Annotated in this window: 57 protein-coding genes, 3 pseudogenes and 1 riboswitch (1 of these 61 running past the window's edge); of the genes and pseudogenes, 12 read left to right on the top strand and 48 right to left on the bottom strand. The window is 47.8% G+C overall.

Annotated elements, in window-relative coordinates; all coding sequences use genetic code 11:
* The 40 genes from Ga0451573_RS07795 to priA form a co-directional block, all read right to left on the bottom strand.
* A protein-coding gene (locus tag Ga0451573_RS07795) for a formate dehydrogenase accessory protein FdhE (protein ID WP_231683326.1) crosses the window boundary here: on the bottom strand, positions 1-341 show its start. 460 nt of this gene lie to the left of the window's left edge; only the first 341 of its 801 coding nucleotides appear in the window; it begins with the start codon at positions 339-341; its stop codon lies beyond the left edge, outside the window.
* 15 nt (positions 342-356) lie between these two features.
* Complete coding sequence (gene nrfD, locus Ga0451573_RS07790; protein ID WP_231683325.1) at positions 357-1268, bottom strand: NrfD/PsrC family molybdoenzyme membrane anchor subunit; 912 nt, start codon at positions 1266-1268, stop codon at positions 357-359.
* Positions 1261-2049, bottom strand: a complete 789-nt coding sequence (locus Ga0451573_RS07785; RefSeq protein ID WP_231683324.1) for a 4Fe-4S dicluster domain-containing protein — start codon at positions 2047-2049, stop codon at positions 1261-1263. The genes nrfD and Ga0451573_RS07785 overlap by 8 nt, the downstream gene beginning before the upstream one ends.
* A complete protein-coding gene (fdnG, locus tag Ga0451573_RS07780; RefSeq protein ID WP_269438161.1) occupies positions 2050-5091 on the bottom strand; it encodes a formate dehydrogenase-N subunit alpha in 3042 nt (1013 codons plus the stop codon).
* 525 nt (positions 5092-5616) lie between these two features.
* Positions 5617-7524 (bottom strand): selenocysteine-specific translation elongation factor, encoded by a 1908-nt coding sequence (gene selB / locus Ga0451573_RS07770; RefSeq protein WP_231683321.1) that lies wholly within the window; start codon positions 7522-7524, stop codon positions 5617-5619.
* Positions 7521-8435, bottom strand: coding sequence for a twin-arginine translocase subunit TatC (gene tatC, locus Ga0451573_RS07765; protein ID WP_231683320.1), 915 nt, complete (start codon positions 8433-8435; stop codon positions 7521-7523). The genes selB and tatC overlap by 4 nt, the downstream gene beginning before the upstream one ends.
* Positions 8436-8456: 21 nt before the next feature.
* On the bottom strand, positions 8457-8660 hold the full coding sequence (tatA, locus tag Ga0451573_RS07760; protein ID WP_435052285.1) for a twin-arginine translocase TatA/TatE family subunit: 204 nt from the start codon (positions 8658-8660) through the stop codon (positions 8457-8459).
* A gap of 28 nt (positions 8661-8688) precedes the next feature.
* On the bottom strand, positions 8689-9768 hold the full coding sequence (gene mqnC / locus Ga0451573_RS07755) for a cyclic dehypoxanthinyl futalosine synthase (protein ID WP_231683319.1): 1080 nt from the start codon (positions 9766-9768) through the stop codon (positions 8689-8691).
* Positions 9752-10603: a menaquinone biosynthetic enzyme MqnA/MqnD family protein gene (locus tag Ga0451573_RS07750; RefSeq protein ID WP_231683318.1), complete on the bottom strand. Its 852-nt coding sequence runs from the start codon at positions 10601-10603 to the stop codon at positions 9752-9754. The genes mqnC and Ga0451573_RS07750 overlap by 17 nt, the downstream gene beginning before the upstream one ends.
* Position 10604: 1 nt before the next feature.
* The gene (gene mqnE / locus Ga0451573_RS07745) at positions 10605-11705 is read right to left on the bottom strand and encodes an aminofutalosine synthase MqnE (protein WP_231683317.1); all 1101 of its coding nucleotides are present in this window, start codon (positions 11703-11705) and stop codon (positions 10605-10607) included.
* A 19-nt stretch (positions 11706-11724) separates the two neighbouring features.
* A complete protein-coding gene (locus Ga0451573_RS07740; RefSeq protein ID WP_231683316.1) occupies positions 11725-12333 on the bottom strand; it encodes a UbiX family flavin prenyltransferase in 609 nt (202 codons plus the stop codon).
* Between the two features lie 27 nt (positions 12334-12360).
* Entirely contained in the window at positions 12361-13251 is an 891-nt protein-coding gene (locus tag Ga0451573_RS07735; protein ID WP_231683420.1) for a UbiA-like polyprenyltransferase, read from the bottom strand.
* Between the two features lie 25 nt (positions 13252-13276).
* Positions 13277-14848, bottom strand: coding sequence for a demethylmenaquinone methyltransferase (locus tag Ga0451573_RS20025; RefSeq protein ID WP_331459395.1), 1572 nt, complete (start codon positions 14846-14848; stop codon positions 13277-13279).
* Between the two features lie 148 nt (positions 14849-14996).
* Positions 14997-16034, bottom strand: a complete 1038-nt coding sequence (locus tag Ga0451573_RS07725) for an HD-GYP domain-containing protein (RefSeq protein ID WP_231683315.1) — start codon at positions 16032-16034, stop codon at positions 14997-14999.
* A 240-nt stretch (positions 16035-16274) separates the two neighbouring features.
* Positions 16275-17141 carry a CoB--CoM heterodisulfide reductase iron-sulfur subunit B family protein gene (locus tag Ga0451573_RS20020; protein ID WP_231683314.1) on the bottom strand — a complete coding sequence of 289 codons (867 nt, stop codon included), beginning with the start codon at positions 17139-17141 and terminating at the stop codon, positions 16275-16277.
* A gap of 6 nt (positions 17142-17147) precedes the next feature.
* Entirely contained in the window at positions 17148-17714 is a 567-nt protein-coding gene (locus Ga0451573_RS07715) for a 4Fe-4S dicluster domain-containing protein (protein ID WP_231683313.1), read from the bottom strand.
* Between the two features lie 479 nt (positions 17715-18193).
* Positions 18194-18580 carry an adenosylmethionine decarboxylase gene (gene speD, locus Ga0451573_RS07710; protein WP_231683418.1) on the bottom strand — a complete coding sequence of 129 codons (387 nt, stop codon included), beginning with the start codon at positions 18578-18580 and terminating at the stop codon, positions 18194-18196.
* A 148-nt stretch (positions 18581-18728) separates the two neighbouring features.
* Positions 18729-19544 (bottom strand): fumarylacetoacetate hydrolase family protein, encoded by an 816-nt coding sequence (locus Ga0451573_RS07705; RefSeq protein WP_231683312.1) that lies wholly within the window; start codon positions 19542-19544, stop codon positions 18729-18731.
* Positions 19541-20020: a 6,7-dimethyl-8-ribityllumazine synthase gene (gene ribH / locus Ga0451573_RS07700; protein WP_231683311.1), complete on the bottom strand. Its 480-nt coding sequence runs from the start codon at positions 20018-20020 to the stop codon at positions 19541-19543. Before ribH ends, Ga0451573_RS07705 begins: the two co-directional genes overlap by 4 nt.
* Before the next feature lie 95 nt (positions 20021-20115).
* Entirely contained in the window at positions 20116-21327 is a 1212-nt protein-coding gene (locus Ga0451573_RS07695; RefSeq protein ID WP_231683310.1) for a bifunctional 3,4-dihydroxy-2-butanone-4-phosphate synthase/GTP cyclohydrolase II, read from the bottom strand.
* A 16-nt stretch (positions 21328-21343) separates the two neighbouring features.
* Positions 21344-22012 (bottom strand): riboflavin synthase, encoded by a 669-nt coding sequence (locus Ga0451573_RS07690; protein WP_231683309.1) that lies wholly within the window; start codon positions 22010-22012, stop codon positions 21344-21346.
* A 49-nt stretch (positions 22013-22061) separates the two neighbouring features.
* Positions 22062-23168, bottom strand: coding sequence for a bifunctional diaminohydroxyphosphoribosylaminopyrimidine deaminase/5-amino-6-(5-phosphoribosylamino)uracil reductase RibD (gene ribD, locus Ga0451573_RS07685; RefSeq protein ID WP_231683308.1), 1107 nt, complete (start codon positions 23166-23168; stop codon positions 22062-22064).
* Between the two features lie 118 nt (positions 23169-23286).
* Positions 23287-23416, bottom strand: a riboswitch (FMN riboswitch).
* A gap of 123 nt (positions 23417-23539) precedes the next feature.
* A complete protein-coding gene (locus Ga0451573_RS07680) occupies positions 23540-24052 on the bottom strand; it encodes a GumC domain-containing protein (protein WP_231683307.1) in 513 nt (170 codons plus the stop codon).
* Between the two features lie 177 nt (positions 24053-24229).
* Positions 24230-27784, bottom strand: coding sequence for a S8 family serine peptidase (locus Ga0451573_RS07675; protein WP_231683306.1), 3555 nt, complete (start codon positions 27782-27784; stop codon positions 24230-24232).
* On the bottom strand, positions 27784-27930 hold the full coding sequence (locus Ga0451573_RS07670; RefSeq protein WP_231683305.1) for a hypothetical protein: 147 nt from the start codon (positions 27928-27930) through the stop codon (positions 27784-27786). Before Ga0451573_RS07670 ends, Ga0451573_RS07675 begins: the two co-directional genes overlap by 1 nt.
* A gap of 16 nt (positions 27931-27946) precedes the next feature.
* Entirely contained in the window at positions 27947-28993 is a 1047-nt protein-coding gene (locus Ga0451573_RS07665) for a histone deacetylase family protein (protein WP_231683304.1), read from the bottom strand.
* Between the two features lie 7 nt (positions 28994-29000).
* Complete coding sequence (gene rpe, locus Ga0451573_RS07660; RefSeq protein WP_231683303.1) at positions 29001-29660, bottom strand: ribulose-phosphate 3-epimerase; 660 nt, start codon at positions 29658-29660, stop codon at positions 29001-29003.
* 89 nt (positions 29661-29749) lie between these two features.
* Positions 29750-30625: a ribosome small subunit-dependent GTPase A gene (gene rsgA, locus Ga0451573_RS07655; RefSeq protein ID WP_231683302.1), complete on the bottom strand. Its 876-nt coding sequence runs from the start codon at positions 30623-30625 to the stop codon at positions 29750-29752.
* A 12-nt stretch (positions 30626-30637) separates the two neighbouring features.
* Positions 30638-32521, bottom strand: a complete 1884-nt coding sequence (gene pknB / locus Ga0451573_RS07650) for a Stk1 family PASTA domain-containing Ser/Thr kinase (protein ID WP_231683301.1) — start codon at positions 32519-32521, stop codon at positions 30638-30640.
* A gap of 10 nt (positions 32522-32531) precedes the next feature.
* Complete coding sequence (locus tag Ga0451573_RS07645) at positions 32532-33926, bottom strand: peptidoglycan D,D-transpeptidase FtsI family protein (RefSeq protein WP_231683300.1); 1395 nt, start codon at positions 33924-33926, stop codon at positions 32532-32534.
* Between the two features lie 19 nt (positions 33927-33945).
* The gene (locus tag Ga0451573_RS07640; protein ID WP_231683299.1) at positions 33946-35217 is read right to left on the bottom strand and encodes an FtsW/RodA/SpoVE family cell cycle protein; all 1272 of its coding nucleotides are present in this window, start codon (positions 35215-35217) and stop codon (positions 33946-33948) included.
* 13 nt (positions 35218-35230) lie between these two features.
* Entirely contained in the window at positions 35231-35953 is a 723-nt protein-coding gene (locus Ga0451573_RS07635; protein WP_231683298.1) for a Stp1/IreP family PP2C-type Ser/Thr phosphatase, read from the bottom strand.
* A complete protein-coding gene (locus tag Ga0451573_RS07630) occupies positions 35940-36320 on the bottom strand; it encodes an FHA domain-containing protein (RefSeq protein ID WP_231683297.1) in 381 nt (126 codons plus the stop codon). The genes Ga0451573_RS07635 and Ga0451573_RS07630 overlap by 14 nt, the downstream gene beginning before the upstream one ends.
* An 84-nt stretch (positions 36321-36404) precedes the next feature.
* Positions 36405-37235 (bottom strand): FHA domain-containing protein, encoded by an 831-nt coding sequence (locus Ga0451573_RS07625; RefSeq protein WP_231683296.1) that lies wholly within the window; start codon positions 37233-37235, stop codon positions 36405-36407.
* The gene (gene rlmN, locus Ga0451573_RS07620; RefSeq protein ID WP_435052288.1) at positions 37222-38292 is read right to left on the bottom strand and encodes a dual-specificity RNA methyltransferase RlmN; all 1071 of its coding nucleotides are present in this window, start codon (positions 38290-38292) and stop codon (positions 37222-37224) included. Before rlmN ends, Ga0451573_RS07625 begins: the two co-directional genes overlap by 14 nt.
* A gap of 9 nt (positions 38293-38301) precedes the next feature.
* Positions 38302-39666 carry a 16S rRNA (cytosine(967)-C(5))-methyltransferase RsmB gene (rsmB, locus tag Ga0451573_RS07615; RefSeq protein WP_231683295.1) on the bottom strand — a complete coding sequence of 455 codons (1365 nt, stop codon included), beginning with the start codon at positions 39664-39666 and terminating at the stop codon, positions 38302-38304.
* 89 nt (positions 39667-39755) lie between these two features.
* The gene (locus Ga0451573_RS07610) at positions 39756-40457 is read right to left on the bottom strand and encodes a zinc metallopeptidase (RefSeq protein ID WP_231683294.1); all 702 of its coding nucleotides are present in this window, start codon (positions 40455-40457) and stop codon (positions 39756-39758) included.
* A gap of 416 nt (positions 40458-40873) precedes the next feature.
* Positions 40874-41833 (bottom strand): methionyl-tRNA formyltransferase, encoded by a 960-nt coding sequence (gene fmt, locus Ga0451573_RS07605; protein ID WP_231683293.1) that lies wholly within the window; start codon positions 41831-41833, stop codon positions 40874-40876.
* 58 nt (positions 41834-41891) lie between these two features.
* Positions 41892-42344 carry a peptide deformylase gene (def, locus tag Ga0451573_RS07600; RefSeq protein WP_231683292.1) on the bottom strand — a complete coding sequence of 151 codons (453 nt, stop codon included), beginning with the start codon at positions 42342-42344 and terminating at the stop codon, positions 41892-41894.
* 30 nt (positions 42345-42374) lie between these two features.
* Positions 42375-44840 carry a primosomal protein N' gene (gene priA, locus Ga0451573_RS07595; RefSeq protein ID WP_231683291.1) on the bottom strand — a complete coding sequence of 822 codons (2466 nt, stop codon included), beginning with the start codon at positions 44838-44840 and terminating at the stop codon, positions 42375-42377.
* A gap of 216 nt (positions 44841-45056) precedes the next feature.
* Between priA and Ga0451573_RS07590 the strand changes: the two genes are divergently transcribed.
* The 4 genes from Ga0451573_RS07590 (at position 45057) to Ga0451573_RS07575 (ending at position 48579) form a co-directional block, all read left to right on the top strand.
* Complete coding sequence (locus Ga0451573_RS07590; RefSeq protein WP_231683290.1) at positions 45057-45455, top strand: GntR family transcriptional regulator; 399 nt, start codon at positions 45057-45059, stop codon at positions 45453-45455.
* Positions 45456-45609: 154 nt separating this feature from the next.
* Positions 45610-46815 carry a quaternary amine ABC transporter ATP-binding protein gene (locus Ga0451573_RS07585; RefSeq protein WP_231683289.1) on the top strand — a complete coding sequence of 402 codons (1206 nt, stop codon included), beginning with the start codon at positions 45610-45612 and terminating at the stop codon, positions 46813-46815.
* On the top strand, positions 46808-47677 hold the full coding sequence (locus Ga0451573_RS07580) for an ABC transporter permease (protein WP_231683288.1): 870 nt from the start codon (positions 46808-46810) through the stop codon (positions 47675-47677). Before Ga0451573_RS07585 ends, Ga0451573_RS07580 begins: the two co-directional genes overlap by 8 nt.
* A gap of 11 nt (positions 47678-47688) precedes the next feature.
* Positions 47689-48579 (top strand): glycine betaine ABC transporter substrate-binding protein, encoded by an 891-nt coding sequence (locus tag Ga0451573_RS07575; protein WP_231683287.1) that lies wholly within the window; start codon positions 47689-47691, stop codon positions 48577-48579.
* A 69-nt stretch (positions 48580-48648) separates the two neighbouring features.
* On the opposite strand, the gene Ga0451573_RS07570 is transcribed toward Ga0451573_RS07575, so the two are convergent.
* From Ga0451573_RS07570 to Ga0451573_RS07540, 8 genes and pseudogenes are all read right to left on the bottom strand, one after another.
* Positions 48649-49140, bottom strand: a complete 492-nt coding sequence (locus tag Ga0451573_RS07570) for a superoxide dismutase family protein (RefSeq protein WP_231683286.1) — start codon at positions 49138-49140, stop codon at positions 48649-48651.
* 163 nt (positions 49141-49303) lie between these two features.
* Complete coding sequence (locus Ga0451573_RS20420) at positions 49304-49783, bottom strand: TOBE domain-containing protein (protein WP_435052287.1); 480 nt, start codon at positions 49781-49783, stop codon at positions 49304-49306.
* A gap of 150 nt (positions 49784-49933) precedes the next feature.
* A pseudogene (locus Ga0451573_RS20415) lies at positions 49934-50431 on the bottom strand (ATP-binding cassette domain-containing protein); the annotation flags it as partial.
* The gene (locus Ga0451573_RS07560; RefSeq protein WP_231683284.1) at positions 50428-51126 is read right to left on the bottom strand and encodes an ABC transporter permease; all 699 of its coding nucleotides are present in this window, start codon (positions 51124-51126) and stop codon (positions 50428-50430) included. The pseudogene Ga0451573_RS20415 and the gene Ga0451573_RS07560, both read right to left, overlap by 4 nt.
* Positions 51127-51182: 56 nt before the next feature.
* A complete protein-coding gene (locus Ga0451573_RS07555) occupies positions 51183-52064 on the bottom strand; it encodes an ABC transporter substrate-binding protein (RefSeq protein WP_231683283.1) in 882 nt (293 codons plus the stop codon).
* Between the two features lie 100 nt (positions 52065-52164).
* On the bottom strand, positions 52165-52497 hold the full coding sequence (locus Ga0451573_RS07550; protein ID WP_231683282.1) for a winged helix-turn-helix domain-containing protein: 333 nt from the start codon (positions 52495-52497) through the stop codon (positions 52165-52167).
* A gap of 84 nt (positions 52498-52581) precedes the next feature.
* Entirely contained in the window at positions 52582-53046 is a 465-nt protein-coding gene (locus Ga0451573_RS07545; protein ID WP_231683281.1) for a GNAT family N-acetyltransferase, read from the bottom strand.
* Between the two features lie 114 nt (positions 53047-53160).
* Positions 53161-53391, bottom strand: coding sequence for a DUF2164 domain-containing protein (locus tag Ga0451573_RS07540; protein WP_231683280.1), 231 nt, complete (start codon positions 53389-53391; stop codon positions 53161-53163).
* Positions 53392-53521: 130 nt separating this feature from the next.
* Here Ga0451573_RS07540 and Ga0451573_RS20270 point away from each other — a divergent pair, with 130 nt between their 5' ends.
* From Ga0451573_RS20270 to Ga0451573_RS07510, 8 genes and pseudogenes are all read left to right on the top strand, one after another.
* The gene (locus Ga0451573_RS20270; RefSeq protein WP_353740069.1) at positions 53522-53656 is read left to right on the top strand and encodes a zinc ribbon-containing protein; all 135 of its coding nucleotides are present in this window, start codon (positions 53522-53524) and stop codon (positions 53654-53656) included.
* A 174-nt stretch (positions 53657-53830) separates the two neighbouring features.
* Positions 53831-53920 (top strand): annotated as a pseudogene (locus Ga0451573_RS20265) (transposase); the annotation flags it as partial.
* Between the two features lie 178 nt (positions 53921-54098).
* Positions 54099-54292: pseudogene (locus Ga0451573_RS07535) on the top strand (type II toxin-antitoxin system HicA family toxin).
* Between the two features lie 23 nt (positions 54293-54315).
* Positions 54316-54786 carry a type II toxin-antitoxin system HicB family antitoxin gene (locus tag Ga0451573_RS07530; RefSeq protein ID WP_231683279.1) on the top strand — a complete coding sequence of 157 codons (471 nt, stop codon included), beginning with the start codon at positions 54316-54318 and terminating at the stop codon, positions 54784-54786.
* 62 nt (positions 54787-54848) lie between these two features.
* Positions 54849-55151: a type II toxin-antitoxin system HicB family antitoxin gene (locus Ga0451573_RS07525; RefSeq protein WP_231683278.1), complete on the top strand. Its 303-nt coding sequence runs from the start codon at positions 54849-54851 to the stop codon at positions 55149-55151.
* Between the two features lie 337 nt (positions 55152-55488).
* The gene (locus Ga0451573_RS07520; RefSeq protein WP_231683277.1) at positions 55489-56031 is read left to right on the top strand and encodes a hypothetical protein; all 543 of its coding nucleotides are present in this window, start codon (positions 55489-55491) and stop codon (positions 56029-56031) included.
* Between the two features lie 401 nt (positions 56032-56432).
* Entirely contained in the window at positions 56433-56618 is a 186-nt protein-coding gene (locus Ga0451573_RS07515) for an antitoxin VbhA family protein (RefSeq protein WP_231683276.1), read from the top strand.
* An 8-nt stretch (positions 56619-56626) separates the two neighbouring features.
* On the top strand, positions 56627-57220 hold the full coding sequence (locus tag Ga0451573_RS07510; RefSeq protein WP_231683275.1) for a Fic/DOC family protein: 594 nt from the start codon (positions 56627-56629) through the stop codon (positions 57218-57220).
* Positions 57221-57671: the final 451 nt, after the last annotated feature.

Below are 57671 nucleotides of genomic sequence, written 5' to 3'. Positions count from 1 at the left end.
ACTTCATTAACACTACTGTTACGAGCCTGAGCAAAAGACTGACTGAGAAAAGAATCAGGTATCTTGTCAATTGCTTCCAACCCCTCCAGACCGGGCCGGTTTCGGGCAATCATACCAGTAATATCACGAAACACTCTGATAAACAGTGCGGTATCAAAAGCAGGCTGAATTTGCTGAAGCAGTGGAGTTTGAAGAGCTGCTCCCCCAGAACTGCCCGCATTTCCTGATGCCTTCAGGCCAAGACTGCATTCTTCAAAATAGTTTTTCTGAATTCCTATCAATTCCCGGTAAAAATTCAGCAGCTCATGTGGAATTCCGCCCTTATCAATATCACCCGGCAACAAAGCCACCCCCTATCAGAAATTTGCCTGACCGGCATACAATATTACCACCCTGGTAAGAAAACTACCGATCAGGATAAGCACTGCCGACAACACAGGCACAACAGTATTGATTACATTTTTCTCACTTGAAGCCAATTCATATATTTCCATGACAAGGGGCACTACCAGCCCGAAAGCCACTATGCCCAGCCAGAAAAGTGTGCTGAATTCGCCGTTAAGCAGCAGGGCGGCAGCTTCGGGGGCAGATGAACTCAACCTTATCATAAGTATAATAAAAACTACCAGCTCAAGAATATCAACAATGGCATCTGCCTTGGAAAAGGTATAAATAAGATGTCTGTCTGATTTGGTGGCTGCCAGTATCAGAATTATGCTGGAAAGACCGGCAGAAGTTGCTGACAACAGAAAAAGGAGGCCCAAATATGGGGTGCTGTTCCACATCGGCGCTGCAGTACTTGCCAGCAGGACCCCGGTGTAACATGCAATCAATACGGCAAAGGGCAGGGCTAAATATCCCAGTATTTTCCGCAGCCCCGGTCGGGAAGAAAAATATTTCAGAACAGGCCATCCCCTGGCAAACTTTTCTTCTGCCAGCCAGGTAAGGGCATACCCGCCGCCAAATATGGTGAATGCCGTCAGCAGCCAGGTTCCGAGAGACATAGTGGAACTTACCCGAAACAGAGGCAGAAAATTTTCTCCCAATACAAAGTGCCAGAAACTGAGGGGTCGTCCCAGGTCAATTATCAGCATCAGAAGACCTAGAATTATCAGGGGCACCCCGATATATGACCCTATCTTGGCTATGCGCTCATATTTCCCCTTACTAAAGGTGTTTGCCAGAATACCCGTATAAAACGCCGCTACTCCATCACCTGCCACAAACAGGTATATGGCTATAATTACCGGCCAAGCTATTTCATGCATTATCATCCACCTCCGCTCCAACTGACTTATCCGGCACTGTCCCGCGCTCCCGGAAGATTAACCAGAACGGTGCAAAGGCTACCACCCCTACTCCAGCCAGAGCATGCAGCCAATTGTTAAACAGGCCGGCAGTGGCCACCCGGGGATGTGCCGGGAGCCCGTAAACTTCCGGTTCATCATCCAGGACGTAAATCACATGCAGCCCGCCCAGTTCATGTTCCCCATAGACCCGGGCATTAACTCCTGTTCCATGCAGAACAGATACCCTCTGCTTTGCCTGAGTAAGCATCTTATCCCGGTCGCCAAAACTGATGGCGCCGGTAGGGCACGCTTTGACACAAGCCGGCTCCATACCGTTGTCAATCCTCTCATAACAGAACCGGCACTTCCTGCTGCTGCCCGTTTCTTCGGATAAGCCTATCGCATGGAATGGGCAGGCGACTACACAGTTTTTACAGCCGACACAGCGATCATCATTAAAAACCACCATCCCCCTGTCGGTCTTTTGAATTGCACCGGCGGCACATACGGCTTGACAGCTGGCCTCAGTACAGTGCATACACTGTTCTTTTCTGAACAGGAACCTCATTTTGCCACTGTCTTCCTTTTCAATAAACCGCACTCTTGTCCAGGTATCGCCGCCAATCCGGGGCGGGTTCTCATAGCTCCCGGAGAAGCCTGTTTTAACAGCAGGCAGCCCGTTCCACTGCTTGCAGGCCACCTGGCAGCCACGGCAGCCGGTACATTTGGAAACATCTACAGACATCGCAAGTTCTGCCATTTATACCGCCCTCCTTACATCAACCAGAAACGCCTTATATTCGGGAATCATGGTGTTGCCGTCACCAATATGCGGAGTCAGTTTATTGGCGATTTCTCCGGTTGCAATTCCCTGGTAGCCAAAGTGCCACGGCAGTCCTACCTCCTCAACCTGTTTCCCGTCAACAAGGAGAGTTTTAAAGCGCTTGGTGACCAGGGCATATGCCGTAATTTCCCCCCTGGCGCAAGATATAATAACTTTATCGCCGTTTTTGATTCCCCTTGCTTTAGCCAGGGATTCGCTCATTTCTACAAACATGTCAGGGAACAGTTCTGCCAGCCAGGGAAGGTTCCTGGTCATCTGTCCGGCCTGCCAATGCTCCGAAACGCGATAAGTTGTGCCGATAATCGGGAACTTATCAGGTGTCCCCTGTTCGTTCATGGGTGTATTCGGCACCTTAACCACCGGGTTAAGCTGGATACCGGACATCTGGTTATTCACTGGGCTCTCCCATGGTTCATAGTGCTCTGGAAAAGGGCCTTCCTTCATTTTGGTGGTAAACAGCCCACCCACTGTCTCCGGGAGCATTATAAAGGGATTTGTCCCTCCGGGGTCTGAAGGAGCCAGGACGGTATTGAAGTCAGGGACATCCAGTCCTACCCACTTTCCCTTTTCACCTTTGAGGATATCACCCTTCAAGGGATCCCACCAAATTAACTTGGAGTCATCAGTCCAGGGCCTTCCTTCGTAGTCTGCTGAACAGCGGTTGTATAGAATTCTGCGATTGGCCGGCCAGCTATAAGACCAGTTCAGGCAGTTCCCCAAACCACCTTCATCGGTGTTGTCACGTCTCTGAGAAAGGTTCTTCCCGGCCTCGGGGTACATCCCGCAGAAAACCCAGTTTCCGCTGCAGGTAGAGCCGTCATCCGACAGTTTGGCAAAACCGGGCACCTGTTTCCCGGTAAGGACATTGTATCCGTTGATTTCCCGGGCAACCTTGTCGACATCAGGTTCATCATGGTCGCCATAATCCCATAAAAGGTGTTTGATTGGATTAGCCGCAGGACTGCTCTCATTTTCATAAAGTTTTTTAACTCTCTTGAAAAGATTGTTTATTACCCAGCCGTCAGACTTGGCCTCATTAACCGGTTCAATTGCCTTCCAACGCCACTGAATCCACCTTCCGCTGTTGGAAACCGTCCCCTCTTTTTCAACTGAAGATGCGGCAGGGAGCAAAAATACTTCTGTTTTGATATCAGCAGGGCGGGCGCCAGCTTTCTCGGTCCAGAAAGTCGCAGTCTCGGTCTCCCAAAGGTCAACACAGACCAACCAGTCCAGATTTCCCAAAGCCTTTGCTTCCTTGTTGGCATTGGGACCGCCAACCACAGGATTCTGCCCGAAACAGAACATTCCCTTAATTTTCTCTTCATAAAGGGCCTCAAAAACTGAAATATGGGAATAATTTACCTTGGGATCAATCTTGGGTAGATATTGATAAGCATACTCATTATCCTTGGTTGCGTTGGGACCCCAAAAAGCCTTCAGCAGGCTGACCATAAATTTTGGTTTATTGGACCAGTAGCCTGTTTTCGGGGTCTCTGTCTCAAGATATGAGGCAAGAGTAGCATACTGAGGCGCAGCTGTCGGAAGATTGAGGTATCCCGGGATAAGGTGAAACAGGAGCGCCATATCTGTGGAGCCCTGGACATTTGCCTCTCCCCTGAGTGCATTAATGCCTCCACCGGGAACACCCATATTGCCCAGCAGCAGCTGCAGCATGGCATAAGACCTTATATTTTGCGAACCCACGGTATGCTGAGTAGCTCCCATGGCATACAAAATAGTGCCTGCTTTGCCGCGGGCCCCGGTGCCAGCATAGGTATCGGCGATTTCCATATAAACGCCTTTGGGAGTTCCCGTTATCCTGCACACAGTATCAATATCATAGCGCGAATAGTGCTTTTTCAGCAGCTGGAAAACAGTCCTGGGGTGCTGCAGGGTCTCATCTTTGAGGGGTTGTCCCGCAGAATCAGTCTTGTATTTCCATGTGTCTGTGCTGTATTTGCGGTTTTTGCTGTCATAACCGCTGAAAATTCCATCTTTAAAGCCATAACCATCGTCAATGATAAAGGCGGCATTGGTATATTTCCTTACATAAGCTTCGTTATATATCCTGTTTCTTAGAATATAGTTAATCATTCCGCCGATGAAAGCAATATCAGTACCTGACCTGATGGGGGCATAAATATCGGCTTTAGAGGAAGTACGGGTAAACCTGGGATCGACACTGATAATCCTGGCGCCGCGCTCTTCCCTGGCCCTGGTCAGCCACTTAAAGGACATGGGATGATTCTCAGCGGCATTGCTCCCAATAATCAGAGCACAGTCAGTATTTTTCAGGTCAATATAGTGATTAGTCATCGCTCCTCTGCCAAATGAAGGTGCCAGACCGGCAACCGTAGAGGAGTGTCAGATACGAGCCTGGTGTTCTAAATAAACCAGGCCCATGGAACGCATAGCTTTTGTCAGCAGATAGCACTCTTCATTGTCAAGGGCGGCGCCTCCCAAACAGGCAATACCCTCTGTCCGATTAACGGTAACCTCAAGGTCTCCTCCTGTTTTGGAATCTTTGACCTTTTGGCTGCTAATAAAGGTATTGTCTCTGGTCTGTTTAACTTTTTCAGCTATCCGGTCCATGACCCAGTCCCATTCCCGGGGCTCCCACTTACTGCTTCCGGGCGCCCTGTATAGAGGCTTGCCCAGCCTTCGTTCGTTATTGGCTATCTGGTATAATGATGACCCTTTGCTGCAAAGAGAGCCCTGGTTAATGGGGTGGTCCGGATCACCTTCAGTATTAATTATTTTACCATTCTCCACATAACATAAGATGCCACACCCACAACTACAGTAAGGGCAAATAGTAGGTACTATCCGGGCAGATTTTATCTTGAAATCCATAACCTTCGCAGCTACAGGTTCCAGATTAAAACCCAACTCCCCAAAAAACAGGCCAAGACCTGTCGCTCCGGACAGTTTCAGAAAACCTCTTCGTGAACACTTCATAGTAACTCCTCCCTTCGATAACATCGCCTTGGAGTGATCAAGGCCAATATTGCTGCTTCACCTCCTTTGCAGTATCAATTATTAATAGTTTGTGTTCAGCATATTTTCACCTATACTAATCCCCGGGCCAACAATACACCAAACAATAATAGACAGGAATACCCACTCCTGTCCACAATATAAGACTCTATTGGCACTTTTATGTATATATTTCGACACATATTGTCATTTTCCTTCATAAATATTACATCAAATTACAATAAATCTGTAATATTTGTCTTAAAATCCCCATTAAGAAGGCGCGCATCTTTCAGTTCCCGATGCGCGCGCCTTTTTATACTTCATTCCTTAGCCTTTTCCACTGCGAAGCCGTTACCGCTTTAGCGGTTACGGATTCGGAGTACCCCCTGCGGGTACAAATGTGGAAAAGATATACTTTCCTGAAGTACAAAAAAAAGGGGTGCTGTTACAGCAAGCCCCATAAGCCCTTCTTTTACAGTGTTCCTGATTAATAGAGGACCCTGATTAATAGAGGACTCTTTTGTCATCAATGCGCCTGGTGATTCTCTCCTTATCAAAATAAGCCATCACCGGGAGCGCAAATTTCCGGGACGTATTCAACAGGTCCCGGGCTTCTCCAAGGGTTATTTCTCCTTTCTCCTCAAGAAAACCTACCAGCAGATTTCTGGCCTTGTCAAGGTTCGCCCTATGTATTAATACATTGTCTTCAAGCTTAACCAGAACCTTTTTATTTATGAAGTAATTCAATATTTCTTCGCTTTCTGCCGGGACCAGCCTATGGGCCGATTTAATATCTTCCCACCCGGGTGTCTGGAAACCTGCTGCAAGATACTCTCCCTCAATTTTAGGGAACAGCCGGATCTGTTCACCCTGGGGTTCAGGCTGAAAACCCTTTTTAGCTATGTTTTCACCCATTATGCTGATTACCTCATCTACCCGGTAAATGTCCATCAGGGCGCTGAAAAGTTTGTTGCTCATTCCAGGAAAGAACCTGCTCCTGATTTCCTCCTTGGAAATACCGGACCTGAGGGGGTAAACAGTGTGATATTTTTCCAGCGCTGCTGCAATCTCGTCAGCTTTTTGCGTATAAAAAGAATCCAGCATAAAATAAATCTTGTTTTCTGAGGTAAATTGTCTCAAGAGACCTTGGGCTGTCAACTTATTTATGGCCTCTTCCGTTGTGGCCTCATCAAATCCTCCGCCGCGGGCCAGATCATCCCGTAAATGTGCAGCCTGCCCGGAGGACAGCATAAACTGGTGCAGAAGTTCTTCCGGAGTCCCTTTTGCCTTGGTCCGCAGAATCTCAATGGTTTCAGCATGAAACCGCTTCCGCTTGGGGGGAGCCGAATCGATAACCTTGCCCCCTCCAATTGTCGTCATTGGGGAATATGACCTAATTACCAGCAAATCATCCCTGGCAGCCACAATGGCCTCCTCACATTCCAGTTGGATAAATCCTGATTCGCCGGGCTCCAGTTCATCCTTTTCCAGGAGGATAACCCTAGCCAGGATTTCTGAAGTTCCTATATGTACCCTGACTCTCGCCCTGTTGGCCAGAGATTTTTTGATACCTGAAATGAGTTTAAGCTGCACATCTAGGCGGTGTGAGGGGTTAAGCATCCCCGGAGCAGCGATTACACTCCCCCGGGTTATGGTTTCACGTTCTGTGCCGGCCAGGTTTACAGCAACCCGCTGTCCCGCCAGCGCTTCTTCGACCTTAGTCCCATGAACCTGAAGTGTCCTCACCCGGGCCTCTTCCATATCAGGCAGAATTTCCACCACATCGCCAAGACGTAATCTTCCCGAAAGTAAGGTCCCGGTAACCACTGTCCCAAAACCGGTCTTGGAAAATACCCTGTCAACAGGCATTCTGAAATATCCGGCAGCTGGACGTTCCCGGAGATTTTCTGCTGTCCGGTCGATTAGCTCAATTAGTTCCCCGATACCCGCTCCGGTAACCGAAGATACCGGTACAACAGGAGCATCTTCGAGTACGGTCTCCTTCACCAGTTCAATTATTTCCTCTTGGACAAGATCCAGCCATTCCTCATCAACCAGGTCTGTCTTAGTAATCACGATGATACCTTTTTGAACTTGAAGCAGATCAATAATATCAAGGTGTTCCCTGGTCTGGGGCATAATCCCTTCATCGGCAGCTACTACCAGGATTACCAGATCCATTCCGCCGACCCCGGCCAACATATTTTTAATAAACCTTTCATGTCCGGGTACGTCAACCACACCGGCTAAGGTCCCACTGGGGAGTTGAAAGGGTGCGAAACCCAACTCAATGGAAATTCCGCGTTCTTTTTCCTCCTTCAGCCGGTCTGTTTCCTGACCCGTGAGGGCCTTTATAAGCCTGGTCTTCCCATGGTCAACATGTCCGGCAGTACCAATTATAAAGTGCTTCATTTACGGTCCTCCGAATCCTTGCCATCACCGCGGTCCACAATATCACGGTAGATTTTTGCCACATTTCCGCTATCGTTTTTTTCATCATTTCCCTTGTCGTTTCCGTTGCCGTCTCCATTGTCATTTCCGTCATCATTTCCGTCATCATTTCCGTCATCAACATTTGGGGCGGCTGCCTCAGGCAGGGCTGCTTTATTTTTTTTGCCGGGCCGCACCAGGTAAGCGAGCCATATGCTTATCTCATATAACAGATACATCGCCCCACCCATTATGCCCTGTGTGATCATATCAGTCGTGGGGGTAACCACAGCCGCTATGGCAAACACAGCCAGCACGGCAAACTTCCGTTTTGACGCCAGAAAACCGGGAGTAACTGCTCCCATTCTGGCCATAGCAACGATAACCAGAGGCATTTCAAATATGACTCCGAAGGGCAGTAAAAACCAGATGGTAAACGAAAGGTATTTGCTTAAAGAAAGCATGGGAGCCAAACCCTCTCCGCCAAAGCTGAGGAGGAATTTTACAGCATAGGAAAAAACAGAATAATAGGCAAATGCAATCCCGCCCACAAACAGCAGCACTGAAACCGGTATAAATATCAGCAGATAGCGTTTTTCGTGGGTATGCAGGGCAGGAAGCACAAATCTCCAAAACTGGTATGCGATCACCGGTGAAGCAAAAACAATACCTGCCACAACTGAAATTTTCAGGTAGGCTGTTAGAGCCTCAGTAGCAGTTATAAACACAAGGTCATAATTCAGGTTCTTAACCGGCGCCACCAGAAGAGCCAGTACTTTCTCCCGTATTATCCACCCTAATACCGCGCCGGGAATTACTGCAACAAAGCTCACAATAAAAACCCGCCTTAATGCCTCAAGGTGGTCCAAAATCGACATCGATTTGTCACTCAAGCAAAATCACCTCTAGCCCGTTTACTTTTGCGTTTTATCTGGATTTGATTCATCCGGGTTTTTTGCTTCTTCTGTTTCATCCTTGGAGCCCTTTCTGAAATTAGAAAGCATTTCCCCAAAGGAGCGTCCAATATCTGGCAGTTTTTTGGGACCAAAAATCACCAAAACAATGACTAAAATCAGAATCAATTCTTTTGCACCCAGCATCCCAAAGCCGAAGACCATAATTATCCCTCCATTTCCCAAGATGTCATTAATAATATTTTAAGATATCATAACCCGTATTCCGCTGTGCGGGGGTATAGCCTGCATCCCTGATACTGTTAATAATCTCATCCAGAGGAACCCGGTTGCTGACCCCGGCCGCCCTGACAACGTTTTCTTCCAGCATGGTGCCGCCAAAGTCGTTGGCCCCAAAGTTTAAGGAAACCTGGGCCATCTTGGCCCCCTGGGTTACCCATGAAGCCTGGATATTGGGCACATTATCAAGCATCAGCCTGGATACCGCCAGAGTTTTCAGGTAATCCACACCAGTTGCTGTTTTACCGCCAAGCCGGGTGTTCAAAGGCTGATAACTCCATGGGATAAATGCCCTGAACCCGCCTGTACGGTCCTGGGCATCTCTGACCCGGACCAGGTGCATGACACGCTCCTCAAGGGTCTCCACACTGCCGAACATCATTGTGGCGGTGGACTTCATGCCCAGTTCATGAGCAGTTGTCATTACATTCATCCATTCTTCCCAGGAAATTTTATCTGGACTAATATATTTTCTGACCCTATTGTCCAGAATTTCAGCTCCACCACCAGGGATTGAAGCCAATCCGGCCTCACGCAGCCTGACCAGAACTTCACGCACCGGAAGCCCGGTAATTTTGGAGAAGTGGGCTATCTCCGGTGGTGAAAAAGAGTGAATGTCAATCTCAAATCTTTCTTTAATCCCCTGCAGCATCTTCAGGTAGTAAGTAAACGGCAGGTCCGGGTGCAGTCCGCCCTGCATGAGTATCTGGGTTCCGCCGCAGGAAACGGTTTCCCTGATTTTATCATAAATTTCATCATAACTCAAAACATAGGCATCGGGAGCGTCTGGAGAACGGTAAAATGCACAAAACCGGCACCCGGTTGTACATACATTGGTATAGTTGATATTTCGGTCAATAACAAACGTGACCACCGGCTCCGGATGAAGCCTTTTGGTCACAGATAAGGCAGCCAGCCCAAGCAGGATTATTTTATCTGATTTGAGAAGGGCCACACCCTCTTCGAGTTCCAGCCTCTTACCGGCAACAGCTTTTTCAAGAATTCCTGCTATAGTTTTACCCAATTTCCTCACCCCAGATATTTAACTTAGCACGTTCCTCAATCAGCCCGCTCTTATATGCATAATCATAAAACGTCAGGAGCGCCTTTTGCTCTTCCTCTCCAAAACTGTACTTGATAGTTTCAAAGTACCTTTTTAAGACCTTCAGGGGCAGGCCGGTCTTTTGGTGTGCCTTATCAACCAAAGCAGGAATATTGGCAAAACCATACTCCTTTGCTTTAATAAATGCATTACTGATGTTTGCTACCTCTTCCGGATGTGCCTCAACGAAATTCCGGTTAATCACCCATAAGGCAAAAGTCATTTGGTATCCGGTAAATTCCTTCCATGCTGAACCCAGGTCCGTAATATGTAAGGAATTACCGCCCTGCTTTCTGACAGCCTCTCCGGCTAAAAGGGCATCATCCCCTATCAGGAGAGCAGCATCCGATTCCTTCAGCATCTGCTTCAGATCCGGTTCCTCCAGGGAATACTCAACCTCCACATGGTAATAATGTTCAAACAGTATTTTTAGCAGCGCCACTGAAGTTGCCGACGATGTCGGCAGACTGACCTTCAGGCCGTCCAATTCCGTTACCGGAACCTTACTGAAAAGGAGAATGCTCTCAACCGCACCGTCAGCGCTGATTGAGACTTCCGGAAGAATCACGGCCTTCTCGCTATGCCTGGCAAACTCAATAGATGAAATGGGAGTAATATCCAGTTTGCCGTCAATAAACATCTTATTCATTTTAGTCGGCGGTCCCTTGACCATTTTGGCAGCAATAGGGACCTGTCCCTGTTCAATAGCATAATATACAGGCAAACAATTTATATAATCAATATAACCCAGCCGGATTTTACTCACTTTAAAAGCCCTCCTCAATTATTTTATAGAGGGTATCCCGTTCAGCGGGAATCCTACCAGCTGCCTTAATCATCCCCACCAGTTCCTTTTTGGTAAGGGACTGTCCACTGTCAGCTCCCGCGGCATGAGTAATCTGTTCCTCAACAACAGTACCATCTATGTCATCAACTCCAAATGCCAGTGAGACCTGGGCCAGTTTTGGCCCTATCATAATCCAGTAGGCCTTGATATGGTCAAAGTTGTCCAGCATCAGCCTGGATACTGCCAGCACTTTAAGGTCATCATACCCTGTCGTTCGGCTAAGCTTCGTCCCCTCCAGGCCGGTATTTTTCGGATGAAATGCCAGAGGTATAAAAGCCAGAAAGCCACGGCTCCGATCCTGCAGTTCACGCAGTTTAATCAAATGGTCTATGCGTTCTTCGATGGTTTCCACATGTCCATACAGCATTGTCGCATTTGTCAGCATTCCCGCCTGATGGGCAGCTTCATGCACCTCCAGCCATCTGGCGCCGCTAATTTTTTTATCACATATTTTTTCCCTGACCCTTGGCGCAAATATCTCTGCCCCACCCCCGGGAAGTGAGTCCAGACCTGCATCCATAAGGCGGCGGATTACGTCCTCCACTGACATGTTTTCGGTTTTGGCAAAATAATCGATTTCAACAGCGGTAAAGCCCTGAATGATTACTTTGGGCAAGACCTGCCTGATCCGGCGCAGCATTTCCTCAAAGTAATGCAGCCTAAGCTCTGGGTTAAGCCCGCCGACAATATGCAGCTCAGAAATGCCCTTGTCCCTTACTGCGAGAGCCTTTTTCTCTATCTCGTCAAGACTCATGGTGTACGCCTCCGGGTCATCAGGCTTTTTCCCAAAAGCACACAGCTTGCACAGGTTGTCACAGACATTGGTGTGATTAATATGGCGGTTTACAATAAAATAGGCGTAATCACCGTTTTTCCTTTTTCTCACTATATCTGCCATATACCCTATAACCAACAGCTCATTGGAGCTCATCAGCCTAACTCCGTCTTCAAAACTAAGCCTATCCCCTTTATTCACTTTTTCGACGATATCCAACAGTTTGCTTGTACCCAACAGTTCCATTAATAGGTCCTCCTAACGGCTAAGAGCCCTGCCATCTATTAAAAAGCTTATGTTCAATTTTAAGTAAATCCAGAACCCTGCCAACAACGAAGTTAACCAGGTCTTCGATTGTTTCAGGCTTATGGTAAAATGCCGGAGCTGCCGGCACGATATGGACACCCATGCAGGCAAGCTCCAGCATGTTTTTAAGGTGTATCTGGTTGAACGGGGTTTCCCTGGGAACCACCACCAACTGCCGTTTCTCCTTAAGCATAATGTCGGCAGCCCTTTCCACCAGGTTTTCCGAAGCCCCGCAAGCTATCCCGGAGAGGGTGGAGACAGTACATGGAATGATTATCATGCCATCATTTCTGGCCGACCCGCTGGCAATCTGAGCCCCAATATCCCGGTAATCATAATACGTCAGCGGGGCATCCTCGTTCAAGCCTAGATAACCCCCGATTTCCCTGGCCATGCCAGGGTCTCCGGGCTCAGGAAGGTCCCAGGAAAGTTCTTCCTTAAGAACCCTGAAACCCGGTCCGGTTATTGTCAGGCTAACCTCATGGTTCAGCCTAAGTAAGGTTTGGAGCATATTTCGCGCATAGATCGCGCCACTGGCTCCGGTAACAGCTATTATATATGAACCCAACCACATTCCCTCCAGTTTCGTTAAAGGCTACAGCGATATTTTGAGCCCAAATATAATATCGGCAAAAGTAAAAACAAACAGCATTACACTAAGTATGCCATTCATGTTAAAAAAAGCGGCATCAAGCTTAGACAAATCAGTTGGAGTAACCAGTGAATGTTCGTAAATCAGGATACCTGCTGCTAAGATTATTCCAAGCCAATAGAAATAACCCATACCCAGAAGCAGTCCGTCCCATACCAAAAGTACTATTGTCAATACATGCAGCAGTCCGGAAAACACCAGAGCCCACTTAAGGCCAAATATTGCAGGAACGGAATGAATTCCTTCCTTCCGGTCAAATTCGTAGTCCTGACATGCATAAATCATATCAAAACCGGCTACCCAGGCAATGACCACAAAACCCAGAATTACCGCAGGAAGCTCCACTCTGCCGGCAACCCCAACCCAACTTCCTACAGGGGCAAGACCCAGAGACAGTCCCAAAACAAGGTGACACGCCCACGTAAACCGTTTAGTATAAGAATAAAGAGTTAACACCAGGACAGCTATGGGCATCAGCTTGACCGTAAGGGGAACCGGCAGGTCCAGCGGGTTAAGCTGCCACGCTGCAATCAGCAGCAGAGCCCATGACAGGGCCACATAAACCCAGACCTCAGCAACTGAAAGGATGCCTTTGGGAAGATGCCTTCCGGCAGTCCGGGGATTTCTGGCATCTATGTGACGGTCAATCAGCCGGTTCAAGGCCATGGCTGCGGTTCTGGCGCCAACCATAGCCAGGGTTATCCAAAGCAGTTCATACCCTGTGGGAAAATTCCTTTTAGCCAGGAAGGCTCCCATTAAAGCAAAAGGCAGGGCAAACACCGTATGTTCAAATTTTATCATTTCACCAAAATGGCGTACCCGGGCAAAGGCCATATTCAATCAGACCACCTCTCTCCAGCTATTCCTTGGCTGCTGCTACATTAGAGATCACAGATACAGGTTTAACCCCCACATGTACCGATACGACTCCCCCAGTCAGCTCATAGTAATTTACGTTCTCCAGCCCCTGACGGGTAAATTCATCCTTCAGTTCCTTCTGGTGGGGAAAAACCTGCCACGAATTGTGGAGATATCTATAAGGGCCTTCGATACCCACTCCCAACCTGCCCAGGAGCGGTACACACCTATTAAAATAAAAATTATATAATTGCTTAAAAAAAGGAACGGTAGGTTTGCTGAATTCAAGGCAGACAACGCGCCCTCCGGGCTTAAGGACACGGATTATTTCCTTTAAGGTTTTTTTAAGGTCCGGAACATTCCGGAGCCCAAAACCAATTGTGGCACAATTGAAAGTATTATCTGCAAAAGGCATTTCCATGGCATTTCCCTGGATGTATTCGATATTATTTATCCCCTGCATGCCTTTCAGGTTGGCTTTTGCGATATCAAGCATGTCACCACAGAAGTCAAGGCCGGTCACTCTTCCGGAAGGCCCTGTCTTTTTGGCCAATTCCACTGATATCATCCCTGTACCACAGCATACATCCAAAACATTGTCACCGGGCCTTATCCCGGCTTTCTCAACAGTAAATTTCCTCCAAAATTTATCCCGGTTAAAACTCAGGAACGTGTTCATGGTATCATATTTTTGAGCTATAGACGAAAACACCGAGTGGACATATTGCTCCTGATTCTGGTAACCCTCGGGGATGTCAGGCCCACCCGGCGGCGTGATTTTAAATTCTCCACACTGCCCTGTTTTCCTTAGCGGAACAGCAAGCTGACCATTCTTCAACTCATTGACCATGCCTTGCAAACCGTCTCTTGCTTCACCTGCCGGAAATCGCTGCAGCAATTTACCAACCGCTTCAAAGTATGGTGCAGCCAGTTCCGTACCCAGGTTCCTTTCCAGGATACCATATCCCATTCCCAGGTTAAATCCTATTCCTGAAATGTTGGTAATTGCTTCACCCGAAACTGCAGCGAGAACGCCTGCCATCCTTGCCGCTCCTTCAGTCAATGCCGCACTTTCTTTTTCAATCACAAATAGGGCCATCTTCAGATCTGTCGCTTGAAGGCCCTGATGCTTTCTTCTCTGTAAAGCGCCATAATTCATATCAGCTATAATGGAAGCCAGGGGATCCAGGAATTGCAGAATATCCCCGGCACAAAGTTCCACAAAGAACCGGCCATAAAGATAATCTCCGGCCAACACCGGTAGCTGTGCCCCGTCTTTAGGGTCTTCTTCAACCGGATTCCTCACGCAGTTGTCCGGAACCCGAAACTGAACAGCTGAGGCCAGGTAAATTAACTGAATCACTGCGGCAAGACTGACCAGCCCAGACCCAGTATAACCCAAAAGCCTGCCGGAAAACAAAACCAGGGCCGGATGCAAGTATTTCTGCACCGACTCTGTTTCAACATGGGCAAATTTGCTCAAATTCCCGGGTTTTATCTTAAAGGCTTTTGCCACTTTCTCGTCTACATATTTCAAATCATCCCGAACTGCTTCCAGGAATTCGGCTGCCATCAATGTACCCCCTTATGCTAAACAAATTGCATAAAGTATTAAAAGATAAATAAAGTTTAACCATCTATATATTCGTTACCCTGAAAACAAATCCTCCCCTTAAACTAAGATTTCACAAAAAAAGGTCAGAATATTCGAGAAAGTATATTTAATCATGCTCATAAGCAACTACTTCAGCCACAAAAACCGTAGGGGTCTCAGCCAGGTCAATCATTTCCCCGTCAACCGAAACAATCGGCCGGGTCGGAAAATCACTATTCTGGTAAACAACCTTGCCGACAAGGCCATTATTTAATTTTACCATACTGCGCAGCGGAAAGGCGACAACATTCCTCAGGAAGTTTGATGTCAGGGTGCGGTCAAGCCCGGCTTCTGCCTGTGACCACAAAATCTCACCGGCCTCGTAAACAGGAAGCCTGGGGCGGTAAACCTTTTCCCTGATCAGCGCTGTATATATATCAGCAATGGCCACAATTCTGCTGTAAAGGTGTATCTGGTTACCCTTTATCCCATTAGGATAGCCGCTGCCATCAAGCCGTTCATGGTGCTGCAGGGCCACTACAGGGGCATGCTTGTTGATCCCATCGATACTGCTCAGGACATCAAAACCTATCAGGGGGTGTTTTTTGACCACACGCATCTCGGTATCATTGAGCTTATCCGGTTTCCCCAAAATCTCACCCGGGATCATAAGCTTGCCAACATCATGGACCAGTGAAGCAAAACAGAGAAACCGCATGTCCAGCTTATCCATACCCATAGACTTGGCGGTAATAACGGCAAGCAGACTGACATCCACCATATGCTCAAAAACTCCTGTTTCGGTGGACTTCATCCGAACCATTTCCGCAAAAGGCAGTTCATTAATAATAATCTGCTCTACCAGTTCATGAGAAACTTCGTTAATGACCTGTATATCAAAGGCCTTTCCCTCAACAATGCGGGATTTTGCTTTTTCCAATTCTATAACTGTTTCTCCGACAATTTTTTGTGGCCCGAATTCCTGGAGAAAAGAAAAACTGTCATCAGTCACCCAAAGCCGTTTAGCTCCTGCATTCTTAAGCCTGAGAATCATCTTGCCGGTCAGGACGGAATCCTCACCCAGCAGTTTAGTGCCATTCATGTTAAATACCGGTTCAGCCAGGGTCATCCCAGTTTTTACATCATCAATGCGTAAAGAGAACAAGGCCTCATTCCCCTTTCTATTATTAGGGTTATTGTTCAATGTTTTGACAGATAGCCTCATTTTTCCTGCATTTTTGCAGGAAGAATTGTTTCAAATATTGATCAACTTAAAGTTTATGGTTTGCCGTTAAAAAAGAGACCACGTCCAAACATTTTATTGGATGTGGTCTCTTTATATGATTTGTCACTTTTATAATGTAGTATCCTGTTTTTTAGCCAACACCTTCGGAAGTTGGATTAATTACAAGAGGTTCAGTGAACTGAGCAAGGGTTTGGGATCAACATATACTTTGTCAAGGGCTAGCTTGTCAGCAGAAATTCCCATCGCCAAACCAATCAGCTGGGTAAAGAATAGTGTCGGGATATTGAAGTTTGTCTTATATTTTTTGTTAATCTGTGATTGGCGCATATCCAGGTTCATCTGGCACATCGTACATGCGGCAACTACAGCCTGGGCTCCGGAATCCTTGGCCATCTGAAGGATATCCCTGCTGGCTTTCCATGTGGCATCCTGATTGGTAAAACAGAGTGATGCCCCGCAGCATTCAGTCTTATAAGGCCAGTCAATTACTTCAGCGCCAAGAGTTCTCATTATTTTATCAAGGGATTGGGGATTTTCAGGGTCATCAAAGAAGCCAAAGGTTTTCGGGGGTTTTACCAGGGCACACCCATAATAGTTCACCACTCTTAAACCCTTAAGAGGTTTTTTGACCACTGAGGAATCAATCTTATCCATGAAAATTTCGATGACGTTTTTAATTTTCATGTCACTCTTATCAATTTTCTTTTCCAGAGCATTCTCCAGGTGCTGTTTCATTTCCGGGTTTTCATTGATGTCCCGCTGAGCCAAAAAATGCCTTACATAACAGGCCGGACATGGGGCCGTAAATTCTTCACATCCGGTGGTCTCAGCATTAACTACATTTCTGGCCGGAAGTGCAAATGAGAGAAAATGGCTGGTACTGTGGGCTGATGACCCGCCACAGCAATTCCAGTCAGGTACTTCAACAACATCAATCCCCAGGGGACCGCTGATTGCTCTAAAAGATATATCTAATTCCTTTGATGAACCGTTCAGGCCGCAACCCGGATAATAAGCTACTTTCACCTAAAATCACTCTCCGATCTTTTTCGCATAATCATAAAGTTTCTTCATTTCGTCTCTGCCTTTTATATTATGGGGCAGAAGGGAAAGCTTGCCCCTCAGGAACATCGGCAATCCAAGGTCGGTATCCTGAAAGAGATTACCCGTTCCCAAGTTAAGCCCAAGAGCCAGACCCACTTCGTATAACCTTCCGTGGCTCTTAATAGAGTTCATAAATGTTGTATGGAATACATGCATGTTCTTGCCTTTACCGACAATTCCTCTATGATATGCAATGACCCTCAATGTATCCATCAATTTTGCGATATCAATATCTCTAGGACAGCGGGTGGTACATGTGGCACACGTAGCACATGTCTGTACCGTAAAGCTTTTCAGCACTTCATCAACCATGCCGTCCTGAAGCATCCTCATAATCTGGCTGGGCGGATAATCCATAGTAAACTGGAAGGGGCAGCCCCCTGTACACTTCATGCATTGAAAGCACTGACCCGGGTCCTGTCCGCTCTCTTCCTTAAGTTCCCGAAGGAATTCTTTGTTTCTATCCAGTGTCTGTGTAACGTTCATCTTACTCATCCCTATCCCTCGCTTATCCTAAATTCATACTTTAGAATTATTCTACATTGTCAGAATAATTCCTCTTTTAAAAGACAAAAAACTGAAATAACCCGTATATATTCCAAATTGTTGCACATTCCGCCCCGCTTTGTTGACTGCCCACAACTCCGGCCAGCCGCGCAGGGCAGGCGCGCAACGTCGCCAGCACCCATTTTCCCCTACATGCATATAAAAAAATGTGTTTTTTCTTTTTAGCATTCATCCGACCCCGGAGGTGGGAAAATGCCCTCTGACAAGGCGCACGGATGACCGTAACCACAAGCGTACTGGACGTACGCAGAGGATTACGGTCATCCGCGTAACGAAGTCAGGGGGCATTTTCCCCTACATGCACATATATATAAACATAAAAGCAAAAACCCTACTCTTTACCTGCCGGCAAAAGTAAGGTTCCCGCTAGCCTTTGACATACGTCTCAGTACAAATAAATATCCCTCCTAAAGATTTACGGCCTCTTTTTCGGGAGTTTTATAAAGGATTCCACGTTGTGTTTCTTTAGCGTCTACTGATTCTGCCCCAAAATTAATTGCCAGGAAATTGCAGGCATCCCATGGGTTCACCTTATCTCCACAGGTGAACACATCAACTGCGGCATAACCAAGCTCAGGCCATGTATGAATTGCCAGATGTGATTCGGAAATAACTACTACTCCACTAACACCCTGGGGGCTAAATTTATGAAATACTACCTCGCGAACCTCAGCGCCAGCTTCTAATGCTGCATTTACCATGATTTCCTCAACTTTGCTGACATCATTCAGAACATTGAAGCTGCATCCATAAATTTCAGCCAGAACATGCCTTCCCAAAGCGTTTAATGTCATCTTCAATCTTTGCCCCCTTTTTTAGTTCATCTTTGGAATTTAACACCCCTCTAATCATTTTAAATTAAACTCTAAATTCCAGTCAAATTCAATTTTAGCACATTTATGTGGTTTGTCAATAAAAATTTTATCGGAGTTTGCCCTAGTCTCAGCCCTTTGTCCCCAAGGGTTCAGGGTACTTCTCTACCCTGTTTTTCAGGCATCCAATCCCTTCCAGCACCACCTCCACGATATCGCCGGGCTCCATTGGACCTACCCCCTCGGGAGTGCCTGTCATCACTACATCACCAGGCATCAGGGTCATTATATGGGAGATAAAGCTTACCAATGCGGGGACAGGAAATATCATCTTACTTGTATCTGAATCCTGTTTCAATTCACCGTTCACATATGCTCTCACCCTATTACTATCTCCCGAATAATCGGTTTCAATCCACGGACCCAGGGGCATAAAGGTGTCAAACCCCTTTCCCCTGGTCCATTGCCCGTCTTTGCGCTGCAGATCCCGTGCCGTCACATCGTTGCCACAGGTATAACCCAGGATAAAATCCCTGACCTCTTCCGGTTCTGCATGGCGGCATTTCTTACCAATCACAACTGCAAGCTCGGCTTCATAATCAACCTGTGAACTGGAACTGGGGTAAACAATAGTTTCTCCGGGCCCGATAATAGCTGTAGAAGGCTTTATAAAAAGTACCGGTTCCTCCGGCACACCGGCCCTGTCTCTTTTAAACTCATCAATGTGAGCGCGGTAATTTAACCCGACACACACAACTTTGGAAGGTTCACAGGGAGCCAGCAGCTTTACTTCATCAAAATTGTACATACCGGCTCCCAAATTAAAGGTATCGCTGCCTGAAGCCAAGTCATCATAGATGCTGCCAGATATCTCCCTGATTACATTGTCATTTTCCAGAACCCCATATCTTGCTTCGCCGTTAAATAAAAACCTTACTATTTTCAAACTGTGCTTCCCCCGATATTTCTTAGCAGACTGGCCATTTCAATGCCGGTGATGGCAGCATCCCAGCCCTTATTTCCTGCCTTTGTACCCGCACGTTCTATAGCCTGCTCAATTGTATCGGCCGTAATAATTCCAAATATGGCTGGTACCCCTGTGTCCAGGGCAACCTTAGCTACCCCCTTGGACACTTCGGCACATACATAATCGAAGTGCGGTGTGCCTCCTCTGATAACCGCTCCCAGGCAGATGACAGCATCATATTTGCCTGATCGGGCCATTGCCTGAGCCACCAAAGGTATTTCAAAGGCCCCGGGAACCCAGGCTGTTTCGATATTTGCCTCTTCGGCGCCGTGCCTGTTCAGGGCATCAAGGGCGCCCCCAAGAAGCTTATTGGTAATAAATTCATTGAACCTGCCGACAACCAGACCAAACTTATAGTCCTTGGCCAATAATTTTCCTTCAAAGATCTTATTCACGTTTCATTCCTCCCTGATATCATTTATAATCATCTATAATAATTTATAATCATTTAATTAACTTTATTTGTTTATGATTTTCTAATTATTTTTATCTAATTATTTTTATTAATTGAAAGCATGTGACCCAGTTTTTCCTTCTTGGTACTCAGGTAAAACTCGTTAGATTCACATGGAGCTATCTCTATGGGAACCCGCTCCACCACCTCGAGGCCATACCCTTCAATACCGGCTATCTTCCTGGGATTGTTGGTCAAGAGCCTTATTTTTTTCACTCCAAGTCCGGCCAGTATCTGGGCCCCGATCCCGTAATCCCTCAAATCCGCCGGAAAACCCAGTAGTTCATTGGCTTCAACCGTGTCCTTGCCCAGATCCTGAAGGTGATATGCCTTAATCTTATTGGCAAGTCCTATGCCGCGGCCTTCCTGGCGCATATAGAGCAGCACCCCGCGGCCTTCCTGTTCAATCATTCTCATCGCATGGCCTAACTGATCCCCACAGTCACACCTGGCCGAGCCAAAAACATCTCCCGTCAGGCATTCGGAATGTACCCTGACCAGGACCGGCTTGTCCGTTGTCACATCTCCTTTGACCAATGCCAGGTGTTCTTTGCCATCCAGGATACTGTTAAAAGCAACCACGGTAAATTCGCCATATCTGGTAGGCAGTTTGGCCTCTCCGACCCGCTCCACCAGTTGCTCTGTGCGTCTGCGATAGTTTATCAGGTTGGCGATGGTAATAATTTTCAGGCCATGCTTGGCGGCAAATTCCTTCAATTCAGGAACGCGTGCCATGGTGCCGTCTTCCTTCATTATTTCACAGATTACCCCTGCCGGGTACATCCCCGCCATCCGGGCAAGGTCTACAGCTGCTTCAGTATGGCCTGCCCGTCTGAGCACTCCGCCGCTTTTAGCCCTCAGAGGAAAAACATGCCCCGGTCTGCAAAGGTCAGCCGGTTTCGTCTGGGGATCCATCATTACTTTGATCGTAATGGCCCGTTCATAGGCTGAAATACCGGTGGTTGTTTTCCCTTTTGCATCCACAGACACCGTAAATGCCGTTTCGTGGGAGTCAGTATTGTTGGTCACCATGGCCGCAAGTTCCAGCTCATCACACCGTTCAGCTGTCATCGGAGTACAGATTAGCCCCCGCCCGTGGGTAGCCATGAAATTAATGGCTTCAGGAGTTACCTTCTCTGCTGCCATCAGGAGATCACCTTCATTTTCTCTGTCTTCATCATCAACAACTATAATCATCCTGCCCTGTTTAAAATCAATAAGCGCCTCTTCAATCGTATTAAAAGTCATACATATTCCCCTTTCTCTATACAAACCCTTTTTCAGCGAGGTAATCCATAGTAAGTCCGCTTCGGCTGCCAACAGCAGGTGTACCTGCTCCATCTCCATCTAATCCCAAAAGTCGTTCTACATATTTCCCAATAATATCTACTTCCAGGTTGACCCTGGCCCCGGTTTTTTTGTAACCCAGAGTTGTCAGTGACGCAGTATGTGGGATGAGGGAGACCTGAAAACTGTCCCTTGTGCAGTCAACCACTGTCAGACTGATTCCGTCAATGGCAGCCGAGCCCTTTTTGACAACATACTTCATCACCTCTGCCGGAGCCCTGATTTCAGTTAATACCGCAATATCTTCTCTCTTCTGGCGGGTGATAACACCTACCCCGTCAATATGTCCGCTGACTATATGCCCCCCTAGCCGGCCGCCGACCCTGAGAGCAGGTTCCAGGTTAACCCGGTCTCCCGGTTTGAGGTCTTCCAGGTTAGTCTTACGCAAAGTCTCTGCCATTACGTCAACATCAAAAAAACGCTCATTAAAATGCACCACCGTTAGACATATGCCGTTAACAGCAATGCTGTCTCCCAGCCTGACATCCTTAAGGACCTCAGAGGCTTCCAGGGTCAACCTGGCTGAATCTGTACCGTACTGAATTTTTTTCAGTTTTCCCATTTCTTCAATTATACCGGTGAACATGGTTTTCACCTCTTTTACAGTAGTGCTCTTTTACAGCTGCTCTTTAACGTTACCGGCCATTTTCATATACCGGATAACCTTCAATAAAAAAGTCTTCCCCGATGCATCCCGAGTTAACACGTTTCAATTGTACCGCCCGGTCCATAGTTTCAATTCCCGCGCCGCCGACAGGTCCCGGCGCCTCCTTACCTCCAATTACCTTGGGGGCAATAAAGGTTAGCATCTTGTCTACCAAACCGGCTTCTAAGAATGAAGCAGCCACTTCGGCTCCGCCCTCTACCAGCAGCCCGGTAATCTCCATTTCGCCAAGTTTAGCGACCAGGTCATGCAAGTCCACCCGCCCCTGCGCATTTGCCGCAGTCCTTACCAACTTGGCTCCGGCTGCGGCCAGTGACTTTATCCCGGCAATGGATGCCTTATCAGTAACAACCACAAATGTTGGCCCATCTGAGTCCTGAGTCAGCACTCTGGAACCGGCCGGTGTCCTCGTCCTGCTGTCCAGGACAATTCTTACCGGGTCACGTCCTCCTTCGGCAAGCCGGCACGTTAGGGCAGGATTATCGGCAATAACCGTATTGACCCCGACCAGGATGCCGTCATATTGGTTCCTTAGCCGGTGCACCATCTCACGGGCCGGTTCTGCCGTCACCCATTTTGAATGCCCGGTCCTGGTTGCTATCCTGCCATCAAGAGTCATTGCTGTCTTTAACAGTATAAAAGGCTTTCCCGTGGTAATATATTTAATAAAAATTTCATTAGTCCTTTTGGCTTCCTGTTCCAAGAGACCAACATAAACCCTGATACCGGCATTCACCATCTGTTTGATACCACGGCCAGCCACCAACGGGTTAGGGTCCTCCATGGCCACATAGACTTCACGAATTCCGGCATTAATAACAGCTTCACTACAGGGGGGAGTCCTGCCATAATGTGAACACGGTTCCAGGGTAACATACAGCGTCCCCCCCCGGGCATTTTCACCTGCCTCCCTTAGGGCATGAATTTCAGCATGAGGGGTTCCGGCTTTTTTGTGGTATCCTTGTCCCACAATCTGTCCATCCTTAACAATTACAGCTCCCACAAGAGGATTCGGGCTGGTCCGGCCGGCTGCCCTTTCAGCGAGTTGCAGTGCCAGACGCATATGCTGCTCATACATGGTCTTTTTCTTCCTTTCATTCCCATAGTGTATCTAAATTTGCAAAATTACGGCAAAAAACCCTGAAGGAAAACACTTCAGGGTTAATAAGCAGCACATTAACACATTAATTATGCAACTGTTCCTTCTCCCATCCAGACTTTAACTGTCGGCCCCGGAATCACACCGGGTCAACCCTATAAGGCTCGCGGGCTATCTCGTTGAGAATTACCGCCGGTACGGAATTTCACCTGTCCCTGAAGGTTTATTGTATATTTTTGTCGTTAAAAACAATTATATTCAGTTTTTGGCAGGGTGTCAAGCGAAATACCCGGCAGCAATGGTTATTTGCATGCAAGTACAAATAATCCCACTTTCTTCCGTAAACTTATTTATTCACAAACACATCTTTTCAAATTTCGGATTTGAACCTCATGCTCCCCCAGCACTTCAAATATGGATCTCTGATTCTCCTTTAATTCCCTTACTGAAGAAATCATTTCCATCCGAAACTCCAGAAGGCCTGCCGTTTGCTCAAAAATTGCCTCCTGCCTTCTTGCTATTCTGTTGACAGTTTCCTTTAGTCCGCTTATCTCTGTCTTCAGGCCGCCTATGTCACTTCTTACTTCCGTCATCTCGCTCTTGAGACCGCCTATGTCACTTCTTACTTCCGTCATCTCTGTCTTCAGACCGCCTATGTCACTTCTTACTTCCGTCATCTCGCTCTTGAGACCGCCTATGTCGCTTCTTACTTCCGTCATCTCGCTCTTGAGACCGCCTATGTCACTTCTTACTTCCGTCATCTCGCTCTTGAGACCGCCTATATCTGTTTTCATGCTATCCATCCCTGTTTCAAGGCCTGTTACTTTGTCCACCAAAAGTTCCAGCAGTTGTCTATCAGTCATCCTTCTCCCTCCTATTTTCATTATAACACAGCGGAAATCTCCAAACACCAGGCAAACACGTGTTCGCATCTGATTTAATTATAGCATATTTTCGGAATTAATGGAATATGTTGGTTGAATTATTATGAAAAAAGTGGCTGGAAAATTCCAACCACTATGATAACGATTTGTTTGATTTTAGCTTATCAAAATCACTTCAAGCTTTTCCAGCAGCCTTTTGAGCATCACGATCCCCTGTGCCCTGGTGGCTTCTTCACCAGGCGCAAAAGTATCTTCTGTCATGCCGTTAATTATTCCTGCTGAACCGGTTTGGTCCACACCCTGTACAGCCCATGCCGAAATGGCGGCGGCATCTGCAAAAGATACCGGGTTTTCTACAGCCAGTTCTCTACCGGCAGAATACCTGTATGCCCTTGCCATCATGACAGCCATCTGCTCCCTGGTAATGTTTGCATCCGGAGCAAAGCTGCTGTCACTCAAGCCCGCCACAATCCCGGCGCTGTATGCAGCCTCTACATATCCGGCATGCCATTCACCGAAAGCAATGTCCTGGAATCGTCCGCTGCTCTCAAGCTGTTCTAAGCCGAGACTTCTGACCAGCAGTGCCGCAAATTCGGCTCTGGTAATTTCTGCTTCCGGCGCAAAACGGGTTTCATCTACCCCATCAGCGATATGTCTGGCGGCCATCAGCTCAATGTCAGCTTTAGCCCAGTGACCGGTAATATCTGCAAAGGTTCTGCTATATTCCATAACCGCATATTTGCTGAAATGTTTAAGCACAACTGAGATTGTCCCCTCTGCTGCATTGACTCTACCGCCGATAAATTCCCATTTGCCTTTTGCTTCATTATAATAGTACACGCCAAGTTTGTTAACATCAGTGACTTTACCGGTGTCGAACTTCAGGGTAACAGTGATGCCCTTTGAAGGCTGTTCCCCATCTTTGGCTGATATGTCTATTATCACACTGCCGATGACCAGGTTCTCATCTTCATCAGGAATCAGTTTATCATAATCTTTATCCAATCCTCTGATTTTCGCCAATACCAGAGTAACCTTTCCGGCAAATGCCCCTGAGGGGATCTCTACTGTAACATCATCCCCCAACTCTACAGATGTCTGTTCATCAGGATCAATCTGCACTGTTACAGAATCTTCATCAACAGCAGGTACTGCACCGCCACCGCCACCGCCGCCTCCGCCGCCATCGGTGGACTCATTGACAGTGTAGGAAACAGTGTTTGACCCGCTGCTAACATTTCCGGCACCATCAATAGCCTTTGCCACAATGAGGAAGGTTCCGGTTGACCCCAGGTTTGCTGTGACACTGAAATGATAGACGCTGCCGGTTACGCTGCTTTCTACAGTCCCGGTGCCAACGAGTACTTCATTATCTTTATATATATTGATGCCAATTCCCGGTTCATAAGCATATCCGGATACGGTAATACTGCTGTTGTAACCGAATTCGCCGGCGGTTGGGGCTGTAATATAGGGTTTGTCAGGCGCAATAGTATCTGCGGTAAAGCTGACGCCGGCGCTCCCGGAATTACCGGCAGCATCCGTGCCGGCAACGGTAATGTTAATTATACCGTTTTCTGTGCTAATCGGATAGCTAACCTCCCACACGTTTACCGTACTGGTAGGAGCCATTGTCACTGTATTGCCACCAACTACCACCACAGGCGCTTCCTGCAAGGTTTCATTGGCAGCCACGGTTACGGTCACATCTCCGCTCGGCGCCGGGTTAGGCGCTGTTGTGACCGTAAAGGTGGGATTAACCGTATCCTTAATCAGGGTTTTGGCTGAACTCGGACTGCTCACATTACCTGCCGCATCAGATGCCGTTGCCGTAATACTCAGTGGACCGTCAGTCAGGCCGCTCAGGTCAACAATCATGGTCCAGGCCCCGCCTGCTGCAGCCGTACTGCCAAGCAGTTGACTGCCATTGCAGTACAGTTTTACATCTGCCCCCGCTTCATCTTCTGTACCACTGAAAGTAAAGCTGTTTACATTTGTAATGTTCACATAACTATCATTTGTTAGTGTTACAATGTCAGGTGCCGGAGGTGATGTTCCATCTGTTACGGTAACCAGGGTTCCGGCGCTCTCATTTCCCCTGTTATCCTTAGCGGTAATCTTCAGGACCTTTCCCGATGGCTGGGTATCAACAGAAACAGTAAAAGCTCCGTCACCTGCCGCAGCTGCCGAGTTGATCACAGTGGAATATACGTTATCATAAACAGTAACCGTATTGTTTGGTTCTGCTGTTCCTGTAACAACTGTGTCATTATCATCAACCGGGTTAACTGACGGCGCTTCCGGGGCTATGGTATCAGCCGCAAAGACCGCATTATAAGCATTGACCAATTTCCCACTGACCGTTTTCCCGGTTAGTGAAGGGAGGGGAACTCCTGTATCCATCAGTATCTGATTTACTTCATCAGGCGTCAGGTCCGGATTCACACTTAACACCAGCGCTGCCGCCCCGGCCACATGGGGAGTTGCCATGGAAGTGCCGCTAAGGTACTGATATGCGTTTTCAGGGTCTGGCGATGAATAAACCGGCTGCAGGCTTAAAATGTCAACACCCGGTGCGCCAATGTCAACACTAGTGACGCCGTAATTGGAGAAACTTGCTAATCCACCCCCATTGTTAATGGCAGCAACAGCAATAATATTAGTACTGTTAAGCCCTGAAGGTGAATCGGGGGCTATGTCATTGTTAATCCCGATGTTATTCTCATCACCATTACCGGCAGCGGCAACAAAAACCTGCCCGGAGCTGTTAATTGCATTCTGCAGCTCAAGATCAATTCCAGAGGCAGGCAGACTCGTCCCCCTTCCCCACGAGTTGTTGGACACTCGGACACCCATGGCAGTCGCATATTCAATAGCTTCAATGGCGTCAGAAGTCGTCCCCCCGTCCAAACCGATAAACTTCAGGGGCATTATCTTCACATTTGGAGCTACCCCGGCAACCCCGGTGCTGTTATTGGCCACAGCAGCCATGGTGCCGGCAACATGGGTACCATGGTAGTCCTCATCTGCAGGGTCAAAGACTGTATTATCATCATTGTAAAAATCCCAGCCATTGATATCATCCACGTAACCATTACTGTCGTTGTCTATCCCGTCACCCGGTATTTCCCCGGGGTTGGTCCAGATATTGTCAGCTATATCCGGGTGGTTAATATCCACTCCTGTGTCAATCACAGCCACAACAATCTCAGGGTCTCCCATGGTCAGATCCCAGGCCTCAGGGACATCCATATCTACATCATCTATCCCGACATAGCCCGCGACATCCTGACCTATATTATGCAAGCCCCATAATTTATCGAACTTGGGGTCATCCACAGTTATCTCCCTGGGATAATAGAGGTAGTTGGGCTGGGCATAAAGGACATCGGGGTCCTTCTCCAACTGTCCGATAATATCCTCTACCGTGGAACCATCAGTGATTTTTACAAGTTCGCTCCCCGTCAGGGAGTGTTTTTTCACGGTTCTGACCGCAGCCCGGCTTTTTAACGACCTAATGTTAACACTGTCGGCACCAGGCTTAAATTTAATAATTACCTCATCATCAGCGTAAGCGCGGCGGTCCGGGATGGAAACCCCGTCCGGGCTGGATCTTTTCTCAGCAGCAGTAACAGCTGCTGCGGGAATCAAACTAATGACTAGTGCAAGTATTGCCAACATGGATATCAGGCTGTTCTTTATTTTTCTCACTATACCCTCCCCAATCTGTCACCTACTCCTCTGGAAAGCCAAAAAAAAACACCCTCAGATGTTTTAAATTTCGATATTTTTCCGGTTTTTCCTGCAGAATCCATGGCAATTTTTCTTTTTTCGAGTATATAGTTCTTTTTTTTCAAGTGAACAGGTCTTCAATTAAAGCTTCCAGTACTTCCTTTGTATCTTGATGGCCTCATCAATGGGTATTCTCATCACAGGCTTCTCAAAGCGAGGTTCCGTCCCCCCCGGTTCTTCCACCTTTACCCCATATTCACCAAAAACATTCACCACTGCGGAGACCGCATGACCCACTACACCCAGGTTATACCCTCCCTCGAGGGCGGCCACAATTCTGCCGCCACATTCCGAAGCAGCTATTCGCTTAACTATTTCAGCCAACCGGGCATATCCGCCGATAGTCATTTCCAGGCCCGCCAGGGGGTCTGCGTAATGAGCATCAAAACCTGCTGAAACCATGATCAGCTGTGGCTTAAATTGCCGGGCTACCGGCTCCAGTATCTGGGTGAAAGCAATATACAGGCCGCTATCACCGGTCCACCTGTTAAGCGGTACATTTATCGTATAGCCTTCCCCGGCGCCGGAACCGGCGTCCGAAGCGCTGCCGGTATGGGGAAATATCCCCTGTTGGTGGGTGGAAAAATAAAGGACACCCGGGTCACCATGGAAAGCCTCAGCTATACCGTTGCCGTGGTGGACGTCCCAGTCCACTATGAGAATTCGTTCTATGCCGTATGTTTTTCTGGCATGGATAGCCCCGATGACAACATTGTTAAACAGGCAGAAACCCATCGACCTATCTGCTTTTGCGTGATGCCCCGGAGGACGCACCAGAGCAAAGGCCGAATCAACCGTGCCCTCAATAACACTGTCGACAGCAGCAGTAACTCCTCCGGCAGCCATCAGCGCCGCTTCATATGATTTGGATGAAACGACTGTATCCGGATCCAGATACCCCCCACCCTGTTGGGCAAAACGAGCCACCTTCTCTATATATGCAGGTCCGTGAAACATGGCCACCTGCTCAACAGATGCCTCTTCTGCTCCTATCTCAACCATCCTGTCTCTTATCCCATAATCATCAAGGGCTTCCAGGATGTATTCCAGTCTGCGGAAATTTTCCGGATGTGACCCTGTATCATGTTCCAGATAAATGGGGTCATAAACCAGTCCCACTTTTTTCATATACTAATCACCTTTCTCCGGCAGCAATCCTCAGGCTCCTCACCGCTCCCGCAATGTCGCCTGTACCGAAAACCGCGGAACCGGCAACCAGGACATTGGCCCCAGCCTTTACTATCTCCCCGGCATTCCCCGGCCCAACACCACCATCTACCTGAATTTCAGTTTGCAGGCCAAGACTGTTTACCCGGTCACGCAGCGCCGTTATTTTGGGAATCACCGCGGAAATAAATTTCTGCCCGCCAAATCCCGGATTCACTGTCATTAGAAGGACCATATCCAGCTCTTCCAGGACATATTCGATTACATTCAGAGGTGTGGCTGGGTTCAGCGCCACTGCTGTCCTGATGCCATATGATTTAATATTCTGTACCGACCGGTGCAGGTGGGGACAGGCTTCTGCATGGACACTGATCAGATCAGCCCCCGCTTTGACAAACTGTTCGATATACCGGTCAGGTTCCTCAATCATTAGGTGGACATCAAACAACAGGCTGCTTTTCGGCCTTAGGGCTTCCACCACCAGTGGGCCGATGGTTATATTAGGCACAAAATGCCCGTCCATCACATCAATGTGTAAATAATCTACTCCTGCCTCTTCCACCAGCCTTACCTGGTCAGCCAGGCAGGCAAAATCCGCAGACAGTATTGAAGGCGCCAGTTTCACCATTTGCACATCTCCCCTTATATATATGTTGTCTAAGTCTGAATGCTGCGTATCTAGAATCTTTATCTAATAGCTTTATCTAATAGCTTTATCTAATATCTTTTCTCCCGGGAATCCAACTCCTCCAGGAAAAGCAGGTAGTGCTGATATCTCTCAGGATTTATTTTACCCTCGTGCAAAGCCTGTTTCACGGCACAGTCCGGCTCAGCCCTGTGGAGACAGCCGTTAAACCGGCACTGCTCTATATATGCCAGGAATTCAGGGAACATTTCACCCAGGTGCTTCCTGTCCATCTCAGGGATATACAAACTGCTGAACCCCGGGCTGTCCACAACCAGTGACCCCGGATCAAGTTCCAACAGCTCGGCATAGCGCGTAGTATGCCGCCCGCGGCCGATTTTTCTGCTTACCCTGCCGGTTTTCAGTCCAAAGCCAGAGTGAACCACATTTAACAGTGAAGACTTTCCAGCCCCTGAAGGCCCGGCAAAAACTGTCAGGTGGCCTTTGAGGCAATCCCTTAATTCTGTAATCCCCTCTTGTGTCTTCGCACTGGCAGGCAGCACCTTATATCCGGCATCAATATATATTTTAACCAGTGAAGCAGTGGTCTCAATGTCAACCAGGTCTGTTTTGTTAAAACAGATTATGGGAAGCAGCCCGGCAGCTTCAGCCTGCACTAGCAGGCGGTCCAGCAAATCAGTCTGGGGGTCCGGGTCAGCACAGGCCATTACTATCACCACCTGGTCCACATTGGCAACCTGGGGCCGGTCCAAAACAGTGGTCCGGGGCAGGATTTCTTCAATCACCCCGGTTTTTTTGCCCCCCTCCCGGACCTTTACCCGGTCTCCGGGAAGCACAGTTTGCTTTGACAGCCTGAACTTGCCCCTTAAGCGGCATTCCCAGACCTCTTTGTCGATTTCAACATAGTAAAACCCGCTATACGCCCTGACTACAGTGCCCTGCTGCATAAAGTCCTCCTTCTAATTTACCGGAAGTTCCTCGTATGGCGCCTGGAAATCATCAATAAATACCCTGATAGTGCCTCTCTCGTAATAAGCCACCAGCTGGGAAAACGGTTCCCCGGAGTTATATTCTACAGGTCCATAAGCCACCCGTTCACCCACCACATCTGAAACAACAATTTTCAGTTGGTGAGTTAAGCCGTCAGTTGGCATTGCTCCTTCAACCCGGACTGTCTTCTCCTTGGGTCCCGGTCCCGTACTTAATACTATTTTCACGGCATCGCCCTCCTGGACCTCAGTCCCGGGCTGAGGGTCCTGCGTGATGACATATCCGGAAATATATTCCTTGCTTTCCTTCTGGTCAATATCAGGACTCAGGGTTAACTTTGCTTCTGCAAGTTTGGCCTGAGCTTCCTTCAGGGAAATACCGGTAATGTCAGGAACTGCAGCAGGTCTTGGTTCAGGCCCTTTGCTGATCACCAGCTTGACAGTGCTTCCCTTTCTGGCTTCGGCATCTCCGGCCGGGGTCTGTTCAATAACTGTCCCTGCTTCCGCCTCATCGTCAAATTCCTCGGAAAAGCTGACTTCAAAGTCGGCATTGGTCAACTCTATCTCAGCTGCTGTTTTTTCTTTGCGCACTACATTGGGTACTGTTATAAAATTCGCGCCTTTACTTACAATCAGTTCCACCTGAGTGTATTCTTTAACCTTTGTCTCTGCCGGCGGGTTCTGACTGATGACAAAGCCTGACTCCACTTCAGGATCAAATTCCATCCTGGTTTTGGCAACGAGTTTCAGGGCATCGAGTTTTTCTCCTGCCTCTTCATAGGGGATATTCTCCACATCTGGAACTACCACTTCAGGTACATTAATGAAGTCACTGACCCAAATGTACCCTACCCCTGCCAGCAGACCCAGCAGAGCGACAACCAGTATGGTGACAAACGGACGTACTCTTTTCTTCTTTTTCCGGCGGAAATTCTTGGCATCATCATCCTTTTTGTCACCTGTGATTACCACCGGACCGCTCATAACTTTGGTGGCGAATTCATCGGCATCCATCACCCGGGTCTCTCCGCCGGTTTCACCGCTGATAATTCTCTTCAGGTCCCTGGCCATATCACCGGCGTTCAGGTAGCGCATGGTAATATCTTTGTTCATGGCCTTTAGAATTATCCGTTCCAGTTCAGGTGAAACACCGGGGTTCAGCCTGCCCGGAGGCAAAGGTTCGGATTTAATGTGTTTCAGAGCAACCGCTATCGGGGTCTCCCCTTCAAAAGGAACCTTTCCGGTAAGCATTTCATACAGGACCACACCAAGAGAATAAATGTCTGATTTAGCCCCGGTTGTTTCTCCCTTAGCCTGCTCGGGAGAAAAATAATGTACTGATCCCACTATCATCGAAGAATCGGTTACAGTTACCGAACTCATCATCTGTGCTATCCCGAAGTCAGTAACCTTTACCCTGCCGTTATCCATAACCAGGATATTATGTGGCTTCACATCCCGGTGTACGATACCGTTTTCATGGGCATCCTGCAGACCGTCACAGATCTGCCTGGTTATGTCTACTGCCTGGTCTATGGGCAGTTTCCCCTGCTCCCTGATGATTTCCTTCAGATTACGGCCTTCGATATATTCCATTACTATGTAGTGGGTATCACCTTCCTGGCCGACATCATAAACACTCACAATATTAGGGTGAGATAGTTTAGCAACAGCCTGAGCCTCCCTGCGGAAGCGGGAGACAAACTCATCATCACTGGTGAATTCGGAACGCAACACCTTAACTGTTACCCGGCGGTTTAACAGAGTGTCCTTCGCTTTGTAAACCACCGCCATTCCCCCGCCGCCGAGACGGGACACAATTTCATACCTCTTGCCCAGCAAATTTCCAATCACGGCTATCACCTCACTGTCTGATTACCTTTTTCATTATTTCCCTGGCTATCGGCGCCGCCTCGATGCCACCTGCGCCGCCATTCTCGACGATAACCGCCACGGCCACCTCGGGGTTTTCCGCCGGGGCAAATCCGATAAACCAGGCATGGGCGATCCCATGCGGGTTTTCCGCTGATCCGGTCTTCCCGGCAACCTGAATCCCCGGAATGGATGCTGCCCTCCCAGTTCCGTTGGCCACAACCGCAACCATGAGGTCTCTGATTACAGCTGCTGTTTCTTCGGCCATAGGGGTTAACAGCAGCTCTGCCTTGAAAGGCCTGATAACCCTTCCCCCGGGACCCCTGACCTCATCGACCAGGCTTGGTTTCATGACCTTGCCGCCATTAGCAACTGCAGCAGTCACAACTGCCATATTTAACGGAGTTACCAGGAGGCGTCCCTGCCCGATAGCAGTCTCTGCCAGCTCCAGCTCAGACATTTCCCCCGATTCTGGAATCCGGCTGGCAGCCACTGCTGTTTCTACAGGCAGTTCCTTACCGATTCCAAAGCTGTGTGCTGTTTCCACAAATTTGGCAGCGCCCAGTTCCATGCCAAGTGAAGCAAAAACATAGTTACTGGAGCGGGCCATTGCTTCCGAAAGACTCAGTCTGCCCTTTGCCAGACTGTCTTCAATACGCCGTCCCTCAACGATAATATACCCCGGCGCTTCAAAGGTCCGGCTTACCGTATCCGGCCGCGCAGCCAGAATTCCTGCTGCTGTTACCACCTTCATAGTTGACCCCGGTGGATATAGACCTTGAGCAGCCCTGTTCAATAAAGGGCTGTCGGGATGTGTCCTTAGGCTTTCCCATTGACTCTCTATCTGCCCCGGGTCAAAACCCGGCTTGCTCACCATCACCAATATCCTTCCGGTACCTGGCTCAAGGGCTACAACTGCCCCCTTCCGGTTCCCCAGCATGTCATACGCTGTTTTCTGCATCTCGGCATCCAGGCTAAGTATTATATCATTTCCGGGTTCACCTGTATCAAGCATATTCAAAGCCCAGGAACCATCAGCGGCCAGACCGCTGTCAAGGCCCAGCAGTTCCCGGTTATAGGCAGCTTCCAGCCCCCAGCGGCCCAGTTTCCGTGAAAGGTAACCGGTCACATTCCCGGTTATCGCACCATAAGGATATACACGCTTTGCGGACTCTCCCGATCTAATGGTTTCAGCCAGTACCCTGTCCCCGCTGTCACGGATCTGTCCCCTGAGTATCTTTTCTTCAAGTATCTGGAGCCTCCTGTTGCGTGGGTGATTAAGCAGTTCATCACTGCGAAATACCTGCAGGTATGTCATATATACAATATTTATAAAAAATGCCGCCATTATCAGTCCGGCAACTACCACTATGTTCCGGTTCATCATTGATTTCAGTCCTCTTTTTCTAGCCTTCAGCTGATATCCTCATCAGCAGCCCCAGCATTATATAACTGGAAACCAGGGAACTGCCGCCATAGCTGACAAAGGGAAGGGTCACCCCCGTCAGAGGCAGAAGCTTAGTCACCCCGCCAACTATAACCAGAGTCTGCACAGCCAGCAGTGATGTCAAGCCTGCAGCCAGCAGGGCCCCAAAACCTGTATGTGCAGCCAGCGAAATGCGAAAGCCCCGATAAATTATGAAGCAATAAATGATAAGGATTGCGATTGCCCCTGCCAGCCCTGTTTCCTCACTCCAGGCAGAAAAAACAAAATCTGTATGCACAGCCGGTATCAGGTTTGGCTGACCCAGACCGATTCCGGTCCCAAATGTTCCCCCGGAGCCCAGGGCAAACAGGGACTGGATAATCTGATAACCCTTACCTTCAATATCAGCCCAGGGATTCATCCATATAGCAACCCTGACCCTGACATGACTGAAAACGTAATAGCATACTGTTGCTCCAAAACCAAAGAGAACGCTGCCAAATAAAACGTAAGACCACCTTCCCGTCGATATATAGATCATGACCAAAAATGTCCCGAAGAAAATCAGCGCAGTGCCCAGATCCTTCTGAAAAATCAGCAGCGCCAGGGAAAAACCCCACATTACCAGAAGAGGTCCGATGTACTGTACGCCGGGGACAGGAATACCCCAAAGGTTTCTGGTCCCCTCAGTAAGAACCTCTCTCTTTTCCTCCAGGTAACTGGCCAGGAAAATAACCAGGATGATCTTAACGATTTCCGAGGGCTGAAATCTGGCAATACCTAGGTCTATCCAGCTTCGCGCACCACCGGCTTCCACTCCAAACAATATTGTGGCCAGCAGCAGAATAAGCGCTGCCAGTATGTAAATATATTTATAATCTTCAAGTCTTTTATAGTTTTGCAGCAGTCTGACCGTGGCCAAAAAAGCAGCCAAGCCTGTAAATAACCAAATTGACTGGCGCATGGCATAATCCGGTTCCAGCCTAAGTATCATTACCAGTCCAGCTACACTCAACATTGAGGTCAGTGGAAACAGGAACTGGTCACCCCGGAACCGCCATTTTTCCAACAGCAAATGGACCGCTATCAATCCCAAACTTACTAGGGCTGCAAACAGGAGCGGCTGCTTAAAGCCAGCTGCCGCAAAAGTTTCGCTGTCAGCTCCAAAAAGACCTAGCAATCCCATCCAGAGAAATAGGATCACATATATAAATAGCGACCGCTCATGCTCACGTTTTCCGGAATACATCATATCAATCCCCCGGCTATTCTGCCTGGTAAAGTACTACCGTAATATTATCATCTCCGCCCCTGTCCAGGGCCTTATCAATAAAATGTCTGGCGCGTGCTCCCAGGGTTTCTCCCGCACCTGCCATCTGACCTATCTCTTCAACGTTAATCATATTGGACAAACCGTCGGTACATAGAAGTATAATATCTTCTTCAATAACATTTTCTTTAACTACATCCACATCTACAGATGCGGCTGTACCGATTGCCCTTGTCAGCACATTCTTCTGGGGGTGGTTTTCCGCCTCCTCTTCTGTCAGGCTGCCGTTCAGCAGCAGTTCATTGACCAGTGAATGGTCACTGGTCAAGAGTTTAATTACAGAACCCCGTACCAAATAAGCCCGGGAATCCCCCACGTGGGCAATATATACTTTTTCACCCCTGATCAGGGCTGCGGTGACAGTTGTCCCCATACCGCGGAAATTTTCCCTGTCTTTCTGGGCATATTCATACACTGTCGTATTGGCATGCCTGAAGGCCATTTGCAGAGCTTCGATCGGGTCCTCCTCCAAGACAGCGCTGTTTTTCCGCAGGTATCCTGAGATAGCATCAAGAGCCAGTTTACTGGCCACCTCCCCTGCCTTGTGCCCCCCCATTCCGTCAGCTACGGCTAATAGCTGCAGGTCATCACAGACACAGCAGTTATCTTCATTATTCTTTCTTACCAATCCAACATGGGACAGCTTACTCCACTTCATACTCCCACCTCACAAACTTGAAGGTTACTCCCGCAACAGCTATAGTATCACCATGCACCAGAGGAACTGATTCATTGACTCGTACACCATTAATATATGTTCCATTTATGCTGTTTAAATCCTCCAAAAAAAACCCGTCATCCTGAAAAATAATCCTGGCATGATTATGAGATGCAAATGAGCTGGTCAGCTTTATATTATTATGACTGCCCCTGCCCAGATGGGTCTGCCTGTCCAGATAAATAACCTCACCCTGTTTCAGAGCCGGGTCATCGCTTCCAGTAATCACCAGCTCCGCCCCGCTGGATGCCCGGGAGGCTTCGGCCTGACCAAAAGCTCTATTCCCCCGGCGCCGCAAGTCAGTCACTATAAAATAAAATACCCTCAATAAAAAAATATATATAATTGCCAAAGTAATGAACTTTATTATTAATAGAATCGCCTTCATAAGCTACACCAGCCTGAATTCCAGGAATGTTGTCCCCATCCTGATGCGGTCCCCATCTGCCAGTTTCTTCTTGCTGATGCGGATCCCATTTACGAAGGTACCGTTAGTGCTTCCCAGGTCGGTAATGAAAAAACTCCCCTCCATAAAGTCAATGGATGCATGAACCCTGGATATATTGGAGTCTTCAAGCGGGATATCACTGGTTCTCCGCCTCCCCATGATAACCCCCTGCTCACTGAGAGGGAATTTCTTATGGTCCCGGGTGCCGGCTTTTTGTTCCAGCAAAGCCCTGGGCCGCACCGTGACGGCGGCTTTCCCGGTAAGGGTATCCTGGCCCGCCCCCCCTGGCGCCGGTTTATAAAACTTAATTTTTTCAGCTATAATAGTTGAATCAGAAAACCTGCCAGGCTGCTCATTCGCAATTTCTGCAGGCAGAGACGGAGCCTTGGCAGCAGTTCCCGGCAGTTCCTCGGAAAAAGAGCTGTGAACAGCTATATTCCCTAGCTGCAGGCTTTTATCAAGTTCAAATGTGACTGTGATTTCGCCTACTATATTGTAGTCCCTGCTCTGCACCTTTTGCTGCGCAAATTCCCGCAGCTCATTAGCCAAGGCCTGGCGCACCGGGGAAACAGTTTTCCAGTCCTCTTCCCCCAATAGCACCTTAAATTCATTAGGCACATAAACCTTGGAAACACTGACATTTTTGTGGTCACGCATTTCCCTCATAATGAGCTTGGCAATCTCAGCAGGCTGGATATGGTCAGCAAACTTGTTTTTAAAAAAGCCCTCTATGTATTTTTCCGAAATCTTCTCCAGCTTATTAAAGAAGCCCATCCGGCCACCTCCATTCTTTAACCGCCCGGCGCCGGAGCTGACCGCAGGCGGCATCGATATCTGCCCCTTTTTCCCGGCGGACAGTAACCGGTATTCCCGCCCCTTCAAGAACCTCTCTAAAGTTCTGGACCCGCTCCCGGTCTGATTGCCGGTACTCCCGTTCATCCACCCGGTTTAAGGGTATCAGGTTTACATGACAGAGCATGCCCCGGAGGAGCCTAACCAGTTCTTCCGCCTGGCCGGCAGAATCGTTAACCCCCTTAATGAGCGCATATTCAAAAGTTACCCTGCGGTTAGTCACGGAGATATATTCACGGCAGGCTTCCATGAGCTGCCTGACAGGATATTTCCTGTTGACCGGCATCATCGTATCACGGAGCAGGTCATTGGGAGCATGCAGAGAAACAGACAGGGTAATCTGCAGGTCAAAGGCTGCAAGCTTCATGATTCCGGGAACCACTCCACAGGTGGATAAGGTGATATGCCTGGCCCCGATTTGAAGTCCCGAGGCTGCAGTAATCATGGTAATAAATTTCAGTACATGGTCCAGATTATCCATCGGCTCACCGGAACCCATAATCACTATGCTGCTTACCCTTTTACCGGTATCATTCTGAATCCCGGTAACCTGGGCGTAGATTTCTCCCGGAGTCAGGTTCCTTACCAAACCTCCCATCGTTGAGGCACAAAAGCCGCACCCCATCCGGCAGCCCACCTGGGTGGAAACACAGACACTGTTGCCATAGTCATGTGGTAAAAAAACACTCTCGACAGTCTCTCTGTCTGCAAGTCCAAAGAGAAATTTTACTGTTCCATCCTTTGACTTCTGTCTGGTAAGGATTTCAAGGCTTCCCGGAGTGGTTAAAGCCTGCAGCCTCTCCCTTAGTTTAAGAGACAGGTCGGTCATTTCATCAAACCGGCTAACCCCCTTCTGATGAACCCATTTATATATCTGGGCAGCCCTAAATCGAGGTTCGCCAAGCCCGGCCACCAGTTCCCCGGTCTCCTCAATACTCAGGTCCATCAAATTGATAGTTTTGCTTTTATTCAATGTAATCACCGGCTGTCACTTCTGCTTTCTCATGCGGCTGATAAAAAACCCGTCAGTACCATGGATATGCGGAAAAAACTGTACATATCCCAGTTCCATCGTATCGGTTCCCTTAATGTTTCTTAAAGCTTCAGGCAAAAAACCTGCCAGGCTTTCCAACTGAAATTGACCATGTGTATCGAGAAATTCCCTCACAGTATCGATATTCTCCTCAGGTGTCATGGTACAGGTACTGTAAACCAGGACACCACCCGGTTTCAGGCATCTGGCTGCACTCTGCAGGATTTTCACCTGCAGCTCATGCAGATGGGCAATCTGTCCCGGTTCTTTCCTCCATCTGATTTCAGGGCGCCTTCTAAGAACCCCCAATCCCGAGCAGGGCGCATCAACCAAAATATAGTCAGCTTCCCCGGCCCACCTGCTGTCAAGCTCTGTGGCGTCATGCACTACAGGATTAATTATGGTTATCCCCAGCCGGGCGGCGTTTTCCTCAATAAGCCTTATTTTATGTGGATGGACATCCACACTTATAACCTGCCCCCTGTCCCCCATCAACTGGGCCAGGTGAGCCGATTTCCCTCCGGGGGCGCTGCAGGCATCTATCACCAGGCTTCCCGGCTCCGGGCTTACGGCATGACCCACCATAGTTGAACTCTCATCCTGAACCATGAACAGCCCTGACCTGTGAGCGGTCAGACTGCCAACAGAGCGGAATCCCTCAATAATCAGTGTTTCGGCCGCGAAATCCCCGGGTACTGCATGCACACCTTCCTTTTCCAGCAATTTCTGCAGTTCCTCCCTGGTGGTCTTAAGTGTGTTGGTCCGCACGGCATTTGGCGGAATCTCATTATTAGCCCGGCAGAGTTCCTCAGCCCCGGCAGCGCCAAACTCTTCTACCCATCTGCCCACAAGCCATTCGGGATGGGAATACCTGATTGAAATCCCCTTGACCGGGTCCCGGGCTATGTCAGGAAATTCCAGGCTGTCTCTGTTGCGGGCCACATTCCGGAGAACTCCGTTAACCAGTTTGACGGTTCCGGGATGCCCAAAGTTCTTGGCCAGGTTGGTGGATTCATTACAGGCTGCTGAATCAGGAACCCTTTCCAGGTAAAGTATTTGGTAGACACCCATACGCAGGATATTCTTTATCCATACCGGAAGCGTTTCCAGCGGCTTTTTCAGGAACCTGCCCAACACCCAGTCAATAGTCCCCAAGTGCCTTAGAGTTCCATATACAAGTTCGGTAATAAATCCCCGGTCAGTCTTTTCCGGCTGGTATCTTTCAAGAATGCCGTTAAGGGCAATATTTGAATACGCCCCATCGTTGTCAACTGCATATAATACTTCAAGAGCCATACTACGGGCTGTTTTCTTTTTCAAACCGCTCTTCCCTTCTGCTTACGTCCTAACTCCGATTTCTGCCTTATGCGCCTTTGCGATTCGCCCTATTTGCCTTTGTATACTCTGTCTTAATCGTCCCTGTTTCCGAACATACCGGATAACACAAGCAGCCGCACTAGCTGCAGCAGGCTCATTAGCACTGCGGCGACGTATGTAAGAGCAGCGGCATTGAGGACCTTTTTGGCCCCTCCCGCTTCTCCGGCAGAGATGTACCCTCCCCGTTCCAGGCCCGCAAGAGCGCGGCTGCTGGCATTGAACTCCACCGGCAGGGTGACTATCTGAAACAGGACCACTGCTGTAAACAGGTATATTCCTGCTGTTAACAGCCATCCGGTCTGAAAAATCAGACCGATAAAGAATATCGGGAAAGCCGCAGTGGAACCAATCTGTGCCACAGGAACCAGATTCGCCCTGATGTTCAGGGGCAGATAGCCATTGTGATGCTGCATGGCATGGCCTGTTTCATGGGCAGCCACACCAAGTGAGGCCAGTGATGATCCGTTATATACCTCCTGACTCAGCCTGAGGACCTTCTTCCTGGGGTCATAATGATCTGAAAGGTGACCGCCTGTTTGTTCAATAGTGACGTCATGGATGCGGGCCTCTTCCAGCAGTTTTTTGGCTACCTGGGCCCCGGTATAACCGGATGCTGCCTTAACCCGCAGATACCGGGCAAAAGTACTCTTTACCTTAAACTGGGCATACATTGCCAGTATCAGTCCCGGTATCAGGATAAGCATCGTAGGCTCAAAGAATAAAAAAGGAAACATTCGTCAACCTCCTTCTCAGTATAAGTCTCACGAAATACAATTTCATTGATATCCAAGGATTTATACCTTGGACTTTTGGTTCGTTCCCCGTTGGCTCCGGAAATGACCGCAGAATGTGGTGAGGTGTTATACAAGATTTTCCTTGCACTGACGCCGCTATGAGTCTTGCTGCAAATCACCGGCAACAAGGCAGAGAGTCCCCGCATGTCCGAAGATGGCGAAGGCCGCCGGTAAGTTTTGGCCCGCCAAAACGGGAGGCGGCCATCTTATGAAGAAAACCCAATGAGCCATCGAGTTCGGGGACGCTGCCTTGTTGCCGGGGGGCAGCAGCTTAGACTCATAGGCGGCAGTGCTGAAAATCGGTACAATGCCTCACCATATTCGCTCACGGTCATTTCCGAGAGCCAACGTTGTATCTAATCCAGGAACACTCCCTTGGTAATATTGTGTCCGTGAACAAAGTCCGCTGCCTTCATCCTCCGGTTTCCCTGCAGCTGCAGGTCAGTTACTGCCAAACATCCGTTTCCGGTAGCCACCGCAAACCCGACTTCAGGTATAATTCCAAGTACTTCCCCGGGCTGATGCCCGGAAAATTCGGGTATCGGACCCGGAATCCTGTCAATTGTACAGGCCTGGGTTCCCCATATTTTAAGGATCTTGTCACCGAGCTGGGTATAGGCTCCGGGCCAGGGATTCAGGCCCCTGACCAGATTGAATATCTCAACAGAACTCCTGGTCCAGTCAATCTTTTCAATTTCTTTTGTCAAAAGCGGTGCATAGCTGGAAGAGGTATTATCCTGCGGAACCCTCTCAGCCTTCCCTGATTCTATCCGGTTTATTGCCTTTGCCAGCAATTCCGCCCCCATTTCCGCCAGTTTATCATGGACCGTTCCCGTCGTGTCCTCAGGCGCAACCGGAACCCTTCCCATCAGAATCATATCACCGGTATCAAGTCCCACATCCATCTGCATTATGGTGACCCCGGTCTCACTTTCCCCATTAATCACTGCCCAGTGAATAGGAGCAGCCCCGCGATATTTTGGCAGCAATGAAGCATGTACATTAATACACCCATACCGGGGAATTTCCAGTATTTCTTTGGAAAGCAGCTGTCCGAAAGCCACAACCACAATAATATCAGGAGACAACTGCCGCAGCTCGGCAACACATTCCGGTGTTTTAATTTTTTCCGGCTGCCAGACCCTTAAGCCGGCTTCCAGAGCAGCCTTTTTTACAGGAGGGGGGGTAAGCCTGTGCCCCCTGCCCTTAGGCCTATCCGGCTGGGTCACCACTGTTATAATTTCATGGCCCGAATCTTTTAGCGCCTTCAGACACGGGACAGCAAAGTCCGGTGTCCCCATAAATACTATTCGCATATTGATTACCTCGCTTTAAATCCCTTCCGGCAATAATCTGCCGGGCTTTGGAATTGTATTAGGTTTTCTTGATATTCTGTGCTTTGTCAACAAACAGAATCCCTTCCAGGTGGTCTAGCTCATGTTGGAAGGCACGGGCTAAAAGCCCCTCACCCTCATATTCCCTTTCCCGGCCTTCCCTGTCCAGTGCCCTGACTGTAACTCTTGCTGCCCGCTGCACTTCTCCGCTGATCCCGGGAATACTGAGACAACCCTCAGAATCTGTGGCCAGACCCTCTTGGGAAATAATTTCGGGATTTATCAGCTCAATAAGACCATCACCCGCATCCACCACTACAATCCTTTTGGATACACCAACCTGAGGAGCTGCCAGGCCCACACCCCTGGCTTCATACATGGTTTCTGCCATATTTTCCAGCAGTTTAATCACATTTGGTGTTATCTTAGGTACCGGTCGTGCCTTCTCCCTTAGTACCGGCTCACCCATCTCCACAATTCTATATACCGCCATCGCTCTACCTCCTTATGAATAAGCAACATATTACATCATACCAAGTGGGTCAACATCAACACTGACCTTCAGTGTGGCAAACAGGGGGTCATTTTGCTGCGATTCCAGCGCTTTCCGGATGACCCTGCGCAGCAGGCTTCCGGGAGTTCCTCTGATGCAAATCTGCCACCTGTACCGGTTGCGCAGTTTGCTCAAAGGCGCCGGCGCCGGCCCCAGCAGGGGCTGTGTTATCCCAAGGCTGTACCGGCTAAACTCCTGTGAAAGTTTTGATGCTGTCATCTCACTACCCTGGATAACGTTATTTTCAGTCTTTCCGGAAATAACTATGCGCACCAGTGAGCAGTATGGCGGATACTCAAGAATTTCCCTTAAGGTTAATTCTTCCCGGAAAAAACCCCTGTAATCATGGTTTTTTGCATATACCACACTATAATGTTCCGGGGTATATGTCTGAACAACGACTTCACCCGGTCTTTTGCCGCGCCCGGCCCTGCCGGCCACCTGAGTAAGGAGCTGAAAGGTTCTTTCCGCGGCCCTGAAATCCGGCAGATTCAGAGATGTATCTGCAGTAATCACACCTACCAGGGTCACCCCAGGGAAATCCAGACCTTTTGCAATCATCTGGGTTCCTACCAGAATATCAATGCCGCCATCCCGGAACCTGTTTAGAATTTTCTCATGAGAACCCTTTCCGGTAGTTGTGTCCATATCCATCCTGGCCACCCGGGCATCGGGAAACCACCTGGCAATCTCACTTTCCACCCTCTGGGTGCCCACCCCAAACTGCCTTATGCTGGCGCTGGCACAATCAGGACATATATTCGGGGCTTTTATCCTGAAGTCACAGTAGTGACATCTGAGTTCATGTTCATCTGCATGCAGGGTAAGTGTAATACTGCATTTGGGGCATTTCATAACCAGCCCGCACTCCCTGCAAACAATAAAAGTCGCATAGCCTCTCCTGTTCAGAAAGAGAATAACCTGCTCCCTGCGAGCCAAAACATCCCCAATTCGTCCAATAAGTTCCCTGCTGAAGATACTCCTGTGGCCTGCTTTCATCTCTTCCCGCAGGTCCACAATTGTAACCTCCGGCAGCGCCTGTCCGCTGACCCTGTTTTCAATGGTCAGCAGGCTGTACCTTCCGGCAAGAGCCCTGGAATAAGACTCCAGGGACGGTGTCGCACTGCCAAGCACAACAACACAGTTAGTAAGCCTGCCCCGGGCAATGGCAACTTCTCTGGCATGGTACTTGGGACTGTCCTCCTGCTTATATGAGGTTTCATGTTCTTCATCAATAATAATCAGGCCCAGTTTATCAAAGGGTGCAAAAACCGCCGACCTGGCCCCTACAACAACCCGAACCCTTCCTGTTTTAATCTGCCGCCACTCGTCATAGCGCTCCCCCGCAGACAAACGGCTGTGTAAAACAGCCACCAGGTTCCCGAAGCGCCCTTTGAACCTTTCCACCATCTGGGGAGTCAGGGAAATTTCCGGAACCAGTACGATGGCCTGTTTTCCAGATTTAATACAGCAATCTATAGCCTGCAGGTACACTTCGGTTTTTCCGCTGCCGGTAACCCCATGCAGCAGAAATGTCTCAAGTCTGCTGCATGTTATGGCTTTTTGCAGCCTCTGCAGCGCTTTTTCCTGCTCAGGTGTCGGCTTTAGTGGTTCTGTTTCGGTAAATGATCGTGATGCATAGGGGTCTCGTCTTATTTCAACAGTCTTGGCTGCCAGATAACCCTTCTTAATCAGTTCTCTGACAGTTGCCGGTGTTGTTCCGGCCAAACCGGAGAGCTCAGCGGCCGGCAGGCTGCCATACTCGTAAACTGTTCTCAGAACTGCACCCTGTTTTGGCGCCTTGCCCGCTATATCTTTTATTACTCTTTCGCATTCCTCACGGTTTAACGCTAATTCAATCACCTGGACCTGACGTGGTTTCAGCCTGGGTTTAATTACCCTGACAACCTCTATCAGGCCCCTGCTGCCAAGTTCTTTGAGAACCGTCTCCAGTTCCCGGCCCCCAAACCTGCTGAACATTTCTTTTTGGGGGACTTTACCCCTGCGGCAGACATAGTCAAATACTTCTCTTTCCAGACCGGCCAGCAGAGCCACAGGAACCACCTCAGGGGAATCTGCCGGAACAAAAAATGTCTGTCCGGTCGTCCTGGCGCCGGCAGGCATAAGTGCTTTTATAGCTGTAACGGTGGAACACATGTACCTGTCGGCCATCCATCCGGCAAGAGCAATCAGGTCAGCAGGCAGCCAGGTCTCGGGGTCAAGAACCTCACTTATATTTTTTATGCCGGAAACCTCCGACACATCAGAAAAACCAACAATATAACCTTCTACCTTCCTGCCGCTAAACGATACCACAACTCTGGCGCCCGCTCTCAGGGGTACGTTGATTTCCGGAGGGATGCTGTAATGAAAAACCCGGTCAAGGTTTCTGGCGGATATATCTACAATTACTTCTGCAAAAGGCTTATTTGTCATAATTCCTCCGTTAACTACACTTCGGCTATGTTACCATAATATCTATATTATAGCAGATGTGCTTTTTATGTTAAAGAACTAAACCGGGTCTGCATCTTTTCCCGTCTCCTTTTGTTGACAATATGGTTCTTAGTTCTGTAAAATCTAATTAGCAGTTAATTTCAGAGACTTAATTTTCCAGAGGAAATTGAAATAAGAGTTGGAGGAAGGATTAATATGTCCCGTAAACCGGGTATCGCCAGATATGAGATTATTGCCGTCGACCTGGCCCAGGCAATCTCTGAAGGAATTTATTCTGAAGGAAGCAGTCTAAGAGGCAGATCCCTTTTAGCCGGAAAGTACCAGGTGTCTCCGGAAACCATCCGGAAGGCCATTTCACTCCTGGAGGGGTGTGATATTGTCAGGAGCATTCCCAGCAAGGGAGTCATCGTTAATTCCCGGGAAAAGGCTGCCCGGTATGTAGAAGGCGAAAACCTGGGCAGTGTCGTTTCTGAAATAGAAGCTAAACTAGGACAGCTCTTCCGGGAAAAACAACAACTGGAAGAGGAAATTGAAAATACCATCAAAACACTGCTGGTTTTGGCCAGCCTGCAGAATAAAGACCTCCACTCATAGTGGAGGTCTTTTTTTTAATCAACGCATCATTTGCTTTAGATAAAAACATAATAAATTAAACGTTCCAATCAATGGTTGACATCCGACAACTTGCTATACTACAATTAAGTTGGCGGATGTTTGGAAATATAACCCGAAAAGATGGTGGTATAATTTGCCCAAAGTAGTTATAGACAAGCTTGTCAAAATATTCGGGGACCATCCCGAAAAAGCCCTAAAGTACCTGGAAGAGGGAAAATCCAAGGATGATATCCTGGCCAAAACAAAACAAGCGGTAGGAATCAATAATGTCAGCTTTTCAGTTGATGAAGGTGAAACATTTGTTGTCATGGGGCTTTCCGGAAGCGGGAAATCTACTCTCATCCGGTGCCTGAACAGGCTAATTGAGCCCACCAGCGGTAAAGTGTTTATCGACGGTGAGGATATTACCATAATGGACAAGAATGCCCTCAGGGAAATCCGCAGAAAAAAGCTCGGCATGGTTTTCCAGCGTTTTGCTCTTTTCCCGCACCGGACTATACTGGAGAATGCCGCTTTTGGTCTTGAAATCCAGGAATTTGATAAAGCAGAGCGTGAAAAAAAAGCCCAGCAAGCCCTTGATCTGGTCGGTTTAACAGGCTGGGAAAACAACCTGCCTGACCAACTGAGCGGAGGCATGCAGCAGCGAGTCGGCCTGGCCAGGGCCTTAGCTTCAAACCCTGATATACTGCTGATGGACGAGGCCTTCAGCGCCCTGGACCCGTTGATAAGAAAAGAGATGCAGGACGAACTCCTGGACCTGCAAAAAAAGATGAACAAAACCATCATCTTTATTACCCATGACCTTGATGAAGCTCTTAAAATCGGGGACAGGATAGCTCTGATGAAAGACGGGGAAGTGGTCCAGATAGGTACACCTGAAGAAATCCTGACCTCTCCTGCTGATGAGTATGTGGAAAGGTTTGTTGAGGATGTTGACAGGAGTAAAGTTCTTACTGCTTCAGATGTCATGAAGGCCCCTTCACCGCTATTGATGCTCAAAGACGGGCCCCGTGTTGCTCTGAGAAGGATGAAGGAAAACGGACTGTCCAGCATATTTGTGGTTGATAAAGAACGCACCTTAAAAGGAGTGGTGCTGGCAGAAGAAGCCCTGGCCGCAGCCGAAAAAGGCGAGAAGACCCTGGATTCCATTCTGCTGACTGCCGTACCCAGAGTAAGCAGTGATACTCCGGTAACCGATCTGCTCCCTACTATAGCTGAGTCCAAACTGCCCCTGGCGGTTTTGGATGAAGATGATAAGTTAAAGGGTATTATTATACGCGGTTCGGTTCTGGCAGGACTTGCCGGCCAGATGGGTAAAGGGGGTTCAGCAGATGTCTGATATTTTTCAACCTGTTACTGACATTATGCAGACTAAAATTCCCATAGGCAGCTGGGTTGAAGGTTTTATCTTTTTTCTCAGAGACAACCTGGAGACCTTTTTTGATGCGGTAACTAAAGGTATTGACACGGTTATTGACGGGATGGTGGACACACTCCTTTTTATTCCATCACCCCTTTTGATTCTGGCTTTTGCAGTCCTGGCCTGGTTTCTGGCGGGTCGGAGAATTGCACTTTTTACACTTTTCGGGCTCAGCCTGATATATAACCTGGGGTTGTGGAGCGCCACCATGGAAACCCTGTCACTGGTTACTGTAGCGACCTCTATTTCGTTTTTATTCGGGATGCCGCTGGGGATACTGACTGCCAGGAACAAAATGGCAAACAATATACTCACACCCCTGCTGGACTTCATGCAGACAATGCCAGCTTTTGTTTACCTCATCCCGGCAATAATGCTCCTGGATATCGGCGTTGTCTCGGCTACATTTGCAACTGTTATTTTTTCCATGCCCCCAACCATCAGGCTTACCGGTCTGGGCATCAGGCAGGTTCCCGAGGAACTCATAGAAGCGGCTGAAGCCTTTGGCTCCACACCGCGGCAGAAATTGTTCAAGGTCCAGCTGCCTATGGCAATGCCTACAATTATGGCTGGAATAAACCAATCTATAATGTTGGCTCTCTCAATGGTAGTCATCGCAGCCATGATTGGCGCCGGCGGACTGGGTGGACTGGTGCTGCGGGCTATTTCCAGGCTTAAAGTGGGGATGGGCTTTGAAAGCGGCCTCGGTGTAGTAATCCTTGCTATTATCCTAGACCGGATTACTCAAAGCCTGGGGAAAAGAAATAAAAAAAATACTTAGGAGGTTGATGTATGTCAAGGAAATTTCGTATTTTAACTGCTGTACTCTCTATCCTGCTTCTGGTATCATTGGCAGGATGTACAGGGAATGGTGAAAACGCACCCGGTGAACAAAACACCAAGCCTGAAAGCAAAGGCCAGGTGGAATTGGGATATGTTGAATGGGATTCTGAAATTGCCAGTACCCATGTAGTGCAAGCCATTTTGGAAGACAAGCTTGGTTATGAAACAAAGATAACCCCAGTTGATGCCGGGGTCATGTTCCAGGGAGTCGCAGAAGGCAGTTTCGACGGTATGGTTGCAGCTTGGCTGCCAGGGACCCACAAAGCCTTTATGGAAGAAGTAGGCGATAAGGTAGAAGACCTGGGTGCCAATCTCACGGGAGCTAAAATTGGCCTGGTAGTTCCTGAATATGTGACAATTAATTCTATTGAAGAACTGAATGGAGCAAAAGATAAGTTCGAGGAACGCATCGTCGGTATTGAGCCCGGAGCAGGGATCATGCAGGCTACAGAGCAAGCCATTACTGATTACGGCCTTGACCTGAAGCTCCAGGACAGCAGCAGTGCGGCAATGGCAGCTTCACTGGAGAAAGCCGTTAATGCAGAGGAATGGATTGCAGTCACCGGCTGGACTCCGCATTGGAAATTTGCCAAATGGGAGCTCAAGTATCTCGATGACCCCAAAGGAATCTATGGCGGTGAAGAAGAAATCCACACCCTGGTCCGCCAGGGCCTGAAAGACGATATGCCGGAAGTATATAACTTCCTCGACAAGTTTAGCTGGGAACCTGCCGATATGGCGGCAGTCATGGTTAAAGTCCAAAGCGGTATGGAACCGGCAGATGCGGCCAAAGAATGGGTAGAGAACAATTCCGATAAGGTTGACGCCTGGCTTAAATAATTAATAATCTGGCAAAAAACTTCGAAGAGGCAGATATTCCCAGAGGAATCATCTGCCTCTTCCTTGCTTTCAAACAGACCCAATCACCCCGCATGCCAGCCGCTTCCCGGCATCACCGGCCGGCTGGGTCCGATAATCATCGGGATTTTGATGAATTATAACAGCCCTGCCTATGACATCCCTAACCCTGAACCTGCCGGTAAAGAAGGTCATCATGGCACAGCCCCCGTTAGAAAACAGCACCGGGAAATCTCCCGCGTGATTTCCATGAGGCTGGTTATCCGGATTCCAATGCTCTCCTGCCGCCTGGAACGGGTCATTAGGGTCTCCGATTTGGCAATTTCCCCTATCATGTATATGAAACCCATGAGGCCCTACCGAGTCCCTCTCACCTTCAGCAGGACGGTACGGCGGCAGCCCTGCAATATCTGCCGATACAAGGGTTCCGCCAGACACATTCCTGAATATAACAATACCATTAATGTCGGGGGCCAGCGGGCCCCCTTTGATATAGGCGACAGCCGCTCCTGTATCAGTAAGGGGCCACCAATTTGTAAGCATCAAAATTACCTCCCGGAAAATATGTTTTCACTTTACTCTATGTAAAGATAAACCTGAAGGTGTTCTCAAAGCCGCACCAAAATACAGGCGCTTCCCCTGCCAATCGGGAAGCGCCTGTATTGATTAAAACCTAATCCGGTATTAACCCACTGCTAACCCGGTATTAATCCTGTATCATATGAATTTTTTCCGGCGGAATGTAGACCCCGGCTGCCTCACCCGGTTTAGGAGGCTTTAAAAAATGAGCCGCCGGCACCAGGGCAACAAGTTTTAGGTCCCTTCCGATACCTGCCTCTATTTTGAGCCTGTAACTGTATCCATAGGGGTAGACCTCTAAGATTATCCCCTCTAACCGATTAGTTCCCGGAACATGTTTGTCCTTATCTGTGGTAACTGTAAGGTATTCGGGTCTGATGCAAACCGACACATCTCTATCGCGGGAATAGCCTCCGTCCCAGCCGGTGCATACCTCCAAAACTGTGCCCTTATCTGCAGCAGGTGTTACCGTGTACCGCCCAGGTTCACCCCCGCTAATCCTGCCGGGCCATATGTTGCTCACTCCGAGGAACTCGGCAACACAAATATTCCCGGGATACGACAATACCCGGTTTACCGGCCCCGTCTGGGCAATCTCCCCTTCCATCATCACAAGCAGACGGTCTGCCAGAAAGGGCATTTCATTAAGGTCATGAGTCACCATAACTGCCGTTGTGCCTGTTTCGGCAAGAATTTCTTTCAATTCACTGACCAGAGCCGCCCTGGTGGGCAGGTCCAGATAAGTAAAGGGCTCATCCATAAACAATACATCAGGTTCCAGAGCCAAAGCTCTGGCCAGACTGACCCTTTGGGCCTCACCACCCGACAGGGTATGTGCATTTCGCTTGCCCAGGTGGGCGATCTTCAGTTTCTCCAGCCAATGCGCTGCCAGCGGCAGTCGTTTATCTTTTGATATGCCCCGCAGCTTTAGACCAACAGCCACATTGTACAAAACTGTGCCCGAAAGGAGCAGGGGATCCTGGAAAACCATAGCCATCCTTCTCCTGGCAGCAAGGATGTCCCTTGCAGTCTTCACCGGTGTGCCTTTAAAAGAAATCTCTCCCGCTGAAACCGGTTCCAGAAACCCCAGGACTTTAAGCAGGGTACTCTTGCCCGCTCCATTTGGTCCTGTTATTGCCAGGAACTCACCGGTGTAAACAGAAGTCTCAGATATTTCAAGAATCTGCTTTTTATCCTTGATTACAGAAACTCCCTTGGCACTCAAAACCAGGTCAGTCGTCTGCGATTGTATCATGTGCGGTTCCCCCGTTGCTGCAGAATTGTCAGGGCTAAGGTGACTCCATAAGCCAGGACCATTAAAATGACACTCAGGGCGATGGCAATATCGTAGTTGCCTTTGGAAACCTCCATTACCGTAGCAGTTGTCAGCACTCTGGTCCGCCCCAGGACATTACCCCCAACCATTGTCGAAGCTCCAACCTCAGATATTACCCCTCCAAATCCCGCCATAACGGCAGCCATCAATGGCAGTTTTACTTCACGCAGCAGAAGTATCCCCATCTGCAGCCTGGAAGCCCCCAAAGCCAATATTTGGAGTCTGAGCCTTCCGTTAACCTGCTGGAAGGCAGCTGCAGAAATTCCTGTAATAATGGGAGCTGCAATTACTGACTGGGCGATAACCATCGCCGAAGGAGTATACATCAAGTGGAAAAACCCCAGAGGTCCATTTCGCCACATAAATAATGTCACCCAAAGGCCGGCAACCACAGGCGGCATTCCCATGCCTGTGTTAACCAAAGACATCAGGAACCTGCGGCCGCGAAACCTGCCCAAGGCTAAGAAAGCCCCCAGCGGTATTCCCAGGACCAGGCTGATTAGAGTAGCTGTCCCCGATACTTTTAACGTAAGAAAAGTAATTCTAAGGACTTCCGGGTCTCCTGTCAATAAAAGCCTGACAGCCTCCCGGATTCCTATCCAAACTGATTCCATTACCTACACTCCGTTTGACTCGTATTATGCTGATGGTTGATCACTGTGAGACCAGCTTATTCCTCTTTCCCGGCGTCAGGGAAAAACAGCGGCTGACCAAATTTATCACTGCCAAAGGTCTTTATTATCTCCTGAGTTTCGGGAGCAACCATAAAATCAACAAATGCTTTGCCGCCCTCCACATTAACCTTATCAAACATCTCCGGATTTACCTGCATTACATGATAGATATTAAGCAGAGCCTGATCACCTTCCAGAAGAATCTGCAGGTTCATATTTTCCTTCAGGGCCAGGTATGTAGCACGGTCAGTAAGGGTATATCCCTTTTTTTCGGCAGCAACATTAAGGGTAGCGCCCATCCCGGTCCCAGTTTCCTGATACCACTCACCAGCAGGTGATATACCGGCTTTTTCCCAGATTCCAAGCTCTTTCTTATGAGTCCCGGACTCATCTCCCCGGGAGAGGAACAGGGCCTTCTTATCTGCGATGGCCTTAAATGCCTCTTCTACAGGCTGACCCTTGATTCCTGCCGGGTCATCAGCAGGACCAACCAGCACAAAATCATTATGCATGACAAGCTGCCTGTCTACAGCAACTCCGGAATCTTCAATCCTCTGTTCATCTTTGGGGGAGTGCACCAGCAGGGCATCAGCCTCCCCTTTTTCACCCATGGCAATGGCTGCTCCGCTGCCTACTGATACTATTGTCAGGTCATAACCGGTCTGTTTGTCAAACTCCGGCTTAAGTACATCCAGCAGTCCACTGTCAGTGGTACTGGTAGTTGTGGCCAGTATGACCTCCTTAACAGCCGGTTCCTGTACCTGTTTACCGGCATCCTCCTTTGGCGGTTCCTGGTTGGCTCCCGTGCAGCCGGCTGCTGATACCGTCAGCATTAAGACAATCAACATTATAACCCATAACCTGTTTTTTGTGAACATTGTCGAACCTCCTCAATAATCTTCCTTTATTCTTCTCGCTTCTAGTTTAAATTACATCTAAAACCGTTATGCTCAGCTAAGCATAACGAGCAGAAAAAAATTACTGCTCGAAGTATCTGGCATAAACAAGCTTAACAGCTTCCTCAGCATCACGCATAAAGTCCCCATATTTGAGCATCAACTGCCTGGCCTCATCTGTAAGCTGTGCTCCCCCTCCGGATTCACCTCCCACGTGCTTTATTAATAATTTGACCCCAAGGCGGCTTTCGGCCTTTTTAATACTGCCCCATGCCTGCCGGTAAGACATCCCGAGGTCTTCAGCAGCCCTTCTTATGGAACCATGCTGCCTGATCAGGGTCAGCAGACAAAGCAAGCCCCTGCCGAAAACAGGCTGTTCATCCTTTTCAAGCCATATTTTGAGCTTAAAATCCATTCAGCTTTTCGCCTCCACCTGCTTTACTTTATCTTGTTACGACAGCAGTTTGGGAATTCCTGCAAATATTAGAAACTTTTTTCGTTATTTGGCCATGGAATCAATCCCGATAACAAAATCAGGATAGTCCGTAATTTTCACAAAGCCGCAGTCTTCCCAGAAGGGGTTTGACGGTTCATAGGAGCCAAGGAAAATATAACCTAAACCGTGCCCCCGGGCAAATTCCTTTAATTCATTTACCAGGAATAACCCCACGCCTCGGTGACGCCATTCGTACGGTATATTTATCATATCAAGATAAATGGCTATATCGGCGAAAATCCTAAACTTGAAATTAAACCAGTCCTTTCCCATACCGGCACAGCCCTGAGCAAGCTCGACACCATCATCACCCGAAAAAATGCAGGTATGCAGTCCGAACCGGGCTATGAGTTCCTGCTGCAGCTGCCGCCCGAATGCAGATGCCAGGTCCTGCCATGACGTTTTCCCTCTGGCAGCAATTGAAGTACCTCGAATCTCTTCTTCTACCTGATAGACGTATTTAGCCATTTTAACTCCCCCCTGTTGGCTATTATACTATATTTCCGAATATCTGGTAATATCCCTAAGGGGATTATTTGGCTACGCGGCAAACAAGGTAAAATCCGGCGTCAACCCGGCATCCTAGCACTTCTGTATTTCTAATAAATCTTCAATTTTCTCATTCATGTAGGCATATGAATCCTGGACACCCTGATTATAAAACTCGGGGGCCAGCTTTTCTATGATAAAGTCCAACACAAATCCCGATGCCAAGTCTCCAAGTTCCTCGTCTCTTTCCTTTGAAAAATATGTTTTAATTGATGCTATCATATCTTCCCGCTTTTCCTTGGTTAATTTGATTTTATTACTCATGTACTTTCCTCCTCATTGTGTCTTCCGGACAACCCGAAAAAGAGTAAACCAAAATATTTGTTGTATATGCCTTCCTTATATGATACGATGTGGCGAATGAGTAAATTCTTCTGAGGGAAGGTTATAAAAAATGGCATATGCAGCAGGTGAAAGACCAGGACAAGGAACCTACTACTGTCTCTCTTGTAAAGAACCGGTAAAATTAACTAAAACTGAGGAAGTTCCTACATGTCCAAAATGCAAAAACACCCAGTTTACCAAGTAACTTCAAGTGAACAGGAGTACCAAATAAAGATTAAGATTTATCCTGAATGAGCGTGCCAATCGGTACGCTTTTTTGTTTTTGCAAAACAAAAATAACTGTAATACATGTGGAGATACATACCATACTGGCGTTCTTGTGAATAGGCCCAGCGCATAGGCGTGGAAAGTAGCTGCACAGGAGTTCATTCGACGGTTCCTGCTGCATATTCTGCCACAGATGTTCGTCAAGATTCGTCACCCAGGAACTTCTCCCCGCCCATTGTAGCTTAACCACAATGACTTGACACCGGTGATGCCAGTGCTTAGCCGGTGTTTTTGCATGCTCGACTGCGGAAACACGGCTAAAATGTTAGGCGATGTACGGCTATCCTCCCGAGTTGTTTTTGACACGTATTGTCACACGTGTTATAATGTGTTTGAAGATGTTTTTAAAGGAGCCTAACATGAAATCATATTCATCCAGAGAAATACTTAAAATACTATACGATGATGGTTGAAGGAAGTTCGGTCCAGAGGCGACCATCTTCAGTTAAAACATCCCTCTAAAAAAGGACTCGTAACTGTCCCACATCCCAATAAAGACTTGCCAACTAAAACTGTTAAAAACATCTTAAAGCAAGCAAGTCTTAATCTTTAGGTAATCACAAGGAGGCAACCTCAATGAATAAAAAAGACAAATATGTATACCCCGCTATCTTCTCTATTGAACAAGATGGTATATCGGTAGAATTCCCTGACCTACCTGGATGCTTTTCATGCGGTAATACCGAAAATGAAGCACTTTATATGGCTAAAGATGCATTAGAACTTCATTTATATGGTCTGGAGGAAGAAGCCGAATCCATCCCTGAGTCATCGACTATTTCAAGTTTAAATTTGGCAAAAAACCAATTTGTCGCACTAATTGAAGTATGGATGCCCCCTATTCGGGATGAAATGGCACAGAAAGCTATCAAAAAAACACTCACAATTCCAAAATGGTTAAATGATCTTGCAGAAGAGAGAAAAGTCAACTTCTCTCATGTCTTACAAAATGCTCTAATGTCCTACCTTGGGCTAAATAAAATCAAAGAAAAACCTTCTTATCAAAATCTACTCAAACCTAAAAAACGTCTAACTAAAAAACAGTAATTTCTGACGGGCCAGTGAATTGGCCTCTCTTTTTATTGGAACTGTTCAGGAGGATGAAAAACATGAGTAACAAACTGAAAATCAACCTTGAAAAAATCGATAAAAATCTATTCAATTCTAAAAAGACCCTTGAAGAATTTATTAACATTCCTGAAAACCTGGAAGAAATCGAACAACAATGCAAACAATATGAGCCATTAGAGTACCCTATAAAAATGGAAAAGTCAACAGATAATCATGGCACTTATTGGATTGCCGAACATCCCGACCTTCCTGGTTGCGTAACTCATGGTGATACCAGGGAAGCAGCATTACTTAACCTAGATGACACTAAGAAGGGCTGGATTTATACTGCCAAGAATTAGTATTTCTAATTGCATCTGCCCTAGGTTCAAGGCATCAGAATAAGAACTTCAGGTAATGATTCCCTACAATTGTAGGGTTTCTTTTTTTGCATTCATACGGCGGAATTTCATCTAACGTTTCTGCCTTCCTCTCTAAAACCACATTTTAAGTAGCAATTGTATCCGGCTAAATTATAATCTCTCATTAGAATTTCAATTCTGTTTAAGTTCATTTGGTTAAAAGCAAACTACGGTGTGAATGTGCTTCAGGAGTACGGCCTCCCTACGGCCTGCATGGTTCTCTGTGTATACTTCACCTAGCTGTTACCAGTTTCGGCGCAACACTCGATATGGGTGGTTGCCTGGAGTCAAAGGAGGTTTATATGTACAAGCCTGCTTTAAGTTTGGACGTTTCAAAAGTCAAAGAGTTTTATGTCGGCACTATGATGGTATCAATTCGTTATATATTGAGTCCCAGTTAAGATTCCAAAGCGTTTTAGATCTGCTTTTCCCTTATTACTCAAATGTTTTCTCTGCACTTTGCGGGGATTCTTCTCTGCACCTGCTGGCTGCCTTTCCTACTCCTGAAAGTGTTTTAGCAGCCGCTAAAGAAGATGTTTTAGCACTACTTAAAGCAGAGTATCAGCGAAAAGGATGGGTGGAAAATATTTATGATAAATTACTGGCCGCCGCCAAGGCAAGTTTGCCCTACAAAGTCTCCCAACAGTCCAACATACGTGTTCTCCGTGAGTACATTGGCATACTCATGACACACAAAGCTCAGTTGGCTGAAGATGTTAACCGTTTCTCTGGTGACCATCAGCTAACAGCTTATGCCGGTCTGCTTACCTACGTAAGGCATTATTTCAAGCAGCCAAAGCCGCAATACGCACTACTATAAAGGGATCTGTAAATCCTCTATTGCAAAACTATTATCTGAAACAAGTAGGTACGGGTAAACCTAAAATGGTAGCCTTGGTTGCTACAGCTAACAAACTGCTAAGAATTATCTATGGTATGTGGCGAAAAAACGAACCCTTTAAACTGACCTAGAATCAACACGGTTACTGCTTTTCTTAAGTCTACCATTGGTAGGCTTGCTTTGCTATGCCTTTTTAAAAGGGAAAAAAATATTTTTTAAAAAACTCTTGACGTTTACTAGCTGGTTTAGGCGATGTTCAACTAGGCTCCCAAGTTGTTCTTATTTCCTTCTCTATTCAGGATTTCCTTTTTGACTACCGTTAGAATAAACAATATAATAGTAATAGAAAGTGTGTTCAGTGTTGAAAGGAATGAAAAATTATGAAGTTAATGAGTGATAATGAAATTAAGAAAAATCTATCTAATGTAAAAGCTACCCTTGCTATTGAAGGATTGAAAATGAATAAACGGGCCATCACAAATGGCCACAGATACCTTAGAGGGAAGGTTACCAGTGAGCAAGCCATCGATGATATAACAAAATATATTAAAGGTAAAATCAGGTAGTATTTCTTATGGATATCTCAATGAAATATGGTTCATTAAATTCAAAATACTGCTATCCTGCAGACATTCTAATAAACAAACTTGATATTAAGGATGCCCGTCTTTTAAAGGAAGCCGAATCACTTTACTCAGCTCAGAGGTTATTAGAACTGGCTGTTAAACCTCTAACCGATAATTTCGATCTGCAGCATCTGCAAAAAATACATTATTATATTTTTCAAGATATTTTTCCTTTTGCCGGATTAATAAGGGATGAAAACATCTCAAAAGACGGTACTCCTTTTGCCCAGTCCCAATACATTGTTCCATTTGCAACTGATTTATTCAATAAACTTCAATCTGAAAACTATCTTAAAGGTACAAATAGTGATGTGTTCTCAAATCGCGCGGCTTATTATATGTCTGAAATCAATGCAATTCAACCATTTAGAGAGGGTAACGGACGTGCAACTCGCGAATTCATTCGAACTCTGGCAGCACACTGTAATTTTGATCTAAACTGGGATGCTGTTGATATCAAAGAACTTCTTGAGGCATCAATAGAATCTATTAAGGACTATACACATCTAACTGACTGTATGAAACGATGTGTAACATCTTAAGGTGACAATGTTAATTCATTGGTCATCTTTTTTTGACCCTAAAACGCCTAGTTGAATTTCACATAACGCATTGGAGCTAAATGAACTTTTCCGCCCCACCGGCTGGCGCGATTTTTGCCACCCAACACACTGCCCCATAGTCGCAAAAATCGTGACAGCCTGAGGACGGGGAAAGTTGGGCGGGGCTACAGCGGAGCCGTTTCCAGAGTTGTTGAACGAAACCGCTGACGCGGTGGCTGGCTAAAACTGGCTGTTTTGTTTCCTCCCCCAAAAATTCGTTCATTCTACCATTTTTCCTTTAGAATTAAAGAAAAACAATTCTTAAGGAGTTGGTTCTATGGACGGATTATTTGAGAAAATGCAAATGAACCTGAAACTTGCAGGGTTCAGCCCCAAAACTCAGAATGACTACATGCGGCATGTTAATCGTTTTCACGGTCACTTTGACAAG

It is taken from the genome of Phosphitispora fastidiosa (assembly GCF_019008365.1).
GTDB lineage: Bacteria > Bacillota > Thermincolia > Thermincolales > UBA2595 > Phosphitispora > Phosphitispora fastidiosa.
The sequence above is the reverse complement of the archived record's forward strand: the minus strand, read 5'-3'. Positions and strand labels throughout refer to the sequence as shown.

What these genes read in the sequence shown, in the direction of transcription:
- Ga0451573_RS07645 (WP_231683300.1), bottom strand. Translation starts at nt 33,926, where the DNA reads ATGATGAACCGGAACATAGTGGTAGTTGCCGGACTGATAATGGCGGCA.
- Ga0451573_RS07625 (WP_231683296.1), bottom strand. Translation starts at nt 37,235, where the DNA reads ATGGGCTTCTTTAATAAGCTGGAGAAGATTTCGGAAAAATACATAGAG.
- def (WP_231683292.1), bottom strand. Translation starts at nt 42,344, where the DNA reads ATGGCGGTATATAGAATTGTGGAGATGGGTGAGCCGGTACTAAGGGAG.
- Ga0451573_RS07735 (WP_231683420.1), bottom strand. Translation starts at nt 13,251, where the DNA reads ATGGCCTTTGCCCGGGTACGCCATTTTGGTGAAATGATAAAATTTGAA.
- Ga0451573_RS07560 (WP_231683284.1), bottom strand. Translation starts at nt 51,126, where the DNA reads ATGGAATCAGTTTGGATAGGAATCCGGGAGGCTGTCAGGCTTTTATTG.
- Ga0451573_RS07580 (WP_231683288.1), top strand. Translation starts at nt 46,808, where the DNA reads ATGTCTGATATTTTTCAACCTGTTACTGACATTATGCAGACTAAAATT.
- Ga0451573_RS20025 (WP_331459395.1), bottom strand. Translation starts at nt 14,848, where the DNA reads ATGGCAGCCGAATTCCTGGAAGCAGTTCGGGATGATTTGAAATATGTA.
- Ga0451573_RS07570 (WP_231683286.1), bottom strand. Translation starts at nt 49,140, where the DNA reads ATGCTTACAAATTGGTGGCCCCTTACTGATACAGGAGCGGCTGTCGCC.
- Ga0451573_RS07640 (WP_231683299.1), bottom strand. Translation starts at nt 35,217, where the DNA reads ATGATGTATTCCGGAAAACGTGAGCATGAGCGGTCGCTATTTATATAT.
- Ga0451573_RS07545 (WP_231683281.1), bottom strand. Translation starts at nt 53,046, where the DNA reads ATGGCTAAATACGTCTATCAGGTAGAAGAAGAGATTCGAGGTACTTCA.
- rsgA (WP_231683302.1), bottom strand. Translation starts at nt 30,625, where the DNA reads ATGCAGCAGGGCACTGTAGTCAGGGCGTATAGCGGGTTTTACTATGTT.
- Ga0451573_RS07540 (WP_231683280.1), bottom strand. Translation starts at nt 53,391, where the DNA reads ATGAGTAATAAAATCAAATTAACCAAGGAAAAGCGGGAAGATATGATA.
- fmt (WP_231683293.1), bottom strand. Translation starts at nt 41,833, where the DNA reads ATGCGAATAGTATTTATGGGGACACCGGACTTTGCTGTCCCGTGTCTG.
- tatA (WP_435052285.1), bottom strand. Translation starts at nt 8,660, where the DNA reads ATGGTCTTCGGCTTTGGGATGCTGGGTGCAAAAGAATTGATTCTGATT.
- speD (WP_231683418.1), bottom strand. Translation starts at nt 18,580, where the DNA reads ATGACATTAAACGCTTTGGGAAGGCATGTTCTGGCTGAAATTTATGGA.
- mqnE (WP_231683317.1), bottom strand. Translation starts at nt 11,705, where the DNA reads ATGGAACTGTTGGGTACAAGCAAACTGTTGGATATCGTCGAAAAAGTG.
- selB (WP_231683321.1), bottom strand. Translation starts at nt 7,524, where the DNA reads ATGAAGCACTTTATAATTGGTACTGCCGGACATGTTGACCATGGGAAG.
- Ga0451573_RS07525 (WP_231683278.1), top strand. Translation starts at nt 54,849, where the DNA reads ATGAGTAACAAACTGAAAATCAACCTTGAAAAAATCGATAAAAATCTA.
- Ga0451573_RS07550 (WP_231683282.1), bottom strand. Translation starts at nt 52,497, where the DNA reads ATGGATTTTAAGCTCAAAATATGGCTTGAAAAGGATGAACAGCCTGTT.
- rpe (WP_231683303.1), bottom strand. Translation starts at nt 29,660, where the DNA reads ATGGTGAAACTGGCGCCTTCAATACTGTCTGCGGATTTTGCCTGCCTG.
- Ga0451573_RS07510 (WP_231683275.1), top strand. Translation starts at nt 56,627, where the DNA reads ATGGATATCTCAATGAAATATGGTTCATTAAATTCAAAATACTGCTAT.
- Ga0451573_RS07695 (WP_231683310.1), bottom strand. Translation starts at nt 21,327, where the DNA reads ATGACTTTTAATACGATTGAAGAGGCGCTTATTGATTTTAAACAGGGC.
- Ga0451573_RS20270 (WP_353740069.1), top strand. Translation starts at nt 53,522, where the DNA reads ATGGCATATGCAGCAGGTGAAAGACCAGGACAAGGAACCTACTACTGT.
- Ga0451573_RS07575 (WP_231683287.1), top strand. Translation starts at nt 47,689, where the DNA reads ATGTCAAGGAAATTTCGTATTTTAACTGCTGTACTCTCTATCCTGCTT.
- Ga0451573_RS07665 (WP_231683304.1), bottom strand. Translation starts at nt 28,993, where the DNA reads ATGAAAAAAGTGGGACTGGTTTATGACCCCATTTATCTGGAACATGAT.
- nrfD (WP_231683325.1), bottom strand. Translation starts at nt 1,268, where the DNA reads ATGCATGAAATAGCTTGGCCGGTAATTATAGCCATATACCTGTTTGTG.
- Ga0451573_RS07635 (WP_231683298.1), bottom strand. Translation starts at nt 35,953, where the DNA reads ATGAAGTGGAGTAAGCTGTCCCATGTTGGATTGGTAAGAAAGAATAAT.
- Ga0451573_RS07530 (WP_231683279.1), top strand. Translation starts at nt 54,316, where the DNA reads ATGAATAAAAAAGACAAATATGTATACCCCGCTATCTTCTCTATTGAA.
- Ga0451573_RS07610 (WP_231683294.1), bottom strand. Translation starts at nt 40,457, where the DNA reads ATGTTTCCTTTTTTATTCTTTGAGCCTACGATGCTTATCCTGATACCG.
- Ga0451573_RS07680 (WP_231683307.1), bottom strand. Translation starts at nt 24,052, where the DNA reads ATGACTGATAGACAACTGCTGGAACTTTTGGTGGACAAAGTAACAGGC.
- Ga0451573_RS07690 (WP_231683309.1), bottom strand. Translation starts at nt 22,012, where the DNA reads ATGTTCACCGGTATAATTGAAGAAATGGGAAAACTGAAAAAAATTCAG.
- Ga0451573_RS07590 (WP_231683290.1), top strand. Translation starts at nt 45,057, where the DNA reads ATGTCCCGTAAACCGGGTATCGCCAGATATGAGATTATTGCCGTCGAC.
- ribD (WP_231683308.1), bottom strand. Translation starts at nt 23,168, where the DNA reads ATGTATGAGCAGCATATGCGTCTGGCACTGCAACTCGCTGAAAGGGCA.
- Ga0451573_RS07515 (WP_231683276.1), top strand. Translation starts at nt 56,433, where the DNA reads ATGAAGTTAATGAGTGATAATGAAATTAAGAAAAATCTATCTAATGTA.
- Ga0451573_RS20420 (WP_435052287.1), bottom strand. Translation starts at nt 49,783, where the DNA reads ATGGAAGGGGAGATTGCCCAGACGGGGCCGGTAAACCGGGTATTGTCG.
- Ga0451573_RS07715 (WP_231683313.1), bottom strand. Translation starts at nt 17,714, where the DNA reads ATGAGTAAGATGAACGTTACACAGACACTGGATAGAAACAAAGAATTC.
- Ga0451573_RS07555 (WP_231683283.1), bottom strand. Translation starts at nt 52,064, where the DNA reads ATGTTCACAAAAAACAGGTTATGGGTTATAATGTTGATTGTCTTAATG.
- Ga0451573_RS07785 (WP_231683324.1), bottom strand. Translation starts at nt 2,049, where the DNA reads ATGGCAGAACTTGCGATGTCTGTAGATGTTTCCAAATGTACCGGCTGC.
- priA (WP_231683291.1), bottom strand. Translation starts at nt 44,840, where the DNA reads ATGACAAATAAGCCTTTTGCAGAAGTAATTGTAGATATATCCGCCAGA.